This window comes from Enterobacter sp. K510, from assembly GCF_055804875.1.
Genome location: NZ_JBNRLQ010000008.1, coordinates 1 through 57084 on the forward strand (window position 1 = coordinate 1; position 57084 = coordinate 57084).

General features: G+C 57.1%; 54 protein-coding genes and 1 pseudogene (1 of these 55 only partly in view). 35 read left to right on the forward strand and 20 right to left on the reverse strand.

Annotated features, from left to right (window positions below; genetic code table 11):
• Positions 1 to 16: 16 nt before the first annotated feature.
• From ACQUTD_RS14720 to trxC, 5 genes are all read right to left on the reverse strand, one after another.
• Entirely contained in the window at positions 17 to 340 is a 324-nt protein-coding gene (locus ACQUTD_RS14720) for a YfiM family lipoprotein (RefSeq protein ID WP_072569508.1), read from the reverse strand.
• Between the two features lie 55 nt (positions 341 to 395).
• Positions 396 to 1748, reverse strand: coding sequence for a CDP-diacylglycerol--serine O-phosphatidyltransferase (gene pssA, locus ACQUTD_RS14725; protein ID WP_415877744.1), 1353 nt, complete (start codon positions 1746 to 1748; stop codon positions 396 to 398).
• A gap of 123 nt (positions 1749 to 1871) precedes the next feature.
• Positions 1872 to 4526 carry a GNAT family N-acetyltransferase gene (locus ACQUTD_RS14730; RefSeq protein ID WP_473277274.1) on the reverse strand — a complete coding sequence of 885 codons (2655 nt, stop codon included), beginning with the start codon at positions 4524 to 4526 and terminating at the stop codon, positions 1872 to 1874.
• Between the two features lie 32 nt (positions 4527 to 4558).
• A complete protein-coding gene (locus ACQUTD_RS14735; protein ID WP_072569395.1) occupies positions 4559 to 5257 on the reverse strand; it encodes a tRNA-uridine aminocarboxypropyltransferase in 699 nt (232 codons plus the stop codon).
• 67 nt (positions 5258 to 5324) lie between these two features.
• Positions 5325 to 5744: a thioredoxin TrxC gene (trxC, locus tag ACQUTD_RS14740; RefSeq protein ID WP_072569394.1), complete on the reverse strand. Its 420-nt coding sequence runs from the start codon at positions 5742 to 5744 to the stop codon at positions 5325 to 5327.
• Positions 5745 to 5944: 200 nt separating this feature from the next.
• On the opposite strand from trxC, the gene ACQUTD_RS14745 reads away from it, so the two are divergent.
• Positions 5945 to 7006, forward strand: coding sequence for a tRNA/rRNA methyltransferase (locus ACQUTD_RS14745; RefSeq protein WP_473277275.1), 1062 nt, complete (start codon positions 5945 to 5947; stop codon positions 7004 to 7006).
• Positions 7007 to 7039: 33 nt separating this feature from the next.
• On the opposite strand, the gene ung is transcribed toward ACQUTD_RS14745, so the two are convergent.
• A complete protein-coding gene (gene ung, locus ACQUTD_RS14750) occupies positions 7040 to 7729 on the reverse strand; it encodes a uracil-DNA glycosylase (RefSeq protein ID WP_473277276.1) in 690 nt (229 codons plus the stop codon).
• A 314-nt stretch (positions 7730 to 8043) separates the two neighbouring features.
• On the opposite strand from ung, the gene grcA reads away from it, so the two are divergent.
• Positions 8044 to 8427 carry an autonomous glycyl radical cofactor GrcA gene (grcA, locus tag ACQUTD_RS14755; protein WP_072569391.1) on the forward strand — a complete coding sequence of 128 codons (384 nt, stop codon included), beginning with the start codon at positions 8044 to 8046 and terminating at the stop codon, positions 8425 to 8427.
• A 54-nt stretch (positions 8428 to 8481) separates the two neighbouring features.
• Here the strand turns inward: grcA and srmB are convergent, their stop codons facing one another.
• A complete protein-coding gene (gene srmB / locus ACQUTD_RS14760) occupies positions 8482 to 9804 on the reverse strand; it encodes an ATP-dependent RNA helicase SrmB (RefSeq protein ID WP_321987884.1) in 1323 nt (440 codons plus the stop codon).
• A 131-nt stretch (positions 9805 to 9935) separates the two neighbouring features.
• Here srmB and trmN point away from each other — a divergent pair, with 131 nt between their 5' ends.
• Positions 9936 to 10673, forward strand: coding sequence for a tRNA(1)(Val) (adenine(37)-N(6))-methyltransferase TrmN (gene trmN, locus ACQUTD_RS14765; protein ID WP_473277277.1), 738 nt, complete (start codon positions 9936 to 9938; stop codon positions 10671 to 10673).
• Here the strand turns inward: trmN and nadB are convergent.
• Positions 10662 to 12275 (reverse strand): L-aspartate oxidase, encoded by a 1614-nt coding sequence (gene nadB, locus ACQUTD_RS14770; RefSeq protein WP_318376217.1) that lies wholly within the window; start codon positions 12273 to 12275, stop codon positions 10662 to 10664. The genes trmN and nadB overlap by 12 nt on opposite strands.
• 367 nt (positions 12276 to 12642) lie before the next feature.
• Here nadB and rseD point away from each other — a divergent pair, with 367 nt between their 5' ends.
• The 12 genes from rseD to acpS all read left to right on the forward strand — a co-directional run bounded on the left by rseD (position 12643) and on the right by acpS (position 22034).
• Positions 12643 to 12702: a rpoE leader peptide RseD gene (gene rseD / locus ACQUTD_RS14775; RefSeq protein ID WP_234007236.1), complete on the forward strand. Its 60-nt coding sequence runs from the start codon at positions 12643 to 12645 to the stop codon at positions 12700 to 12702.
• Positions 12699 to 13274: an RNA polymerase sigma factor RpoE gene (rpoE, locus tag ACQUTD_RS14780; protein ID WP_072569387.1), complete on the forward strand. Its 576-nt coding sequence runs from the start codon at positions 12699 to 12701 to the stop codon at positions 13272 to 13274. Before rseD ends, rpoE begins: the two co-directional genes overlap by 4 nt.
• A 32-nt stretch (positions 13275 to 13306) precedes the next feature.
• A complete protein-coding gene (gene rseA, locus ACQUTD_RS14785; protein WP_072569386.1) occupies positions 13307 to 13960 on the forward strand; it encodes an anti-sigma-E factor RseA in 654 nt (217 codons plus the stop codon).
• Positions 13960 to 14913 (forward strand): sigma-E factor regulatory protein RseB, encoded by a 954-nt coding sequence (rseB, locus tag ACQUTD_RS14790; RefSeq protein ID WP_318376219.1) that lies wholly within the window; start codon positions 13960 to 13962, stop codon positions 14911 to 14913. The genes rseA and rseB overlap by 1 nt, the downstream gene beginning before the upstream one ends.
• Positions 14910 to 15389: a SoxR-reducing system protein RseC gene (gene rseC / locus ACQUTD_RS14795; protein ID WP_321987881.1), complete on the forward strand. Its 480-nt coding sequence runs from the start codon at positions 14910 to 14912 to the stop codon at positions 15387 to 15389. The genes rseB and rseC overlap by 4 nt, the downstream gene beginning before the upstream one ends.
• Before the next feature lie 181 nt (positions 15390 to 15570).
• Positions 15571 to 17370 carry a translation elongation factor 4 gene (lepA, locus tag ACQUTD_RS14800; protein ID WP_072569383.1) on the forward strand — a complete coding sequence of 600 codons (1800 nt, stop codon included), beginning with the start codon at positions 15571 to 15573 and terminating at the stop codon, positions 17368 to 17370.
• Positions 17371 to 17384: 14 nt separating this feature from the next.
• Positions 17385 to 18359: a signal peptidase I gene (lepB, locus tag ACQUTD_RS14805; RefSeq protein WP_473277278.1), complete on the forward strand. Its 975-nt coding sequence runs from the start codon at positions 17385 to 17387 to the stop codon at positions 18357 to 18359.
• A gap of 210 nt (positions 18360 to 18569) precedes the next feature.
• Positions 18570 to 19250, forward strand: a complete 681-nt coding sequence (gene rnc, locus ACQUTD_RS14810; protein ID WP_072569507.1) for a ribonuclease III — start codon at positions 18570 to 18572, stop codon at positions 19248 to 19250.
• Entirely contained in the window at positions 19247 to 20155 is a 909-nt protein-coding gene (era, locus tag ACQUTD_RS14815) for a GTPase Era (protein ID WP_072569381.1), read from the forward strand. The genes rnc and era overlap by 4 nt, the downstream gene beginning before the upstream one ends.
• A gap of 12 nt (positions 20156 to 20167) precedes the next feature.
• Positions 20168 to 20896: a DNA repair protein RecO gene (recO, locus tag ACQUTD_RS14820; RefSeq protein WP_318374046.1), complete on the forward strand. Its 729-nt coding sequence runs from the start codon at positions 20168 to 20170 to the stop codon at positions 20894 to 20896.
• Positions 20897 to 20922: 26 nt separating this feature from the next.
• The gene (gene pdxJ / locus ACQUTD_RS14825; RefSeq protein WP_473277279.1) at positions 20923 to 21654 is read left to right on the forward strand and encodes a pyridoxine 5'-phosphate synthase; all 732 of its coding nucleotides are present in this window, start codon (positions 20923 to 20925) and stop codon (positions 21652 to 21654) included.
• Positions 21654 to 22034, forward strand: a complete 381-nt coding sequence (gene acpS / locus ACQUTD_RS14830; protein ID WP_072569378.1) for a holo-ACP synthase — start codon at positions 21654 to 21656, stop codon at positions 22032 to 22034. The genes pdxJ and acpS overlap by 1 nt, the downstream gene beginning before the upstream one ends.
• Here the strand turns inward: acpS and ACQUTD_RS14835 are convergent.
• Complete coding sequence (locus tag ACQUTD_RS14835) at positions 22031 to 22291, reverse strand: YfhL family 4Fe-4S dicluster ferredoxin (protein WP_072569377.1); 261 nt, start codon at positions 22289 to 22291, stop codon at positions 22031 to 22033. The two genes, acpS and ACQUTD_RS14835, sit on opposite strands and share 4 nt — an antisense overlap.
• A gap of 56 nt (positions 22292 to 22347) precedes the next feature.
• Entirely contained in the window at positions 22348 to 23196 is an 849-nt protein-coding gene (locus tag ACQUTD_RS14840; protein WP_318374043.1) for a MurR/RpiR family transcriptional regulator, read from the reverse strand.
• 118 nt (positions 23197 to 23314) lie between these two features.
• Here ACQUTD_RS14840 and murQ point away from each other — a divergent pair, with 118 nt between their 5' ends.
• The 4 genes and pseudogenes from murQ to tadA all read left to right on the forward strand — a co-directional run bounded on the left by murQ (position 23315) and on the right by tadA (position 26786).
• Complete coding sequence (gene murQ / locus ACQUTD_RS14845) at positions 23315 to 24208, forward strand: N-acetylmuramic acid 6-phosphate etherase (RefSeq protein ID WP_072569375.1); 894 nt, start codon at positions 23315 to 23317, stop codon at positions 24206 to 24208.
• Positions 24209 to 24218: 10 nt separating this feature from the next.
• Entirely contained in the window at positions 24219 to 25583 is a 1365-nt protein-coding gene (locus tag ACQUTD_RS14850) for a PTS transporter subunit EIIC (RefSeq protein WP_473277280.1), read from the forward strand.
• A gap of 3 nt (positions 25584 to 25586) precedes the next feature.
• Entirely contained in the window at positions 25587 to 26222 is a 636-nt protein-coding gene (gene yfhb / locus ACQUTD_RS14855) for a phosphatidylglycerophosphatase C (protein ID WP_072569373.1), read from the forward strand.
• A 26-nt stretch (positions 26223 to 26248) separates the two neighbouring features.
• Positions 26249 to 26786: pseudogene (gene tadA / locus ACQUTD_RS14860) on the forward strand (tRNA adenosine(34) deaminase TadA).
• Here the strand turns inward: tadA and mltF are convergent.
• On the reverse strand, positions 26783 to 28348 hold the full coding sequence (mltF, locus tag ACQUTD_RS14865) for a membrane-bound lytic murein transglycosylase MltF (RefSeq protein WP_318362697.1): 1566 nt from the start codon (positions 28346 to 28348) through the stop codon (positions 26783 to 26785). The pseudogene tadA and the gene mltF sit on opposite strands and share 4 nt — an antisense overlap.
• A gap of 266 nt (positions 28349 to 28614) precedes the next feature.
• Between mltF and purL the strand changes: the two genes are divergently transcribed.
• The 5 genes from purL (at position 28615) to glnB (ending at position 36919) form a co-directional block, all read left to right on the forward strand.
• The gene (purL, locus tag ACQUTD_RS14870; protein ID WP_473277281.1) at positions 28615 to 32502 is read left to right on the forward strand and encodes a phosphoribosylformylglycinamidine synthase; all 3888 of its coding nucleotides are present in this window, start codon (positions 28615 to 28617) and stop codon (positions 32500 to 32502) included.
• A 511-nt stretch (positions 32503 to 33013) separates the two neighbouring features.
• Positions 33014 to 34450: a two component system sensor histidine kinase QseE/GlrK gene (gene qseE / locus ACQUTD_RS14875; protein WP_473277282.1), complete on the forward strand. Its 1437-nt coding sequence runs from the start codon at positions 33014 to 33016 to the stop codon at positions 34448 to 34450.
• Positions 34447 to 35178, forward strand: coding sequence for a two-component system QseEF-associated lipoprotein QseG (gene qseG / locus ACQUTD_RS14880; RefSeq protein WP_473277283.1), 732 nt, complete (start codon positions 34447 to 34449; stop codon positions 35176 to 35178). Before qseE ends, qseG begins: the two co-directional genes overlap by 4 nt.
• A complete protein-coding gene (gene glrR, locus ACQUTD_RS14885; RefSeq protein WP_318362701.1) occupies positions 35165 to 36502 on the forward strand; it encodes a two-component system response regulator GlrR in 1338 nt (445 codons plus the stop codon). Before qseG ends, glrR begins: the two co-directional genes overlap by 14 nt.
• Positions 36503 to 36580: 78 nt before the next feature.
• The gene (gene glnB / locus ACQUTD_RS14890) at positions 36581 to 36919 is read left to right on the forward strand and encodes a nitrogen regulatory protein P-II (protein ID WP_002438074.1); all 339 of its coding nucleotides are present in this window, start codon (positions 36581 to 36583) and stop codon (positions 36917 to 36919) included.
• 80 nt (positions 36920 to 36999) lie between these two features.
• On the opposite strand, the gene hmpA is transcribed toward glnB, so the two are convergent.
• Positions 37000 to 38190: an NO-inducible flavohemoprotein gene (gene hmpA / locus ACQUTD_RS14895; protein ID WP_473277284.1), complete on the reverse strand. Its 1191-nt coding sequence runs from the start codon at positions 38188 to 38190 to the stop codon at positions 37000 to 37002.
• Between the two features lie 324 nt (positions 38191 to 38514).
• Here hmpA and glyA point away from each other — a divergent pair, with 324 nt between their 5' ends.
• Positions 38515 to 39768, forward strand: coding sequence for a serine hydroxymethyltransferase (glyA, locus tag ACQUTD_RS14900; RefSeq protein WP_072569364.1), 1254 nt, complete (start codon positions 38515 to 38517; stop codon positions 39766 to 39768).
• 228 nt (positions 39769 to 39996) lie between these two features.
• Here glyA and ACQUTD_RS14905 read toward each other — a convergent pair whose 3' ends face one another.
• The 6 genes from ACQUTD_RS14905 to ACQUTD_RS14930 form a co-directional block, all read right to left on the reverse strand.
• The gene (locus tag ACQUTD_RS14905) at positions 39997 to 40596 is read right to left on the reverse strand and encodes a KpsF/GutQ family sugar-phosphate isomerase (RefSeq protein WP_072569363.1); all 600 of its coding nucleotides are present in this window, start codon (positions 40594 to 40596) and stop codon (positions 39997 to 39999) included.
• Positions 40593 to 42230 carry an FGGY-family carbohydrate kinase gene (locus ACQUTD_RS14910; protein ID WP_072569362.1) on the reverse strand — a complete coding sequence of 546 codons (1638 nt, stop codon included), beginning with the start codon at positions 42228 to 42230 and terminating at the stop codon, positions 40593 to 40595. Before ACQUTD_RS14910 ends, ACQUTD_RS14905 begins: the two co-directional genes overlap by 4 nt.
• Before the next feature lie 16 nt (positions 42231 to 42246).
• Positions 42247 to 43200 (reverse strand): ABC transporter permease subunit, encoded by a 954-nt coding sequence (locus tag ACQUTD_RS14915; RefSeq protein ID WP_473277285.1) that lies wholly within the window; start codon positions 43198 to 43200, stop codon positions 42247 to 42249.
• A 1-nt stretch (position 43201) separates the two neighbouring features.
• Entirely contained in the window at positions 43202 to 44191 is a 990-nt protein-coding gene (locus ACQUTD_RS14920) for an ABC transporter permease (protein WP_072569360.1), read from the reverse strand.
• Positions 44184 to 45692 carry an ATP-binding cassette domain-containing protein gene (locus ACQUTD_RS14925; RefSeq protein WP_473277286.1) on the reverse strand — a complete coding sequence of 503 codons (1509 nt, stop codon included), beginning with the start codon at positions 45690 to 45692 and terminating at the stop codon, positions 44184 to 44186. The genes ACQUTD_RS14920 and ACQUTD_RS14925 overlap by 8 nt, the downstream gene beginning before the upstream one ends.
• A gap of 84 nt (positions 45693 to 45776) precedes the next feature.
• A complete protein-coding gene (locus ACQUTD_RS14930; RefSeq protein ID WP_473277287.1) occupies positions 45777 to 46760 on the reverse strand; it encodes a substrate-binding domain-containing protein in 984 nt (327 codons plus the stop codon).
• Between the two features lie 419 nt (positions 46761 to 47179).
• Here ACQUTD_RS14930 and ACQUTD_RS14935 point away from each other — a divergent pair, with 419 nt between their 5' ends.
• Positions 47180 to 48319, forward strand: coding sequence for a 3-phenylpropionate MFS transporter (locus ACQUTD_RS14935; protein ID WP_072569357.1), 1140 nt, complete (start codon positions 47180 to 47182; stop codon positions 48317 to 48319).
• Here ACQUTD_RS14935 and csiE read toward each other — a convergent pair.
• Positions 48303 to 49580 (reverse strand): stationary phase inducible protein CsiE, encoded by a 1278-nt coding sequence (gene csiE, locus ACQUTD_RS14940; protein WP_473277288.1) that lies wholly within the window; start codon positions 49578 to 49580, stop codon positions 48303 to 48305. The genes ACQUTD_RS14935 and csiE overlap by 17 nt on opposite strands.
• A gap of 126 nt (positions 49581 to 49706) precedes the next feature.
• On the opposite strand from csiE, the gene ACQUTD_RS14945 reads away from it, so the two are divergent.
• Entirely contained in the window at positions 49707 to 50345 is a 639-nt protein-coding gene (locus ACQUTD_RS14945) for a DUF1007 family protein (protein WP_072569355.1), read from the forward strand.
• The gene (locus ACQUTD_RS14950) at positions 50336 to 51316 is read left to right on the forward strand and encodes a HoxN/HupN/NixA family nickel/cobalt transporter (RefSeq protein WP_473277289.1); all 981 of its coding nucleotides are present in this window, start codon (positions 50336 to 50338) and stop codon (positions 51314 to 51316) included. The genes ACQUTD_RS14945 and ACQUTD_RS14950 overlap by 10 nt, the downstream gene beginning before the upstream one ends.
• 129 nt (positions 51317 to 51445) lie before the next feature.
• Here the strand turns inward: ACQUTD_RS14950 and suhB are convergent, their stop codons facing one another.
• Complete coding sequence (suhB, locus tag ACQUTD_RS14955; protein ID WP_072569353.1) at positions 51446 to 52249, reverse strand: inositol-1-monophosphatase; 804 nt, start codon at positions 52247 to 52249, stop codon at positions 51446 to 51448.
• Between the two features lie 120 nt (positions 52250 to 52369).
• On the opposite strand from suhB, the gene trmJ reads away from it, so the two are divergent.
• The 7 genes from trmJ to hscA all read left to right on the forward strand — a co-directional run.
• On the forward strand, positions 52370 to 53101 hold the full coding sequence (trmJ, locus tag ACQUTD_RS14960) for a tRNA (cytosine(32)/uridine(32)-2'-O)-methyltransferase TrmJ (protein WP_318362710.1): 732 nt from the start codon (positions 52370 to 52372) through the stop codon (positions 53099 to 53101).
• 215 nt (positions 53102 to 53316) lie between these two features.
• Positions 53317 to 53808, forward strand: coding sequence for a Fe-S cluster assembly transcriptional regulator IscR (gene iscR / locus ACQUTD_RS14965; protein ID WP_072569351.1), 492 nt, complete (start codon positions 53317 to 53319; stop codon positions 53806 to 53808).
• Between the two features lie 142 nt (positions 53809 to 53950).
• Positions 53951 to 55165, forward strand: coding sequence for a cysteine desulfurase (gene iscS, locus ACQUTD_RS14970; RefSeq protein ID WP_072569350.1), 1215 nt, complete (start codon positions 53951 to 53953; stop codon positions 55163 to 55165).
• Positions 55166 to 55192: 27 nt separating this feature from the next.
• Entirely contained in the window at positions 55193 to 55579 is a 387-nt protein-coding gene (iscU, locus tag ACQUTD_RS14975) for a Fe-S cluster assembly scaffold IscU (RefSeq protein WP_064327000.1), read from the forward strand.
• An 11-nt stretch (positions 55580 to 55590) separates the two neighbouring features.
• Positions 55591 to 55914, forward strand: coding sequence for an iron-sulfur cluster assembly protein IscA (gene iscA, locus ACQUTD_RS14980; RefSeq protein ID WP_072569349.1), 324 nt, complete (start codon positions 55591 to 55593; stop codon positions 55912 to 55914).
• Between the two features lie 77 nt (positions 55915 to 55991).
• Positions 55992 to 56507, forward strand: coding sequence for a co-chaperone HscB (hscB, locus tag ACQUTD_RS14985; protein WP_318374409.1), 516 nt, complete (start codon positions 55992 to 55994; stop codon positions 56505 to 56507).
• A gap of 14 nt (positions 56508 to 56521) precedes the next feature.
• A protein-coding gene (gene hscA, locus ACQUTD_RS14990; protein ID WP_473277290.1) for a Fe-S protein assembly chaperone HscA crosses the window boundary here: on the forward strand, positions 56522 to 57084 show its start. 1288 nt of this gene lie beyond the right edge of the window; only the first 563 of its 1851 coding nucleotides appear in the window; the start codon lies at positions 56522 to 56524; its stop codon lies off the right edge, out of view.

Consider the following 57084-nt stretch of genomic DNA (forward strand, 5'->3'; position numbering starts at 1 on the left):
TTGCGTATAAAAAAGCTTAATGCCGGGCAAGCTGCCACACGCTATAGCCTGTAGTAGCACCCGCGACATCCCATGCAAAATCCTTCCAGCTCCAGCCACTTCCTGCCGGGCGGCTATCCCATAACTCTTTTGATGCCCCCAGGCTTACAGAAAACATAAATCCAAAGGCCGCGCTGCGATCCTGATTAATCCCCTGGTGCTGAGCATATTCGTTACCTGCAGCCGCCAGCATGGCTGAGGCGAGGAAATGCTGCGCTTTATCCTGGCCGTGCCATTCGTCATGGGCCATATGGCTACAACCACTAATGAAAAGAAGACCGAAAAGGGGGAGGTATCGCATTATTATCTCCATTAAAAAGCCCCATCAATGACGGGGCTCAGGGCAAGCGCAGAAGTTACAGTATTCGACTAATCAGCCTGTCGATGCGGATCCGACGCAGACGCCGTATAAGCTTACGTACTTTCACCGGGTAATCGGCGATACTTTGCAGATCGCGATAATGCTGCACAACAGTAGTATGCGTACGGATCAACTCCAGCTCTTTATCACGCAGCGGCGCCAGCTCCTGCTTGGGATCGTGGATCAAAATCGCATTTTCCAGATCCAGTCGCCAGGCGCGTGGGTTAAGATTGTTGCCTGTCAGCAGCATCCACTCCTCATCGACCCACATACCTTTAAGATGATAGCTGTTATCTTCATCTTTCCACAGACGAACAACCAGCTGATCGTTATTGACGTAATACTGCAGACGACTCAGGAAACGTCGCAGGTTGATCTCGTAAAGATACGGCAGCGCACCGATGATCTTGAATGGCTCATTTTCGGGGATGAAAAAGTCATTCGCAGTTTTATCACCGACAATAATCTCCACCTTTTTGCCATCGCGCAGCAGCTGGATGATATTGCGCACCAGTATTGCCGGCAGGTTAAAGTATGGCGTACAGATGGTGAGCTTATGCTCGGTGCACGGCATCAGGTGATAGATAGTTTTATTGAGCAGGCTGGATTTTCCCAGCCCGACGAGCGGCGTTACTGCCAGCCGATCGTTATCCGCATCGCCCTGGAAATGGTAAGACGCATCGCGTAATTCCTGGCGATAAAGTCGGATATCGTTTTTGATTTCCGGGCTTTTCGGACGCTCCGGATTATCCAGACGATTTACGCCGCGCCCTTGTACCAGATTTTGTTTAACCCAGCCGAGCATTACATCCGCCATCTGCGGATTACGGATAAGCTGATAGCGATCGTAACGGTATTTATCGTGTTGATGCAGGTAAACATCATTCAGACTGGCGCCGCTGTACAGCACGCTGTCATCAATAATGAAACCCTTAAAGTGGAGTACGCCGAGCGCTTCACGGGTGTTAACCGGCACGCCGTAAACCGGTACTTCTACGCCAGGATTTTCCTGGGCCATGCGGCAGTACCAGTCTGCGTTAGTATTGGACGCCGCCGCGCCGATGCGTCCACGCTGCGCACGGTGCCAGTCAACCAGTACGCAAACGTCCAGTTCAGGACGCTGCCGTTTGGCATCATAAAGCGCCGATAAAATGCCTTTACCGCCATCGTCCTGCTCCAGATAAAGCGCAATAAGGCAGATGCGGTGCGTGGCACTGGCGATTTTTTGCAGCAGGGTCTCCCGGAAATCCGCAGGAGAGTAGTAAAACGCGACATCATCAACTGACTGAGAGAGCTTAGGTAGTTGGGCAAGGTGTTGTTGATGTTTATTACGCTTGAATTTTGACAACATCACAGTGCGTTTCTTCTCTGTTTATTGAAGGGTCCTCTGTACTAAGCAGACGACAGAAGCGGGCAATGATACCACCAGAGCCAGCCAAAGTGATCAACATTTCCAGTACCTTACTCTTCATTACTCTGCCGTATCCAGCCGGAGCGTCAGGCCAACGATCCCGTCTTCCAGCTGAACATCGACATTAAATCCGAGTTTTCGCGCCAGCGTTACCATGCCACGATTGTTGGGCATAGTAATACCATTCAGGCGTTTAAGTCCGTGATCGCGGGTATAACTGATAAGTTTTTCCAGCAATCGACGCCCAAGGCCGAGGCCTTTCAGATCGGAGCGTACCAGCACAGCAAACTCCGCATCAATGTTATCCGGATCGGAAATGGCGCGCGTCACGCCAAGGATCTCATCACCCTGATCGGTTCGGCGTACAGCCACAAATGCCATTTCCCGATCGTAGTCGATCTGCGTCATGTTAGCTAAATCTTCATGGGTAAATTCATTGATCTCACTAAAGTAGCGATAGTAGAGATCTTCTTTAGTGACTTGCGAAATGAACTGCTGTAGCTGTGGTTCGTCTTCCGGGAGGATCGGGCGAAACAGGCTGCGTTCACCATTTTTCATCTCCACCCACTCTTCCAGATGCTGCGGATAGGGACGAATGGCCAGCCGGCTGTCATTATTGCCATTAAAGGGCGCCAGTTCGAGCGTCACATCAAGGGCGATGAATTCACTCGCCGAGGCAAGAAGAGGGTGGATATCCAGACGCTGGATCTCCGGGCAGTCGACGATCAGGTTAGACACCTGCACCAGCAGCTGGCTCAGCCCGGCAATATCCAGCGGTCTTAACGCGCTACGGCCGCGGATCTTTTTACTCTTGATCGCCTGGATCACCAGATAACGGGCGAGGTTCATATTAAGCGGCGGCAGGGCAACCGCCGCCTGATCTTCTGCCCGCCACTCCACACCGCCTTCCCCTAACATGATCAACGGCCCGAAGACCGGATCGTGCTCCACCACCACGCGAAGCTCCTGTGCCCCGGCACGGTTTGCCATGCTTTGCACCTGTAAGCCATGGATACGCGCCTGCGGCCAGCGCATTTTCACGCGATCGATAATCGCTTCTGCCGCCTGTTGCACTTCAACCGGCGTGCGCAGGTAGAGCATTACCCCCTGCACCTCCGACTTATGGGGAATATCGGGGGAACGCAGTTTTAGCGCCACCGGGTAACCGATCTGCTCGGCAATATGCACCGCTTCGGCGCTATCGCTGGCGATCCAGGTCGGCAACGTCTGCAGGCCATAAGCACGCAGAACGGGCTGCACTTCATGGGTATCCAGCGAGGTCGCCCCCTCCTCAATCGCTTGTTGCAGGAGATGATGCGCTTCAGCGGTATTCGCGGTGAGGTTGCTGGGCAGCGCAGGGGTTTCACGTAACTGCTTCTGGTTACGACGATACTCAACCATATGCATAAAAGCGGTGATACTTCCTTCCGGCGTGCGATAGGTGGGCAAACCCGCTTCGCTGAACAGTCGTCGCGCCTCCTGGGAGGAGAACTCGCCGCACCAGTTGGTTAACACCGAGACATATTTCCCGCGCGGATGCTTTTTCAGCGCGTCTATTAACGCCCGTGCGCTTTCGCTGCCCGGCGCGGCTGCGCTGGGCGCATGGATCACCAGCAGGGCATCCATGTCCGTGCTGTCGAGCAGAATATTCAGCGCGGCAATGTAACGCTCGCTGCTGGCGTCATCGCGTAAATCAAGCGGATTCCCTGCTTCCACATAATGCGGAAGGGCCTCCCGCAAGCGCACCAGTACCTCATCGCTGAGGGTGGCCAGTTTGCCGTTACGCAGCCAGAGTTCATCCAGCGCCAGCGCGGCGGGGGCAGCGCCGTTACTGACGATCATCAGCCGCTCCCCGCGCAGCGGCCGCATATGGCTTAACGTTTCCACGGCGGAGAAGAGTTCATGGGTGTCCTGAACGCGCAGCAAACCGGCGCGCTGAATAGCCGCATCCCAGGCGGGATCCATGCCGGAATGGGCATGCAGCAACCGCTGAGCCTGCGGGCTACGACCGCTTTTGATCACCAGAATAGGCTTGTTACGCGAGGCGCTGCGCGCCGCAGACACGAAACGCCGGGCGTCGCTGAGGTGCTCAAGGTAGAGCAAAATGGCGCTGGTTTTCGTATCCCGGGCAAGGAAATCGAGCAGCTCATCCACATCAATGTCCAGACTGTCGCCAAGCGCAATAAAGTAGGAGAAGCCCATTTCGCGCTGCTGCGCCCAGTCAAGGATGGTATTGGAAACGGCCGCCGACTGGGAAATAAAGGCGAGTTTTCCGCGCCGGATGGGGACGGGAGAGAAACTGGCGTTCAGCCCCTGCCAGGGAGCCAGCAGCCCCAGGCTATTTGGTCCCAGCAGACGCATCTGGTAACGGCCCGCGCAGGCCAAAAGTTCAGCATGCTGTTCCGGCTGGGCGGAAAGAATAATGCAGGTCTTACAACCTTTCTCACCCAGCGCCTCCAGTAATGCCAGATTACGGCTGGCATTGGTGCAGAGCACCGCCAGATCGGGGGTAAAAGGCAGGCTCGGTATATCCGGCCAGGCCAGCACGCCCTGTACCGCTTTCCACGCGGGGGTGACGGGCAGCACGGGACCGGCAAACCCTCCCGCCAGCAGGTTACGCATCATCAGATAACCGGCACGATCTGGTTTCATGGATGCGCCAATAACGGCAATCGACTTCGGACGTAACAGCGCTTCCAGCCCTCGTTGGCTCATACAGGTCTCCGGAAAAGAGCGACCCGATGATTTTAAACGCTTTCTGGATCTTCTGCTGTGATACTGCCCTGATGATGAGGTTTTCCCGCCAGATAACGTTCGCGGAAACAGGAGAAATGATCGCCCAGCGTCTGCGCCGCTTCGGTATCATCCGCCAGATCTAACAGCGCGATGGCGACTTCCGCCGTGCAGTACTGATCGTCCGCATGGGCGGCGCGCAACCGGTAGGCTGATACGCGGGACAAGTCGACGGAAATCACCGGCAGCGCATCCAGCCACGGGCTTTTACGAAACATTTTACGCGCTTCGGTCCAGGTGCCGTCGAGCATGATAAACAGCGGCGGCTTACCGGCGGGCGGGGCGGCCAGCACCTGACGCTCGCTTCCGGCATAGGAGGCGGGAAACACCACCATCGGCTGATAACGGGGATCGGCCACCAGATCCAGCAGCGCCTGCGGCGGTTCGGTACGCGACCACTGAAACGCTGCGGTATCCGGCAAGGTATCGGCAATCAGACGTCCGGTATTGCTCGGCTTCATGGGTTCAGTATCAAACATCACCAGGCAAAAGCGGCTGCGCGCGTCGGCAGGCTGAATGGTATCGCACAGGCACTGTTTAAGGGGCAGCAGACAGCGCTGACAGCGGCGGATGCGATTGCCGCGGGCAAGAAAAGGGCGGGTAGCGCGGGCAAGACGTTCAGCCCGGAGTTGCAGAACAGCGTTAGTTTTCATGAGTGCGCGCAGAAAAAACGCTATTGTCGCAGAGGAAAATACGGGGCACAAGTTGTGCCCCGTCAGATCAGAGTGATTCGTTCAGCCAACTGTCAAAAGGCGCTTTCGGCACGGCGCCGTTTAACATGTCGACGACTTCACCATTTTTGAACAGCATAATGGTCGGAATACTGCGGATACGGAAGCGGGCGCTGAGTTCGCGTTCGGCTTCGGTGTTCACTTTGATAAAGCGTACTTTGCCGCTGCGCTCTTCCGCCACGTCTTCAAAGATTGGCGCAAAGTTACGGCACGGGCCGCACCACGGCGCCCAGAAATCCACCACGACCGGCAGATCGTCCTTGAGCAATTTATCCAGGTTTTCACCGGTGGCGTTAATGACTTCACCATCAAACAGTTCATGACCACAACGCCCACATTTCGCGATGTCATTAACGCGATCCTCGGGAATGCGGTTAAGCGCCTGGCAGCTTGCACATACGGTATTCATAACTAACCTCTGGTAAACCATGGGTACAGGTAGTGACAATAATGTTTCCTGAATGTTAAGTATTATCATTGAAGGTGACACAGACAACAACGCGTTTTGTTCAATGAGTACGATAGCCGCTGGCTTTTAAACGAAGTAATGGCTATGCGACTGCACATCGGGTAATCTGCGCGCTTCGCGCAGCGCTGGTGGAGAAAAGCATGAACGACGAACTAAAGAATAAAAGCGGCAAGGTCAAAGTGATGTATGTCCGCAGTGATGATGATTCCGACAAACGTACCCATAACCCGCGTACCGGGAAAGGGGGAGGGCGTCCGGGATCCTCTCGTGCAGACGGTGGCCGTCGCCCCGCCCGCGATGAACGTAAAGGTTCGGGCCGCGATCGCGATCGCAGCCGTGACCGTGATTATGACGGCGAATCCTCTTCGCCATGGCGTACCGTTTCCCGTCCGCCGGTCGACGCGAGCGCGAAGCCGGAGGCCACGACCGCGGGCGGCAAAGCCTTTGTCGATCCTGAAGTCATTCGTCGCCAGCGCGCGGAAGAAACCCGCGTTTATGGTGAGAACGCCTGTCAGGCGCTGTTCCAGAGCCGTCCGGACTGCATCGTCCGTGCCTGGTTCGTGCAAAGCGTTACCCCGCGCTTCAAAGAAGCGCTGCGCTGGATGGCGGCTAACCGCAAGGCATACCACGTTGTGGACGAAGCGGAGCTGGTGAAGGCTTCCGGCACTGAACACCACGGCGGCGTATGCTTTATCATCAAAAAACGCAGCGGGATCTCAGTTCAGCAATGGGTAGACCAGGCGGGCGAAGAAGATTGCGTGCTGGCGCTGGAAGATGTGGGTAACCCGCATAACCTCGGCGCGATGATGCGCAGCTGCGCGCACTTTGGCGTCAAAGGCGTGCTGCTGGACGACGCGGGCATTCTGGAATCGGGTGCCGCGATCCGTACCGCTGAAGGCGGCGCGGAACACGTGCAAGCCGTAACCGGCGACAGTATTATCAGCGCGCTGGATGCATTCCGTAAAGCGGGTTATACCATAGTCACTACTTCCAGCCATGAAGGCACCCCGTTATTTAAGGCGACGATGCCGAAGAAAATGGTGCTGGTGCTCGGGCAGGAGCGTGACGGGTTATCTGATGCCGCGCTGTCCAGCGCGGACATGAGCATCTCGATTCAGGGTACAGGTAAAGTGGAAAGCCTCAACGTTTCGGTGGCAACGGGTGTGTTGCTGGCGGAATGGTGGCGACAAAACAAAGCCTGATACAAAAATGCCAGCGTAACGCTGGCATTTTTTTTACTCACTTTCTGCAGGCAATACCGGCATCCAGTCGATGGGCTTTTCGCCGTGCTGTTCCAGCCACTCGTTCGCCAGCACGAAATGATTGCAGCCAAAAAAGCCACGGTGCGCCGAAAGCGGCGACGGATGCGGCGCTTTTAACACGTGATGACGCTTGCCGTCGATAATCGCCCCTTTCTTCTGCGCATGGGACCCCCAGAGCAAAAACACTACCCCTTCACGATGTTCATTGATCAGCGCGATCACCTTATCGGTAAAGGTTTCCCAGCCAAGGCTGGCATGTGAGTGTGCCTGCCCGGCGCGCACGGTCAGCACCGTATTAAGCAACAGCACGCCCTGACGCGCCCAGCTTTCCAGATAACCGTGCGTCGGCCGTTCAAAGCCCGGGATCGATTTCTCCAGCTCCTTATACATATTCAGCAACGAGGGCGGGATGGCGACGCCGGGACGCACAGAAAACGCCAGACCATGCGCCTGACCGGGACCGTGATAGGGATCCTGACCTAAAATGACGACTTTCACGTCCCCCAGTTCAGTAAAACGAAAGGCGTTAAAGACATCTTTCTGCGGCGGGTAGATAGTGGCGCCCGCCTGACGCTCGGCGGCGACGGCGTTAAGCGTGTCGATAAAATAAGGCTGCTTTTTTTCTTCGGCCAGCACATCGTGCCATGTCAGTGAAGTGGTCATGCCGCTCTCCAGCGAAAAGTGATAATGCTTAGCTTAACTGCTTATGTTGCCAGAATAAAATTGCCAGGCTTCATAGTGCGAAATTGCCCAAAAAAATTTTAAAGCTTGCAAAATAATTTTATTCATCACAGGGCTAAAATTGATATAAAACAATTATTTCCATCTATAGGCACTTTTGCAGTGTGGTTTTTATTGATTTAAGTCAAAGAATGACGGCTGGCTGACTGGTATATCTACACTCAAGCAACAATGGTTTTACCAATTGGCCGACATCAGGCCGGTTAAAACAAATTATGAAGCCCGGGAGGCATAACATGATTACAGGTATCCAGATTACTAAAGCCGCAAACGACGATCTGCTGAACTCTTTCTGGTTGCTGGACAGCGAAACCGGTGAAGCACGCTGCGTATGCGCAAAAGCCGGTTTTGCCGAAGACGACGTGGTGGCTGTCAGCAAGCTCGGCGAGATTGAATATCGCGAAGTGCCGATGGAAGTGCAGCCGCAGGTTCGCGTTGAAGGCGGTCAGCACCTGAACGTTAACGTGCTGCGTCGTGAAACCCTGATGGACGCGGTTGAACATCCGGAAAAATATCCGCAGCTGACCATTCGTGTTTCCGGCTATGCGGTGCGTTTTAACTCGCTGACCCCGGAACAGCAGCGCGACGTGATTGCCCGTACTTTCACTGAAAGCCTGTGAAAAAGCTTATAAATCAGCGATAAAAAAAGCCGGGTTATTAACCCGGCTTTTTTATTACTCGTTTGTGGTCTCCTGCGAACCGCTTGGCTTGCGGCGCTTACCCACGTTTTTCGCATCGCGATGGCGATTCTTCACCCGCGGTTTCTCTTTTTCTGCTTTTTTCTTCTCGGCGCGTTTCGCCAGCACTTTTTTCGACGGCTTGCCGGTCAGCTTATCGCTTGGCGCACGGGTAGTCGGACGCAATTCATCAATAACGCGGGCTTTCAGCGGCTCGTCAACGTAGCGGCCGACTTTCAGCAGCAGCAGATGATCGTGCGCTTCGACCAGCGAAATCGCCGTGCCTTTACGACCCGCACGGCCGGTACGGCCAATACGGTGCAGATAGATGTCCCCGCTGCGCGGCATGTCGAAGTTGATCACATGGCTCACATCCGGAATATCGATACCACGGGCCGCCACGTCGGTGGCGATCAGCACGTTTACGCGGCCTTCCGTCAGACGTTTGATGCCTTCGGTACGCTTCGCCTGCGGCATATCGCCTTCGAGGTAACAGTTGTTAATACCGGCTGTACGCAGCAGCCCCGCCAGTTCATGCACACGCTCGCGCTTACGCACAAAGACGATGGTGCGGGTCGCATCGTCCTGTTTCAGCAGATGCTGAAGCAGCGCCACTTTGTGATCCAGATTATCGGCGCGGTAATACCACTGATGGATTTTCTTACGCTCGCGTGTGGACGGCGTGGCGGAGACCTCTTCCGGATCCTCCAGCAGACGCTCAGCAAACTCTTTTACCGCATTGCCTTCGAGCGTGGCGGAAAACAGCATGGTCTGTTTGCGCCAGCGCGTTTCGCCTGCAATATGTTCAATATCCTGCGCGAAGCCCAGCTCCAGCATACGGTCAGCTTCATCCAGAATCAGCGTTTCCACCGCGCGGCAGTCAAAGTTTTCTTCTTTTATGTACTGCATCAGACGACCCGTGGTCGCCACCACGATGTCCTGGTTTTCGCTGAACACTTCCGCGTGGTTCATATAGGCGACACCGCCGGTAATGGTGGCGATGTCCAGATGGGTATTGGCGGCTAACTCACGCGCATGTTCTGCAACCTGCATGGCCAGTTCACGGGTCGGCGTCAGGATCAGAATACGCGGCGGCCCGGATTTTTTACGCGGGAAGTCGATCAAATGCTGCAACACGGGCAGCAGGTACGCCGCCGTTTTACCGGTGCCTGTCGGCGCAGAACCGAGTACATCACGGCCTTCCAGCGCGGGCGGAATAGCAGCCGCCTGAATGGCAGTCGGGCGTGTAAACCCTTTATTCTGGAGCGCTTCCAGAAGGGTTTCATCGAGTTCAAGTTCGGAAAAAGTCGTTACAGTCATGTTCTACCTCTGTGTGGGGCGCTGATTATAGACGTTATGGCTGCAATCTTCATCTGTTTGTGTGGATAAGCCTTCCCCGGCTTATCGCTTTCACCTATGCTACCCCGGTTTCATTAAGAAGGTTGTAAAGAATGTCGCCAGGCAAAACGTTGCTTCGTCGTGATGGATTCACGTTTAAACAGTTCTTTGTCGCGCACGATCGCTGTGCGATGAAAGTCGGTACTGATGGTGTTTTACTGGGGGCATGGTCGCCCGTGGCAGGCGTTAAACGCATTCTCGATATCGGCACCGGTAGCGGCTTGCTGGCGCTGATGCTGGCGCAGCGCACCGGCGATACGGTAGCCATTGATGCGGTAGAACTGGATGAGGCCGCAGCCAGTCAGGCCAGGGAAAATGTCGATGAATCACTGTGGAAAGCGCGCATTCAGGTGCACAGCGCCGACATTCAGCAGTGGGTGAAACAGTGCACCCAGCGTTACGATCTGATTGTCAGTAATCCGCCTTATTTTGAGAAAGGCGTTGAGTGCGGCAGCCCTGAGCGTGAGCAGGCGCGTTATACCACGACGCTGGATCATGCAGCGTTACTGGCCTGCGCGACAGAATGCATTACCGAAGAGGGCTTTTTCTGCGTGGTATTGCCGGAAAATATCGGCAATGTCTTTACGCAAAACGCGCTGGAAGGCGGCTGGCATCTGCGCCTGCGCACCGATATTTCCGACACTGAAGGGCGACTGCCGCACCGTGTGCTGCTGGCATTCTCCCCGACGCAGGGAGAATGCTTTAGCGACCGGCTGGTGATCCGCGGTCCCGATCAGCGCTATTCCGAAGGCTATACGGCGCTGACCCAGGCGTTCTACTTATTTATGTAAGCCTGGCGATAACACCGACGGCCCGGAGGCAGGCAACAGCGCCGGGTAGTCGAGGGTGTAATGCAATCCGCGACTCTCTTTGCGCATCATCGCGCAGCGCACAATCAGCTCCGCCACCTGTACCAGATTCCGTAACTCCAGCAGATTGTTGGAGACGCGAAAATGGGCATAGTATTCGTCGATCTCCTGTTGCAACATCTGTATCCGCCGCAGCGCACGCTCCAGCCGCTTAGTGGTGCGCACAATGCCGACGTAATCCCACATCAGTAAACGCAGCTCATGCCAGTTATGCTGGATCACGACCCGTTCATCGGCGTTATCCACACGGCTTTCGTCCCAGGCGGGCAGGGCGGCAGTGTCACGTACGTAGGGCATACGGCGGGCAATATCTTCAGCGGCAGACCAGCCGTACACCAGGCATTCCAGCAGGGAATTCGACGCCATGCGGTTTGCGCCGTGCAGTCCGGTGTAGCTGACTTCACCGATCGCGTACAAGCCGTCGACATCGGTGCGTCCGGCCTCATCCACCATGACCCCGCCGCAGGTGTAATGGGCGGCAGGGACAATGGGTACCGGCTCACGGGTCAGGTCGATCCCCAGACTGAGCAGCTTTTCATAGATTGTCGGGAAATGCTGGCGCACGAAGGCTTCCGGCTTATGACTGATGTCCAGATACATGCAGTCAGCGCCGAGACGTTTCATTTCATGATCGATGGCGCGGGCGACAATATCCCGCGGGGCCAGTTCGGCGCGCTCGTCAAAATCAGGCATAAAGCGGGAACCGTCCGGGCGCTTCAGCAGCGCGCCTTCGCCGCGCAGCGCTTCGGTGAGCAGAAAATTACGTGCCTGCGGATGGAAGAGCGCCGTGGGATGAAACTGGTTAAACTCCAGATTCGCCACCCGACAGCCAGCACGCCAGGCCATGGCGATACCGTCCCCGGAGGCAATATCCGGATTGGTGGTGTACTGATACACTTTTGAAGCGCCGCCGGTGGCCAGCACTACCGCTTTGGCTTTACAGGTTTCCACCACTTCTTTATTGCGATCCCAGATCCAGGCACCCACCACGCGACGCGTACCCGGCAGGCCGATTTTATCGGAGATAATGAGATCGACCGCGTTAGCGCGCTCTAGCACCCGAATATTCGGATGGCTCAGCGCCTGGCTGACCAGCGTGGTTTCCACAGCTTTGCCAGTGGCATCGGCGCTGTGCAAAATACGGCGATGACTGTGCCCGCCCTCACGCGTCAGGTGATAACCCTCAACGCCGTTGGGTTGAGTGTGGGTATCGAATAGCACGCCCTGATCGATAAGCCACTGCACGCAATGACGGGCATTGCTGGCGACAAACTCGGCCGCATGGGGATCGACAATACCGGCACCGGCGATCAGCGTATCTTCCACGTGCGCCGCGATACTGTCGGTTTCATCAAACACAGCGGCAATGCCGCCCTGGGCATAAAAAGTGGAACCTTCGCTGACCGGGCCTTTACTCAGTACCAGCACGTTATGGCGTTCAGCCAGACGCAGAGCCAGCGACAGACCGGCAGCGCCGCTGCCAATAATCAGCACATCACAGGCGTGTTCAGGTGTTGTGTTCATTTCGTGTTTAATTTACTAAACAAGGTTGTCGCAGCATAGCACTGCCACTCCCAACAGAGCACCTGTTTTTTAAGGCTGTGTTATAGGTACTAAACAGGTTATATCAGACAGCGCAGATAAAAAAAGTGAAATTAATTTGCGAAGCAGAGCGTTAGCAACAGATAAAGAGATGAAATCGGGGGCGCGTTGCGTTACTCTTCAGGCGGTTAATAATGCCTTTATTGCTGGTCAAAGTACGTGGTTTAAAGTCCGTAGACTTATAATGAGTTATAACCAACAGTTTGCGAAACGATACACAAAAACAAAGGCGTAACGGAACTATTCACGAAACCTATTCTCTAATGACCTGCTTGCTCATAGTGCAGTATTGGAGTGGCGTTTCGATTACGCGTGGAAACAGGGTTTGGGGAGACATTACCTCGGATGAGCGAGCAGTTAACGGATCAGGTCCTTGTTGAGCGGGTCCAGAAAGGAGATCAGAAATCGTTTAACTTACTGGTAGTACGCTACCAGCATAAAGTGGCGAGCCTGGTCTCACGTTACGTGCCGTCTGGCGACGTGCCGGACGTGGTACAAGAGTCCTTTATTAAGGCCTATCGTGCGCTGGATTCATTCCGGGGAGATAGCGCTTTTTACACCTGGCTGTACCGTATTGCGGTGAATACCGCTAAAAATTATCTGGTGGCTCAGGGGCGTCGTCCGCCGTCTACCGATGTTGATGCAATTGATGCGGAAAACTTCGAAAGTGGCGGGGCGCTGAAAGAAATTTCGAACCCTGAGAACTTAATGTTGTCTGAAGAATTGCGACAAATTGTTTTCCGCACCATTGAGTCGCTCCCTGAAGATTTACGCATGGCTATCACCTTGCGGGAGCTGGATGGTTTGAGCTATGAAGAGATAGCCGTCATCATGGATTGTCCGGTCGGTACGGTTCGTTCACGTATCTTCCGTGCGCGGGAAGCCATTGATAATAAAGTTCAACCGCTTATCAGGCGTTGACGATAGCGGGATACTGGAAAAGGTATTTAGGCATGCAGAAAGAACAACTTTCCGCTTTAATGGATGGTGAAACGCTGGATAGCGAACTCCTTAGCGAGCTTTCGCGCGATCCGGAAATGCAAAAAACCTGGCAGAGTTATCATCTTATCCGCGATTCAATGCGAGGCGATACGGCCGACGTTCTGCATTTCGATATTTCAGCGCGCGTAATGGCCGCCATTGCAGACGAACCGCAACGCCAGACGACGCCGCTGATCCCTGAAGCGCAGCCTGCACCGCAGCAATGGCAGAAAATGCCGTTCTGGAGCAAAGTGCGCCCGTGGGCAAGTCAGCTCACGCAAATGGGCGTGGCCGCCTGTGTATCGCTTGCAGTTATCGTCGGCGTGCAGCACTATAACGGGCAGTCTGATGCCACCCAGCAGCCAGAGGCGCCGGTATTCAATACCCTGCCGATGATGGGTAAAGCCAGCCCGGTTAGCCTTGGCGTTCCTGCTGATGCCTCCCAGCCTGGCGCAGGTCAGCAACAGCAGGTGCAGGAACAGCGTCGTCGAATCAATGCCATGTTGCAGGATTACGAACTGCAACGCCGCCTGCACTCCGAACAGCTTCAGTTTGAGCAGGCCCAGACTCAGCAAGCCGCAGTCCAGGTACCCGGTACTCAAACCTTAGGAACGCAATCGCAGTAATGAAGCAACTTTGGTATGCCATGTCCTTTGTGACGGGTAGCCTGTTCCTCTCCTTCAACGCCTCGGCTGATATATCATCCGGGGCGTTGTTGCAGCAGATGAATCTGGCCAGCCAGTCACTCAATTACGAGATGTCTTTCGTCAGCATCAACAAGCAGGGTGTGGAGTCATTACGCTATCGCCACGCCCGTCTCGATAATCAGCCGCTTGCCCAGCTTTTGCAGATGGATGGCCCGCGCCGCGAAGTCGTACAGCGCGGCAGTGAAATCAGCTATTTCGAGCCTGGTCTTGAGCCGTTCACGCTTAACGGCGATTACATCGTCGACTCGCTGCCGTCGCTGGTCTATACCGATTTCAAACGCATCTCTGCCATTTATGATTTTATCTCCGTCGGACGTACGCGCATTGCCGATCGCCTGTGCGAAGTGATCCGCGTGGTGGCGCGGGACGGCACGCGTTACAGCTATATCGTCTGGCTCGATTCAGAAAGCAAACTGCCGCTGCGCGTTGACCTGCTGGATCGCGACGGTGAAACCCTGGAGCAGTTCCGCGTGATTGCGTTCTCGGTGGACAGCCAGGTGGGAACCAGCATGCAGTCATTGGCTAAAGCCAGTCTGCCGCCGCTGCTCTCCGTGCCGACAGGCGATAAGATTGAATTCAACTGGACTCCGTCCTGGCTGCCGCAGGGCTTCAGCGAAGTGGCCAGCAGCCGCCGGAAATTACCCACGGTGGATGTACCCGTTGAATCGCGCCTTTATTCAGATGGTTTGTTCAGCTTCTCGGTGAACGTGAACGCCGCAAACCAGAACAGTACCGATCAGATGCTGCGTACCGGGCGTCGTACGCTCAATACCACCGTGCGCGGCAACAGCGAAATTACCGTGGTGGGAGAACTCCCGCCGCAGACCGCAAAACGTATTGCGGACAGTCTTAAATTCAGGGCAGCACAATGATTAAAGAGTGGGCAACCGTCGTCTCATGGGAACAGGGCGAAGCCCTGGTCAGCTGCGATGTGAAAGCATCCTGCAGCAGTTGCGCCTCGCGTTCCGGTTGCGGCAGCCGCGTGCTCAACAAGCTGGGGCCGCAGACCACGCACACGCTGGTGGTGCCCTGCGACCAGCCCCTGGTCGCCGGTCAAAAAGTCGAGCTGGGGATTGCTGAAGGCAGTCTGCTTGGCTCCGCAATGTTAGTGTATATGACGCCGCTGGTGGGTATGTTTGCGGTGGCGGGGATTTTCCAGACCCTGTTTGGTTACGATCTCGCAGCGCTGGGCGGCGCGGTGCTGGGCGGAGCAGGCGGCTTTTTGCTGGCGCGCGCGCTTTCCCCGAAGCTGGCCGCGAAAGACGCCTGGCAGCCGGTGATCCTGAGCGTGGGTTTACCACCGGACATGCTGCGAGTGGAAACGCCGCACTCCAGCGCCAGTCAATAATTTCACGCCTTTTTGCCTTAATCGTTACCGTACAACAGACAGCGCCGTCGCCTGCCGCGCCGTACGCGGGATGAGCATTTCCCCGCGTCAGGGTTGTAGTGTAGAATGCGGCGTTTCAGACAACAGACGTGGGCTCAGTACAGCGGCCTCTTAGTTTCCGTAAGGCATAAAATCTCCATATATGAAGAACATACGCAACTTTTCGATCATCGCTCACATTGACCACGGTAAGTCGACGCTGTCTGACCGTATTATCCAGCTTTGCGGCGGCCTGTCCGATCGCGAAATGGCAGCCCAGGTACTTGATTCTATGGATCTTGAGCGCGAACGCGGCATTACTATTAAAGCGCAAAGCGTTACGCTCGATTACAAAGCATCAGACGGCGAAACCTATCAGCTGAACTTTATCGACACCCCCGGCCACGTTGACTTCTCCTATGAAGTCTCCCGCTCCCTTGCCGCCTGCGAAGGCGCGCTGCTGGTGGTGGATGCCGGTCAGGGCGTGGAAGCCCAGACGCTGGCGAACTGCTATACCGCACTGGAAATGGATCTTGAAGTCGTACCGGTGCTTAACAAAATCGACCTGCCGGCCGCCGATCCTGAGCGCGTGGCGGAAGAGATTGAAGACATCGTCGGCATTGATGCTACCGACGCCGTGCGCTGTTCAGCGAAAACCGGCGTGGGCGTGGGTGACGTGCTGGAGCGCCTGGTGAAGGAAATTCCTGGCCCGCAAGGCGACCCGGACGCACCGCTGCAGGCGCTGATCATTGACTCCTGGTTCGATAACTACCTGGGCGTGGTCTCGCTGATCCGTGTGAAAAACGGCACCCTGCGCAAGGGCGACAAAATTAAAGTGATGAGCACCGGCCAGGTCTACAACGCCGATCGTCTGGGCATTTTCACCCCGAAACAGATCGACCGTACCGAACTGAACTGCGGTGAAGTAGGCTGGCTGGTTTGCGCCATTAAAGACATCCTGGGCGCGCCGGTGGGCGATACCCTGACGCTGGCGCGTAACCCGGCAGACAAAGCGTTGCCTGGTTTTAAAAAGGTGAAGCCGCAGGTTTACGCCGGTCTGTTCCCGATCAGCTCTGACGACTACGAAAACTTCCGCGATGCGCTGGGTAAACTCAGCCTCAACGATGCCTCCCTGTTCTATGAGCCGGAAAGTTCTACGGCGCTGGGCTTTGGTTTCCGCTGTGGCTTCCTTGGCCTGCTGCACATGGAGATCATCCAGGAGCGTCTGGAACGTGAATACGATCTGGAGCTGATCACCACCGCGCCGACGGTAGTTTACGAAGTGCAAACCACCTCGAAAGAAACGATTTACGTCGACAGCCCGTCCAAGCTGCCGCCGCTGAATAACATCGAAGAGCTGCGCGAGCCGATCGCCGAATGTCACATGCTGCTGCCGCAGGAATATCTTGGTAACGTCATCACGCTGTGTATTGAGAAACGTGGCGTGCAGACCAACATGGTTTACCACGGTAAGCAGGTGGCGCTGACCTATGAAATTCCGATGGCGGAAGTGGTGCTCGACTTCTTCGATCGCCTGAAGTCCACCTCCCGCGGCTATGCGTCGCTGGATTACAACTTCAAACGCTTCCAGGCCTCTGACATGGTGCGCGTGGATGTCCTGATCAACAACGAACGCGTCGATGCGCTGGCGCTGATCACCCACCGCGATAACTCCCAGTACCGTGGACGTGAGCTGGTTGAAAAAATGAAAGATCTGATCCCGCGTCAGCAATTTGACATCGCGATCCAGGCCGCCATTGGCAACCATGTTATCGCCCGTTCAACGGTGAAACAGCTGCGTAAAAACGTACTGGCGAAATGCTACGGCGGCGACGTCAGCCGTAAGAAAAAGCTGCTGCAAAAACAGAAAGACGGTAAGAAGCGTATGAAACAGGTCGGTAACGTCGAGCTGCCACAGGAAGCTTTCCTCGCCATTCTGCATGTAGGCAAAGACAGCAAATAAATTAAGGAGTTGGCATGGCGAATATGTTTGCCCTGATCCTGGTGATCGCGACGCTGGTGACCGGGCTGTTATGGTGTGTGGATAAATTTATCTTTGCACCAAAGCGCCGTGAACGCCAGGCGGCGGCGCAGGCGGCCACCGGCGATGCAATCGATCCGAAAACGCTGAAAAAAGTCAGCCCGAAACCGGGCTGGCTGGAAACCGGGGCATCGGTTTTCCCCGTGCTGACCATTGTACTGGTGGTGCGTTCCTTCATTTACGAGCCATTCCAGATCCCGTCTGGCTCCATGATGCCAACGCTGCTGATCGGCGATTTCATTCTGGTGGAGAAATTCGCCTATGGGATCAAAGATCCGATTTACCAGCACACCTTGATTGAAACGGGTCACCCGAAACGCGGCGATATCGCCGTATTCAAATACCCGGACGATCCGCGCCTTGATTACATCAAACGCGTCGTGGGCTTACCCGGTGACAAGGTGAGCTACGATCCGGTGACCAAGCAGGTGACGGTACAGCCAGGCTGTCGTTCTGGTCAGGCGTGCGAAAGCGCGCTGCCGATCACTTACTCCAACGTTGAGCCGGGCGATTTTGTGCAGACCTTCGGCCGTAAAAACGGCGGTGAGGCGAGCAGCGGTTTCTTCGCGCTGCCGAAAGGGGAAACCCGTGACAACGGCATTCGCCTTAACGAGCGTAAAGAGACGCTGGGCGACGTGACGCACCGTATTCTGATGGTGCCAATCGCGCAGGATCAGCTGGGGATGTATTACCAGCAGCCGGGTCAGCAACTGGCCACCTGGATCGTGCCGCCGGGACACTACTTCATGATGGGTGATAACCGCGATAACAGCGCGGACAGCCGTTACTGGGGCTTTGTGCCGGAAGCGAATCTGGTAGGGCGCGCGACGGCGATCTGGATGAGTTTCGAGAAACAAGAAGGTGAATGGCCAACCGGCGTGCGTTTCAGTCGCATCGGCGGCATTCATTAATTTGTCGGGTTGCAGTCGTCATGGCTGCAACCCAAATTATTTCTCTGATAAATCTATTCCGTTAACGACATACCCCGCCGTTGTGTATAGAATATTCCCCCGAAGTTTAAGGTTGGCGCTGCAAGGTGCCACGGCACACGAAACCGCGTTGGTTTGCTCAGGTCGGTTTCGTGTGCTGTATTTTTTACGCATTATTTTATCTGGTATCGCATGAATCCCATCGTAATTAATCGGCTTCAACGGAAGCTGGGCTACACTTTTCATCATCAGGAATTGTTGCAGCAGGCATTAACCCATCGCAGTGCCAGCAGCAAGCACAATGAACGTCTCGAATTTTTGGGTGACTCGATTTTAAGCTTTGTGATCGCCAATGCGCTGTATCACCGTTTTCCACGCGTGGACGAAGGCGATATGAGCCGCATGCGCGCCACGCTGGTGCGCGGCAATACCCTGGCTGAGATCGCCCGCGAATTTGAACTCGGCGAATGCCTGCGCCTCGGGCCGGGCGAGCTGAAAAGCGGCGGCTTTCGCCGTGAGTCTATCCTTGCCGATACCGTTGAAGCGCTGATTGGCGGCATTTTCCTCGACAGCGATATTCATAACGTCGAAAGACTGATCCTCAACTGGTATCAAAGCCGTCTGGATGAAATCAGTCCGGGCGATAAACAAAAAGATCCGAAAACGCGTTTGCAGGAATACCTGCAGGGGCGTCATCTGCCACTGCCGTCTTATCTGGTGGTGCAGGTGCGTGGTGAAGCCCACGATCAAGAATTTACTATCCACTGCCAGGTAAGTGGTCTGAGCGAACCGGTGGTAGGCACAGGTTCCAGCCGCCGTAAGGCAGAGCAGGCCGCCGCCGAACAGGCGCTTAAAAAACTGGAGCTGGAATGAGCGAAGAAAAGACATACTGCGGATTTATTGCCATCGTGGGGCGTCCCAACGTTGGCAAATCCACCCTGCTGAACAATCTGCTCGGGCAGAAGATTTCTATTACTTCCCGTAAAGCGCAGACCACCCGTCACCGTATCGTGGGCATCCATACCGAAGGGCCGTATCAGGCTATCTACGTGGATACCCCGGGTCTGCACATGGAAGAAAAACGCGCCATTAACCGTCTGATGAACAAAGCGGCAAGCAGCTCCATCGGCGACGTAGAGCTGGTTATTTTCGTGGTGGAAGGCACGCGCTGGACGCCAGACGACGAGATGGTGCTGAACAAACTGCGTGATGCCCGCGCGCCGGTGATCCTTGCGGTGAACAAAGTGGACAACGTGCAGGAGAAAGCCGATCTGCTGCCGCATCTGCAGTTCCTGGCAAGCCAGATGAACTTCCTCGACATCGTGCCGATGTCTGCGGAAACCGGTATGAACGTTGATACCGTGGCAGGGATTGTGCGTAAGCATCTGCCGGAAGCGATCCATCACTTCCCGGAAGAGTATATAACCGATCGCTCCCAGCGCTTTATGGCGTCTGAAATCATCCGTGAAAAACTGATGCGTTTCCTCGGCGCAGAGCTGCCTTACTCGGTAACGGTAGAAATTGAGCAATTTGTCACTAACGAGCGCGGTGGTTACGACATCAACGGTCTGATCCTCGTCGAGCGCGAAGGGCAGAAGAAAATGGTGATCGGCAACAAGGGCGCGAAAATCAAAACCATTGGTATTGAAGCCCGCAAGGACATGCAGGACATGTTCGAAGCCCCCGTGCATCTTGAGTTGTGGGTGAAGGTTAAATCCGGCTGGGCCGATGACGAGCGCGCCCTGCGTAGTCTTGGTTACACCGACGACCTGAAGTAAGAGCCATACAGTATGACTGAAGGCTGGCAGCGCGCTTTCGTCCTGCATAGTCGTCCCTGGAGCGAAACCAGTCTCATGCTGGACGTCTTCACGGAAGAATCCGGTCGCGTGCGTCTTGTCGCAAAAGGCGCACGCTCTAAACGCTCCAGCCTTAAAGGCGCGCTACAACCCTTTACCCCTCTGCTGCTCCGCTTTGGTGGACGCGGCAACGTCAAAACGCTGCGCAGCGCCGAAGCCGTTTCCCTGGCGCTGCCTTTAAGCGGTATTTCCCTGTACAGCGGTCTGTATATCAACGAGCTGATTTCGCGCGTGCTGGAGCACGAGACGCGCTTCTCTGAACTCTTCTTTGAATACCTGCACTGCATCCAGGCGCTGGCGGGCGTCAACGGTTCGCCGGAGGCCATTCTGCGCCGCTTTGAACTGGCGTTGCTCAGTCACCTGGGGTACGGCATCGATTTCCTGCACTGCGCGGGCAGCGGCGACGTGGTGGAAGACACCATGACCTACCGCTATCGCGAAGAGAAAGGGTTTATCGCCAGTGTCGTGCTGGATAACCGTACCTTTACCGGACGTCATCTGCGGGCGCTGGCGGAGCGCGAGTTTCCTGATGCCGACACGCTGAAGGCCGCGAAACGCTTTACCCGCATGGCCTTAAAGCCGTACCTTGGCGGTAAGCCGCTAAAAAGTCGCGAACTGTTTCGTCAGTTCATTCCTAAGCGCGCGGCACCCGATCCCCAATAAAATGAACATGTCATACGAGGACTGTCATGGCTGAATTACTGTTAGGCGTTAACATCGATCACATTGCCACATTGCGTAATGCGCGCGGCACGGCGTACCCGGATCCGGTGCAGGCCGCGTTTATCGCTGAACAGGCGGGCGCGGATGGTATTACCGTGCATCTGCGTGAAGATCGTCGGCACATTACCGATCGCGACGTGAAGATCCTGCGCCAGACGCTGGATACGCGCATGAATCTGGAAATGGCCGTTACCGATGAGATGCTGGACATTGCCTGTGACACCCGTCCGCATTTTTGCTGCCTGGTGCCGGAAAAGCGTCAGGAAGTGACCACCGAAGGCGGGCTGGACGTCGCCGGTCAGCGTGAAAAAATGCGCGCAGCCTGCAAACGTCTTGCTGATGCGGGCATCCTGGTCTCACTGTTTATCGACGCCGATGAAGCGCAAATCAAAGCCGCTGCGGACGTGGGCGCACCTTATATCGAGATCCACACCGGCTGCTACGCCGATGCGAAAGACGAAGCCGCGCAGGCAAAGGAACTGGAGCGCATCGCGAAAGCCGCAACCTATGCCGCCAGCCTCGGCCTGAAAGTGAACGCCGGACACGGTCTGACCTACCATAACGTGAAAGCCATCGCCGGCCTGCCGGAAATGCACGAACTCAATATCGGTCACGCGATTATTGGTCGCGCGGTGATGAGCGGGCTGAAAGACGCGGTCAGCGAAATGAAACGTCTGATGCTGGAAGCGCGTCGCTAATGGCGATCCTGGGATTAGGGACGGATATTGTCGAAATCGCCCGTATCGAAGCGGTGATCGCCCGTAGCGGCGATCGCCTGGCGCGGCGCGTGCTGGCGGACAACGAGTGGGCCATCTGGGCTTCGCATCAGCAGCCGGTACGCTTTCTGGCGAAACGCTTTGCGGTAAAAGAGGCGGCGGCAAAAGCCTTCGGCACCGGCATTCGCAACGGGCTGGCCTTTAATCAGTTTGAAGTGTACAACGACGAACTGGGCAAGCCGAGCCTGCGGTTATGGGGCGAGGCGCTGAAGCTGGCAGAAAAAATGGGCGTCAGATCGATGCACGTTACGCTGGCGGATGAGCGCCACTACGCCTGTGCGACGGTGATTATCGAAAGCTAGATTTTATCGGCGTGATGCAACATCACGAACTTATCCCACAGCTGTTCGTTATTTTCGATATGTGCCGGATCTTTTAAGATGGTATTCGGGATCGGGCACACCTTCTGACAGGTGGGCGTTTCGTAATGGCCCACACACTCAGTGCAGCGATCGCTGTTGATTTCATAAATGCTGTCGCCCATCGAAATGGCCTCGTTCGGACACTCCGGTTCGCACATATCGCAATTTATGCATTTTTTGGTGATCAACAGCGCCATCAGGAAAATCTCAGAAACAACACAAACAGGGCGGGCATTATACGCCCAATTTCTGTTCAGACCAGTTTTTTTACCAGTGCTTCACTGTGACGAATACGCTCCGGCGCGTGTTCAATATCCTGCTGCACCAGCGCCATAAACAGCAGATCGGTTAGCATCATCTGCGCACTGGATGAGGAGATGGCCGCGCTGCGCGTCGCCTGCTCCTCCGCAATGGTGTACAGACAATGGGAGGCACGCTGTTGCAGCGTGTTGGGCGTAAAGCCGGTAATGGCAAGGATCTTGCCGCCGACGCGGAAAGTTTCGTCCGCCGCCAGATTGATTTCCCGCCGCTCGCCGGAATAGGACACCGCAACCAGCACATCACCCGGCCCCAGCGCCTGTACCGTTGCCAGCAGCGCGTGCATATCCTGCTCTACCACCGCGTTAAAGCCAATCTTCAACAGCTTCCAGCCAAAATTCCGCGCCACCAGTCCGGATGCGCCGATCCCGGTAAGCACAATACGCCGCGCGCCGCGCAGCAGCTGCACGCTCTCCTGAAGTTTTTCTTCGCTGTTCACGTCCAGGGTCGCATGCATGGCGTTCACATTGTCCTGGATAAGTTTCTCGCCCACCAGACGCAGCGGATCGTCGCCGCGGATCCGATTATGCAGCGGCACGGCCTGCGGGTTTGGATGGCTGACCAGCGCTTCGCTTATCGCCAGCTTCAGCGCCGGAAACCCTTTAAAGCCGAGCTTCTGAGAGAATTTCACCACGCTGGACTGGCTGACGCCGGCTTCGCTGGCTAACTGCTGGGAGCTAAGGTGACGGGCCACGTCCGGCTGCGCCAGAATAAAATCCGCCAGCTTCTTATCGCTCTGCGCCAGCCCAGGGTAGCGCTGACGGATGCGAATCAAACAGTTCATAGGCTCTCCCCGACAAAATGTGACAATGGTTGCAAATTACACATTCCGCTCGCATGAATGAATATAATATTCCATCATGCCGCGGTTAAAGTGAATAAAAAATTCTTGAGGTCGAAATATGAATCTTGGCTTACTGGTATCAGAAACACGCAATTCACAGACAATGGATTTAGATGCCTTGTCGACCATCGAACTGGTTAACCGTTTTAATCAACAGGATACGCTGGTCGCCCTGGCAGTGAAAGAAACATTACCCGAGGTGGCGAAAGCGGTGGATGCCGCCGCCGCCGCCCTGAAGTCCGGCGGGCGGATTATTTATATGGGCGCGGGCACCAGCGGGCGGCTGGGAGTACTGGATGCCTCTGAGTGTCCGCCCACCTTTGGCGTACCGCATGGGCTGGTGGTCGGGCTGATTGCCGGCGGGCCGGGGGCGCTGCTTAAAGCGGTGGAAGGCGCGGAAGACGATCCGCTGCTGGGGGAGGGCGATTTACAGGCGCTGAACCTGAAGGCAGAGGATCTGGTGGTCGGGCTGGCCGCCTCCGGGCGCACGCCTTATGTCATCGGCGGGCTGAAGTATGCCCGTACCCTCGGCTGTACTACGGTGGCGATCTCCTGTAATCCCGGCTCGCCAATCGCGCAGATCGCCGATATTGCCATCTCCCCGGTGGTCGGGCCGGAAGCGCTGACCGGCTCCACGCGCCTGAAATCCGGCACTGCGCAAAAACTGGTGCTGAATATGATCTCCACTGGTGCGATGGTGAAGTTCGGCAAGGTCTATCAGAACCTGATGGTGGATATGAAGGCCACTAACGTCAAACTGGTGGATCGCGCCTGCCGCATGGTGGTGGAAGCCACGGGCGCGGAACGCAGCGAAGCCGAAGCGATCCTCAAACAAACCGACTATGACGTCAAACCGGCGATCCTGATGATCCTCAGCGGGCTGGATGCCGCCGCCGCGCGGGCAAAACTCGCGGCGCACCAGGGCTTTTTACGCGCAGCATTAGAAAATTAACGAGGCGGGTATGGATAAAACCACAACGCTGGCCAGTGAGATCCTGCGGGGCATTGGCGGGCAGCAGAATATTTCGCGTCTGGAAAATTGTATGACGCGGGTGCGCGTCGAAGTGCACGACGATGCGCTGCTGGATATTGCCGGCTTAAAACAGCTCCCCGGCGTCAGCGGCTACGTGAAGCAGGGGGAGCAGCACCAGCTGATTGTCGGGCCTGGCCGGGCCGCGCAGGTAGTGGATGCTATGAAAGCGCTGATGGGGGATAAAGACGACACGCCGGTGACCGACGACGTTGAGCGCAACAAAGCCCAGGCCAAAAGCAAATACAAAGCGCCGATGAGCGATGCGCTGCGCATGCTGGCGAACGTTTTCATTCCGCTTATTCCGGCCTTTATCGCCTCGGGGCTTATTACCGGCATCATTAATATTCTTAAGCGCCCGGATATTGTTGGCGACGTGGCGACCCAGTATCCCAACCTGCTCGGTCTGCTGGCGATTTTCGGCAGTGCAGTGTTTGCCATCATGAACATTCTGGTGGGGGTGAATACCGCGAAAGTGTTCGGCGGATCGCTTGCAATGGGCGGCGTCATGGCGGGGATTTTGTCCAGCCCGCAGCTGGCGCAAATTACCCTGTTCGGGGAACAGCTCCAGCCGGGACGCGGCGGGGTGATCGCCGTGCTGCTGGTGGTGGCGCTGATGTGCTGGATCGAAAAGCGCCTGCGCGCGCTGCTTCCCGGCTCTATTGAGCTGATCCTTAACCCGCTGCTGACCACGCTCATCACCGGCGCGATTGCCATAGTGGCGCTGCAACCGCTTGGCGGCTGGATCTCCGAAGCCATCGCCCACGGTGCGTCCTGGGCTATCGATCGCGGCGGTTTCCTGGTGGGCGCGATCATGGCCGGGACATTCCTGCCGCTGGTGCTGACCGGGCTGCATCAGGGGCTGGTGCCGATCCACGTCGAACTGGTGCAGGCCCACGGCTATAACGCGCTGTTGCCGATCCTCTCTATGGCGGGCGTAGGTCAGGTGGGCGCGGCTATCGCGGTGCTGATGAAAACCCGTAACAGCCGCCTGAAAAAGCTCTGTAAAGGGGCGCTGCCGGTAGGTTTGCTGGGTATTGGCGAACCGCTGATTTTTGGCGTCACCCTGCCGCTCGGCAAGCCATTCCTCGGGGCTTGTCTGGGCGGTGCCGTGGGCGGGGCGCTGATCAGCTACTTTAAAGTGGCGACAGTGATCACCTTCGGAATTTCCGGTTTACCGCTGGCATTAACGATAGTGACCGGAAAAGTCGTGCTCTATCTGTTAGGCTATTTAGTGGCGGTTATTGCCGGGTTCCTCTTTACCTGGCTTTTAGGGTTCAACGATCCAGAGGAGTAAGGTTTGGCTAACAGCGAGCGTCGTGTCGTTTTTTTTGACCTGGATGGCACACTGCATCAGCAGGATATGTTTGGTACCTTCTTGCGTTACATGTTGCGTCGTCAGCCACTGAATGCGCTGCTCGTTCTGCCGTTGCTGCCCATTATCGGCGGCGCGTTACTGATCAAAGGACGCGCCGCGCGCTGGCCGATGAGCCTGCTGTTATGGGGCTGTACCTGGGGGCACAGCGAAGCGCGCCTGAAACAGCTGGAAAAGGAGTTTGTCGCCTGGTTCCGCACCAAAGTCACCGCGTTCCCCGTGGTGCAGGACCGTCTTACCAACTATCTTGCCGCCTCCGACGCCGACATCTGGCTGATCACCGGTTCGCCGCAGCCGCTGGTGGAGCAGGTCTATTTCGATACCCCCTGGCTGCCGCGGGTCAATCTGATCGCCAGCCAGGTCCATCGCCGTTACGGAGGCTGGGTGCTGACCATGCGCTGCCTCGGCCATGAAAAAGTGGTGCAGCTGGAGCGCAAAATCGGCACGCCGCTGCGGCTGTACAGCGGTTACAGCGACAGCAAACAGGACAACCCCCTGCTTTACTTCTGCCAGCATCGCTGGCGCGTTACGCCGCGCGGCGAACTCCAGCAACTCGAATAGTGCCTGATACATAGCGACTGTGTATAATGCGCCCCGCTTTTATCACTGGAGTGCTATAACTTGTCCGACGCTGAATTGACCCATGAATACTGGATGCGCCATGCGCTTACGCTTGCTCAGCGCGCCTGGGATGAAGGGGAAGTACCGGTCGGCGCGGTGCTGGTGCACAATAACCAGGTGATTGGCGAAGGCTGGAACCGGCCCATTGGCCGTCATGATCCCACCGCCCACGCCGAAATTATGGCGCTACGGCAGGGCGGGCTGGTACAGCAAAACTACCGTCTGCTGGATACCACGCTCTATGTGACGCTGGAGCCGTGCGTGATGTGCGCAGGCGCAATGGTGCACAGCCGCATCGGGCGGCTGATCTTCGGCGCGCGGGATGCGAAAACCGGCGCGGCAGGATCCCTTATCGACGTGCTGCACCATCCGGGTATGAATCACCGGGTAGAGATTATGGAAGGCATTCTGGGCGAGGAGTGCGCCGGTATGCTGAGCGCCTTTTTCCGGGCGCGGCGGGCCGAGAAAAAAGCGTTGAAAAAGGGCGCGACAGACGCGCGCTAAGGCGCGGGTTTTTGCACCGGCGGCAGCTGCGCCGGAGCCTGAGGTAGCACCAGCGGGGAATGGCCCAGCACCTCCGCCGGGGAAAACGCGCTGAAAGGCAGCACGCCTTCTTGAGGCGCATCCAGTTCATCCATCTCCACGATCGGATAGCTTTGCGCCAGACGCAATGCCTCCGCCGCCTGTTTCTCTTTCTCCTGCAAATATCCCACCAGGCTTATCTGATACTTACGGATATTCTCCACATAGGCATAGGCCTCGTGACCCCGCGCATAGCCATAGGTGAGTTTGCTGTACCAGGGCTTCTGGCTCAGTAAGGGCAGGCGTTGCTTAACATCAGACCAGCTGTCAGGATTACCTTTGGTGCGGGCGGTCAGCGCGCGGGCGTCCAGCATGTGCGCATAACCCATGTTATAGGCCGCCAGCGCAAACCAGATACGCTCTTCTTCCGGCACCGTCTCCGGTACTTTCCCCATCATGTCCTGCAAATAACGCGCGCCGCCGCTGATGCTCTGCTCGGCATCGGTGCGGTCGCTCAGGCCAAGGCTCTGGGCAGTATTTTTGGTCAGCATCATTAAGCCGCGCACGCCGGTGGGCGAGGTGGCCTGAGTGTCCCAGTGGGATTCCTGATACGAGATTGCCGCCAGCAGCCGCCAGTCAATATTCTGCGCGTATTTCTCAAACAGCGGCTGCAGTTCCGGCAGCACATTGTCCACCGCCCGCAGGAAGGAGCGGGTATCGACATAGTCAAAGCCCTCGCCATGGCCGAGATATTTCTCTTCGAGCCGCGCCAGGGTGCCGTCTTCATTGATATCGTTAAAAAAATCGAGCATCGCCGCAGACAGGGTGTTGTCGCTGTCTTTGTGAGTAAACCAGGTTACCGGTTGCTCATCGCTGATATCCAGCGCCACCGCCAGTTCCGGATGCACCCGCTGGAACAGGCTGATGGCGACAGAATCCGCCACCGTGTACGCCAGCTTACCGTCCGCCACCTGTTGCAGCAGGGCGCTGGTGCCGAGTTTTTCATCCACCGTCCAGCTCAGATCCGGGAATTTCTGCGCTTTCAGCGCCTGCAAATCGTTGATGGCGACATGCCCCGGCGCAATGGTCAGCTGCGAGGCGTTCACTTCCGCGAGCGAGCGCGGGCGATAACTGCCCACCCGGTATACCAGTTGTTGCGAGACGGAATAGTAGATTGGCCCGGCCTGATAATTACGTACGCGCTCGCTGTTATACACCAGCCCGGCGGCCAGCATATCGGCGCGGTCATGATCGAGATCGTCAAACAGCTGGCTGATATTCTGCCGCACCGTAACTTTCAGCGTCACGCCCAGATAATCGGCAAACTGCTGCGCCAGTTCGTAATCCAGACCGGAAGGCTTGTCGTCAACGGAAGACCAGGTCAGCGGGGAGACAATGGTGCTGACGCGCAGCTCACCGCGCGCCTGGATGGCGGCGATGCGGTTTTCGGCTTTAGTTGACCAGGGAACGGAAGGCCACAACGCCGCTGCCAGCAGCAGGGTAACGATGCCGATAAGCAGATAATTAAGCTTTAATTTTTTCAATTAGTTAATTCTCTGCGCCGCGCGAGTCCTGAGTAGATGCTGCCCTGATAACAATAATGCGTGATGAAGGATGAGCGGCATTTTGCTTAACAATAAGGCAGTTGGCAACTAATTCGCGAAGCGGCAGGCGCAGCGGCGCAAAAACTGCGCCGATTTTATTTCCACGCAAACGGTTTCGTCGGCGCTCACTATTCTCTATAATGTGCCCGTTTTCCCCACCTTGCGCATACGTAAAGCGTCACCGACGCGCTAAAGACGAGAGACTTATGATGGAAATTCTGCGTGGTTCGCCTGCCCTGTCTGCCTTCCGTATCAACAAATTGCTGGCGCGTTTTCAGGCGGCCGACCTTCCTGTAAGCAACATTTACGCCGAGTATGTCCATTTTGCCGATCTCACCGCCCCGTTAACTGCCGATGAGCACGCCCAACTGGCGCGTCTGCTGCAATACGGCCCGGCGCTCGCCAGCCATACCCCGGCAGGCAAGCTGATCCTGGTGACGCCGCGTCCCGGCACTATTTCTCCCTGGTCATCCAAAGCCACCGATATCGCCCACAACTGCGGGCTGGCGCTGATCAGCCGCCTTGAGCGCGGCGTGGCGTATTATGTTGACGCCGCTGAACTGAGCACGGAACAGTGGCAGTCCGTGGCGGACGAATTGCATGACCGCATGATGGAAACGGTGTTCGCAGCGCTGGACGATGCGCAGCAGCTGTTTGCCCATCACCAGCCTGCGCCGGTTTCCAGCGTTGATATGCTGGGGCAGGGGCGTCAGGCGCTGAACGACGCCAACCTGCGTCTGGGGCTGGCGCTGGCGGAAGACGAAATTGACTATCTGTTCGATGCCTTTACCCGTCTGGGTCGCAACCCGAACGACATCGAGCTCTATATGTTCGCCCAGGCAAACTCCGAACACTGCCGTCACAAAATCTTTAACGCTGACTGGGTGATCGACGGCGAACAGCAGCCGAAATCGCTGTTTAAAATGATCAAGAACACCTTTGAACAGACCCCGGATCACGTGTTGTCGGCCTATAAAGACAACGCCGCCGTGATGGAAGGTTCAGAGGTGGGGCGTTTCTACGCCAGCCACGAAGAAGGGCGCTACGACTTCCACCAGGAGCCGACGCATATCCTGATGAAAGTGGAAACCCATAACCACCCGACGGCGATCTCGCCGTGGCCGGGCGCGGCAACCGGCTCCGGCGGTGAAATTCGTGATGAAGGCGCCACCGGGCGCGGTGCGAAGCCGAAAGCCGGGCTGGTGGGCTTCTCCGTTTCCAACCTGCGTATACCGGGCTTTGAACAGCCGTGGGAAGAAGATTTCGGCAAGCCGGATCGCATCGTTACCGCGCTGGATATTATGACCGACGGCCCGCTTGGCGGCGCGGCCTTTAATAACGAATTCGGTCGCCCGGCGCTGAACGGCTACTTCCGTACCTATGAAGAAAAAGTGAACAGCCACAACGGCGAAGAGCTGCGCGGCTATCATAAGCCGATCATGCTGGCGGGTGGGATCGGCAACATTCGCGCCGATCATGTGCAAAAAGGCGAGATCAACGTTGGCGCGAAACTGATCGTGCTGGGCGGTCCGGCGATGAACATCGGTCTGGGCGGCGGCGCGGCGTCCTCTATGGCCTCCGGCCAGTCCGATGCGGATCTCGATTTTGCCTCCGTACAGCGCGACAACCCTGAAATGGAACGTCGTTGCCAGGAAGTGATCGACCGCTGCTGGCAGCTTGGCGAGGCTAACCCAATCCTCTTTATTCATGACGTTGGCGCGGGCGGTCTGTCCAACGCCATGCCGGAACTGGTGAGCGACGGCAACCGCGGCGGTCGGTTCGATCTGCGCAAAATTCTCAGCGATGAGCCGGGCATGAGCCCGCTGGAAATCTGGTGTAACGAATCCCAGGAGCGTTACGTGCTGGCGGTCGCCGCCGATCAGTTACCGCTGTTCGATGCCCTGTGCCGTCGCGAGCGCGCCCCTTATGCGGTGATCGGCGAAGCTACCGAAGAGATGCACTTAAGCCTCTCCGACAGCCACTTCGACAATCAGCCTATCGACATGCCGCTGGACGTGCTGCTGGGCAAAACGCCGAAAATGACCCGCACGGTGCAGACGCAAAAAGCGGCAGGCGAGGCCTTTAACCGTCAGAGCATCACCGTAGCGGAGGCGGTTAACCGTGTGCTGCATCTTCCTGCGGTGGCGGAAAAAACCTTCCTTGTCACCATCGGCGACCGCAGCGTCACCGGTATGGTGGCCCGCGATCAAATGGTCGGACCCTGGCAGGTGCCGGTGGCGAACTGTGCCGTGACTACCGCCAGCCTCGACAGCTACTATGGCGAAGCCATGTCGCTGGGCGAACGCGCGCCGGTGGCGCTGCTGGACTTTGCCGCCTCTGCCCGTCTGGCGGTCGGCGAAGCCCTGACCAACATCGCCGCCACGCAAATTGGCGACATCAAACGCATTAAGCTTTCCGCCAACTGGATGGCGGCAGCCGGCCACCCTGGCGAAGACGCCGGGCTGTATGAAGCGGTCAAAGCGGTGGGCGAAGAACTCTGCCCGGCGCTCGGCCTGACCATCCCGGTGGGTAAAGACTCCATGTCGATGAAAACCCGCTGGCAGGACGGCAACGAACAGCGCGAAATGACCTCGCCGCTGTCGCTGGTGATCACCGCCTTTGCCCGCGTGGAAGACGTGCGCCATACCATCACGCCGCAGCTCTCCACCGACGATAACGCCCTGCTGCTGATCGACCTGGGTAAAGGTCACAATGCTCTGGGCGCAACGGCGCTGGCGCAGGTGTATCGTCAGCTTGGCGACAAACCGGCGGACGTACGCGATGTTACGCAGCTGAAAGGCTTCTACGATGCTATCCAGGCGCTGGTGGCGGGACGCCAGCTGCTGGCCTATCACGATCGTTCCGATGGCGGCCTGCTGGTGACGCTGGCAGAGATGGCTTTTGCCGGTCACTGCGGCATTGAAGCCGATATTGCCGCGCTGGGGGACGATCGCCTGGCCGCGCTGTTTAACGAAGAGCTGGGCGCGGTGATCCAGATCCGCGCCGCCGACCGCGAATCGGTGGAAAACATTTTAAGCAAACACGGTCTGGCGGACTGCGTGCACTATCTGGGCAAGGCCGTAACAGGAGATCGCTTTACGCTTACCGCCGGGCAACAGCCGGTGTTCAGCGAAAGCCGTACCACGCTGCGTATGTGGTGGGCAGAAACCACCTGGCAGATGCAGCGTCTGCGCGATAACCCGGAATGCGCCGACCAGGAGCACCAGGCAAAAGCCAACGATGCCGATCCGGGTCTGAACGTGAAGCTCTCCTTCGACATCAACGAGGACATCGCCGCGCCATATATCGCGACAGGCGCGCGTCCGAAAGTGGCGGTACTGCGCGAGCAGGGCGTGAACTCCCATGTTGAAATGGCGGCGGCATTCCACCGCGCCGGTTTCGACGCTATCGACGTGCACATGAGCGACCTGCTGGCGGGCCGTACCGGTCTGGATGATTTCCAGGCGCTGGTGGCGTGCGGCGGTTTCTCCTACGGTGACGTGCTGGGGGCAGGGGAAGGCTGGGCAAAATCCATTCTGTTCAACAGCCGCGTACGTGACACCTTCGAAACCTTCTTCCATCGCCCGCAGACGCTGGCGCTGGGGGTATGTAACGGTTGCCAGATGATGTCCAACCTGCGCGAACTGATCCCTGGCAGCGATCTGTGGCCGCGCTTTGTGCGTAACCACTCCGACCGTTTTGAAGCCCGCTTCAGCCTGGTGGAAGTGACGCAAAGCCCGTCTCTGCTGTTGCAGGGGATGGTCGGCTCGCAGATGCCGATTGCCGTTTCTCACGGGGAAGGTCGTGTGGAAGTGCGCGATGACGCCCATCTGGCGGCGCTGGAAAGCAAAGGCCTGGTGGCGCTGCGTTTCGTGGATAACACCGGCAAGGTGACGCAGACCTATCCGGCTAACCCGAACGGCTCGCCGAATGGCATCACTGCCGTGACCTCGGAAAACGGTCGCGTAACGCTGATGATGCCGCACCCGGAGCGCGTATTCCGTACCGTCAGCAACTCCTGGCACCCGGAAAACTGGGGCGAGGACAGCCCGTGGATGCGTATCTTCCGTAACGCCCGTAAGCAACTGGGATAATGCTCACACGCCACTGTCGGTTTTAGCCGACAGTGGCGCATTTTCCTGTCTCTTTTTGGCGACACTTAACTCTTTGATTTTATTAGTGATGACTTTTTCGCTTCCGCTGTGTTGCTTTTTGGCGACAGTGTGGCGTAAAAGTGAGCAGGCTAAGTACCACCGCTTTAATAATTAAATCCTTTTAATTCAATGGCTAAATAATAAACTCTGTACATTGGCACGGGTTGTGCATATTATAAGGCAGTGGCTCATTCACCTTCTTATGTCAGCCCCTTCGGGACGTGCTACATAAACTCAGAATGACGCACAAAAAGGTGCCTGCCGTCCAATTGCTGATCATAGCGCTGCTATTTCAGACCCCGGGCGAAACGTCGAGTAAGGCACCGCCTAATTCCAGATAAAGCCGGGTAATTCCCGGCTTTGTTGTTTTTGTCCCACGGTAATCTTAACTTTCCCCCGGCGCGTTACTCAGTTAGCATCCTCTAAAATCCGCTTTCACGAGAATAGTGCGTTGAAACCCTGGCCCGGCTTCCCCCGCTCCCTGCGACAACTGGTTATGATGGCCTTTTTGCTGATCCTGCTGCCGCTGTTAGTGCTGGCCTGGCAGGCATGGCAGAGCCTCAATACCCTCAGCGCCCAGGCGGCGCAGACCAACCGTACCACGCTGATTGACGCCCGTCGTAGCGAGGCGATGACCAACGTCGCGCTGGAGATGGAGCGCAGCTATCGCCAGTATTGCGTGCTGGACGATCCCACTCTGGCCCGCGTCTACCAGAGTCAGCGTAAGCGCTACAGCGATATGCTGGATGCCCACGCAGGCGTGCTGCCGGATGAAAAACTCTCTCTGGCGCTGCGCCAGGATCTGAACGATCTGGCGCAGTTGCAGTGCCATAACAGCGGCCCCGGCGACGCCGCCTCAGCGCGGCTGGAGGCCTTTGCCGCCGCCAATACCATGATGGTGCAGTCCACGCGCGCGGTGGTGTTTTCCCGCGGGCAACAGCTGCAACAGGAGATCGCCGAGCGTGGACAGTTTTTTGGCTGGCAGGCGCTGGTGCTGTTTCTGGTCAGCCTGGGGCTGGTACTGCTGTTTACCCGCATGATCATCGGCCCCGTGAAGGGCATTGAGCGGATGATCAATCGTCTTGGCGAAGGGCGCACGCTCGGGCAGCGGGTGCTGTTTAAAGGGCCGCGGGAATTACGTTCGGTGGGCGAGCGCATTCTCTGGCTCAGCGAGCGCCTCGCCTGGCTTGAGTCCCAGCGTCACCAGTTTTTACGTCATCTTTCCCACGAACTGAAAACCCCGCTCGCCAGTATGCGCGAAGGCACGGAGCTGCTCGCCGATGAAGTAGTTGGCCCGCTCACCCCGGAGCAAAAAGAGGTGGTGGCTATTCTGGATGACAGCAGCCGTAACCTGCAAAAACTCATTGAGCAACTGCTGGATTACAACCGCAAGCTGGCGGATGGCGCGGTGGAACTGGAAAGGGTTGATTTAGCGCCGCTGGTGGAGGCGGTGATCGCCGCACACAGTTTACCGGCACGGGCTAAAATGATGCATACCGACATCTCACTGCCGGAAACGCACTGCCTGGCGGAGCCGATGCTGCTGATGAGCGTGCTCGATAATCTCTACTCGAACGCGGTGCACTATGGGGCTGAATCCGGTAACATTTATATTCGCAGCTACACTCATGGGGCACGCTTAGCCATTGAGGTAGCCAACACGGGTACGCCGATCCCCGAAGCGGAACAGGCGATGATTTTTGAACCCTTTTTCCAGGGAAGTCATCAACGAAAAGGGGCGGTGAAAGGCAGTGGGCTGGGGCTGAGTATCGCCAGAGACTGTATTCATCGCATGCGAGGTGAGCTGCATCTGGTGGCCGACAGCCAGTCAGATGTCTGTTTCCGCATTGAGCTACCGCTCAGTGCGCCGGAAAAATCCCTAAAATGAATCTACGTCTGGTGAGTATGTCGCACATTTTTAATCGCGTGCTTAACGCGGTGTCGTTGTCAGGGCTTCTGCGCGCAGGCTTGCCCTGTCTGCTGCTGACGGGCTGTATTGCCCATGTGCCAAAAAGCGCCGTCAACGAAAAACAGGAAGAGAAACTTCCCCAGCATCAACTGGCGGATTTCCTGTCCACCGACTGCAACGACATCTGGTCGCTGCACGGAAAATCTGTGGATACTAACCCGCTGTACTGGCTGCGCGGCATGGACTGCGCGGAACGCCTGGCGCCCGCGACCGCCCGCGCCGAAGCGCGAAGCTGGCCGGATGACACCTGGCAGGATACCTTCAAGCGCGGCATTCTGCTGGTCAGCGCCAAGATTTCGCCGGTGGAACGTCGCGCCTTCGTTACCCGTCTCGACACCCTCAGCCCGCAGCTACCGGCCCAGGTACGTCCGCTGTATCAGGTGTGGCGCGAAGGGCAGGCGCTGCAATTACAGCTGTCAGAAGAGCGCTACCGCTACAGCAAGCTCCAGCAGTCTGCCGATGGCGAACTGGATACCCTGCGTCAGCAGCAGCAATACCTGCGTGAACAGCTGGAAACCACCTCGCGCAAACTGGAAAACCTGACCGATATCGAACGGCGTTTATCGACGCGGAAACCCGCCGGTAACGATCTGCCTTCCGCCAACCCTGACGTGAAAAATGAGGATGCCAGCCATGACAAGCCGTAAACCCGCCCGTCTGCTGCTGGTGGACGACGATCCCGGTTTACTGAAGTTGCTCGGCCTGCGCCTGACCAGCGAGGGCCATAGCGTGGTTACCGCCGAGAGCGGGCAGGAAGGGTTGCGCGTGCTGGCGCGGGAAAAAATCGATCTGGTGATCAGTGACCTGCGGATGGATGAAATGGACGGCATGCAGCTGTTCGCCGAGATCCAGCGTCAGCAGCCGGGCATGCCGGTGATCATCCTGACGGCGCACGGCTCGATCCCCGACGCGGTGGCCGCCACCCAGCAGGGCGTATTCAGCTTCCTCACCAAGCCGGTGGATAAAGACGCGCTCTACAAAGCCATCGACGGCGCGCTGGAGCACTCCGCCCCGGCGGGGGATGACCTCTGGCGGGAAACCATTGTTACCCGTAGCCCGCTGATGCTGCGTCTGCTGGAGCAGGCGCGCATGGTGGCGCAGTCGGACGTCAGCCTGCTGATTAACGGCCAGAGCGGCACCGGCAAAGAGATCCTCGCGCAGGCAATCCATAACGCCAGCCCGCGCAGTAAAAACGCTTTTATCGCCATCAACTGCGGCGCCTTGCCGGAACAGTTGCTGGAGTCCGAGCTCTTTGGTCATGCCCGTGGCGCCTTTACCGGCGCGGTCAGCAGCCGTGAAGGGCTGTTTCAGGCGGCGGAAGGCGGCACGCTTTTCCTCGACGAAATCGGCGATATGCCCATTCCGTTACAGGTGAAATTGCTGCGCGTATTGCAGGAGCGCAAAGTGCGCCCGCTCGGCAGCAACCGCGATATCGACATCAACGTGCGCATTATCTCCGCCACCCACCGCGATCTGCCGAAAGCGATGGAGCGCGGCGAATTCCGTGAAGATCTCTTTTATCGCCTGAACGTGGTGAACCTGAAGATCCCGGCGCTGGCGGAGCGTGCCGAAGACATCCCGCTGCTGGCGAATCACCTTCTGCGCCAGTCAGCGGATCGTCATAAACCCTTTGTGCGCGCCTTTTCCACCGACGCCATGAAGCGGCTGATGACCGCCAGCTGGCCCGGCAACGTGCGCCAGCTGGTGAACGTTATCGAGCAGTGCGTGGCGCTCACTTCCTCGCCGGTGATCAGCGATGCGCTGGTGGAGCAGGCGCTGGAAGGGGAGAATACCGCGCTGCCGACCTTCGCCGAAGCCAGAAACCAGTTTGAGCTGAACTATCTGCGCAAGCTGCTGCAAATCACCAAAGGTAACGTGACTCACGCCGCGCGCATGGCCGGGCGCAACCGCACCGAATTTTATAAATTGTTATCGCGCCATGAACTTGATGCGAACGATTTTAAAGAGTGATCCGCAAAGCGCAGTGAATATGGTAGTGTGAGCAACCGATAACGTAGCCGCCTGCAGGCAAAAATTCAGGGAACCACCATGAAAAAGATTGATGCGATTATTAAACCTTTCAAACTGGATGATGTGCGCGAAGCGCTGGCCGAAGTGGGCATTACCGGGATGACCGTGACCGAAGTGAAAGGCTTTGGCCGCCAGAAAGGGCATACCGAACTGTACCGCGGCGCTGAGTACATGGTGGACTTTCTGCCGAAAGTAAAAATTGAAATTGTCGTCACCGACGATATTGTTGATACCTGCGTGGATACCATTATCCGCACGGCGCAAACCGGTAAAATTGGCGACGGTAAAATCTTTGTCTTCGACGTCGCCCGCGTGGTGCGTATCCGTACCGGTGAAGAAGACGACGCGGCTATCTAACATTCTTGCCGGGTGGCGCTGCGCTTACCCGGCCTGCAAAACTCTTCGCAGGCCCGTGCAGGCGAAGCGCCGCCGGGCGATTACAGCACCTTATGAGGCCCGAAACATTCGTAATGAATATTCTGCGCCTCAACGCCCGACTCAATCAGCTGGCGGGCGGCAAACTGCATAAACACCACAGGTCCGCACAGATAGAACTGCATCGCCGGATCGGAATACAACCCCTTCGTCTGACTCAAATCCATCAGTCCTTCGCTGTTATAGCCTGCGCCCGCGCGATCGGTGTCGGTCGGCAGACGATACCAGGTGTGCGAGCTGAAGTGCGCAAGCTGCGCGCCAAGCTGCGCCACTTCATCGGCAAAGGCATGCACATCGCCATTCTCCGCCGCATGGAACCAGTTCACCTGCGCGCTATGCTGACGGCTGACCAGGGTGTCGAGCATCGCCAGCATCGGCGTCTGGCCGACGCCCGCGGAAATCAGCGTCACCGGGGTTTCCGGGGTCACATCCAGAAAGAAATCACCCGCAGGCACCGCCAGATGCACGATGTCACCCACAGTCGCGTCATTATGCAGCCAGTTGGACACCTGACCGCCCGGCTCGCGCTTCACGGCGATACGGTAGCTTTTCCCGTCAGGTTTGCGGGTGAGGGAATACTGACGAATTTCCTGATGCGGAAAACCTTCCGGCTTCAGCCATACGCCGAGATACTGCCCCGGCTGATAATCCGCCACCGGCTGGCCATCCACCGGCTCAAATGCAAAGCTGGTGATAAGCGCACTCTGCGGATTTTTTGCGATGATGCGAAACGCTCGTGTGCCTTCCCAGCCGCCGGTTTTGCTGGCGTGCTCCTGATACAGCTCGCTTTCACGATTTACAAACACGCCTGCCAGTACGCCATAGGCTTTGCCCCACGCATCCAGCACTTCCTGACCCGGACTGAACATCTCATCCAGCGTCGCCAGCAGATGCTCGCCGACAATGTTGTACTGTTCCGGTTTGATCTGAAAACTGGTGTGCTTCTGGGCGATCTTCTCCACCGCCGGCAGCAGCGCGGGCAGATTTTCAATATTGCTGGCATAGGCGGCAATGGCATTGAACAGCGCTTCACGCTGATCGCCATTGCGCTGATTGCTCATATTGAAGATCTCTTTCAGCTCCGGATTGTGTTTAAACATCCGGTCATAGAAATGGGCGGTAAGTTTCGGGCCGGTTTCGACGAGCAGGGGAATGGTGGATTTCACGGTGGCGATGGTTTGAGCGTCTAGCATGGCAGCTTCCTTTTTAGCAGAACTATAAGTTGTATTTTATATGCATCTTATAGAAATAACCCTGCGCTTGTAAATGACTTAGTGCATTTTAGTTATGATGGCTCACAGTCATGAAAAATTTACATCACAAAGCTGAAAAGAAATCCGGTTCCGCCGGGTTACGGCTTTTCCATCAAACCCTTGTACGGCGGGCAGCCAATCGTTTGCGTAAAATCCTTTGTCAAGACCTGTTATCACGATATGAATCAGTTATACTGGTCGCCGTTGCCCAAAAGGGCCCCCCTTCAGAGCTGTAATTACCGTTAGCTGAGTCAGGAGATGCGGATGTTAAAACGTGAAATGAACATTGCCGATTATGATGCCGAACTGTGGCAGGCTATGGAGCAGGAAAAAGTACGTCAGGAAGAACACATTGAACTGATCGCCTCCGAAAACTACACCAGCCCGCGCGTGATGCAGGCTCAGGGCTCTCAGCTGACCAACAAATATGCGGAAGGTTATCCGGGTAAACGTTACTACGGCGGCTGTGAATACGTGGATATCGTTGAGCAACTGGCTATCGACCGCGCGAAAGAACTGTTCGGCGCTGACTACGCTAACGTCCAGCCGCACTCCGGCTCGCAGGCTAACTTCGCGGTGTACACCACGCTGCTGCAACCGGGCGATACCGTGCTCGGCATGAACCTGGCGCACGGCGGCCACCTGACTCACGGCTCCCCGGTTAACTTCTCTGGCAAGCTCTACAATATCGTGCCTTACGGCATTGATGAGACTGGTCATATTGATTATGCAGACCTCGAAAAACAGGCGCAGACCCACAAGCCGAAGATGATCATCGGCGGCTTCTCCGCGTACTCCGGCGTGGTTGACTGGGCGAAAATGCGTGAAATCGCCGACAGCATCGGCGCTTACCTGTTTGTCGACATGGCGCACGTGGCCGGTCTGGTTGCCGCGGGCGTTTACCCGAACCCGGTGCCGCATGCCCACGTGGTGACCACCACAACCCACAAAACGCTGGCTGGTCCGCGCGGTGGTCTGATCCTCGCGAAAGGCGGCAGCGAAGAGCTGTACAAAAAACTGAACTCTGCGGTCTTCCCTGGCGCGCAGGGCGGCCCGCTGATGCACGTGATCGCCGGTAAAGCCGTAGCGCTGAAAGAAGCGCTGGAGCCGGAATTCAAAACCTACCAGCAGCAGGTGGCGAAAAACGCGAAAGCGATGGTGCAGGTATTCCTCGATCGCGGTTACAACGTGGTGTCCGGCGGTACCGATAACCACCTGTTCCTGCTGGATCTGGTGGACAAAAACCTGACCGGTAAAGAAGCTGACGCCGCGCTGGGTCGCGCTAACATCACGGTGAACAAAAACAGCGTGCCGAACGATCCGAAGAGCCCGTTCGTGACCTCCGGTATCCGTATCGGCAGCCCGGCCATCACCCGTCGCGGCTTCAAAGAAGCGGAAGCCCAGGAACTGGCTGGCTGGATGTGCGACGTGCTGGACAGCATCAACGATGAAGCGGTGATTGAACGCACGAAACAGAAAGTGCTGGAAATCTGCGCCCGCTTCCCGGTTTACGCCTGATCCGCGATAAACCCTGAAAAGGCCGCGTAAGCGGCCTTTTTTATTGCCGGGTGGCGCTGCGCTTACCCGGCCTACTTGTCTTCGGTTCTTCGGGTTAATCCAGGCCCGCGCAAGCGCAGCGCCGCCGGGCATGCACCGCCAGCCGTTCTGTAGGCCCGTGCAAGCGCAGCGCCGCCGGGCATAACCAGTTCATGTAGGCCCGTGCAAGCGCAGCGCCGCCGGGCGCTATCACCGCTCCCCGCGCAACGTCACACCCACATCCCCGCCCGGATGCACCGCCAGCAGCGTCTCCTTCGTATACCCGCTCTCGCTCATCAGACAGGCGCAGGCCGCATCAAAAATCGCCAGCACCAGAATGATTGAGGTGGTTGCCAGCATATTCAGCGGATCCACTTCCCGCTGCACGCCCGTTGAGATCACCAGCCGCGCCGCCTGAGCAATCGCCGACCCGCGGTTTTCCGTGACGCTGATCAGCGGCACCTGTCTGGCCGCCAGCCCCGGCAGCAGGCGGGTCAGTTCGTCCGAGTTGCCGCCGCGGGACAGCATGATCATCAGATCCCCCGACCGTAAAAAACCCAGATCGCCGTGGGCGGCATCGGTGGCGTTCAGATAGATCGCCGGACGCTCCACGCAGGCCAGCATATGGGCGATTTTGCGCGCCGCGATGCCCGAGGTTCCCACGCCGGTGACCACGATTTTACCCGTACAGCCGCGCAGCTCCGCCAGCAGGGCGTCCCATTGCTCAGCGGTCAGATGCTGGCCCAGTCCGGCCAGCGCGTCGCTGTAGGTTTGCCAGGCCTCGTTTGCCTGACGCCAGGCGCTGTTCATTCAACCTCCTGCATCAACTGACGGTATTTCATATGATCGAGGTACATCTCATGGAACACCTGATATTTACGATCGTAATACTGCTTAATGCGGTTGGTTTGCGGCGTCACCGTTTTACCGATGCGGCTCATCACTGACATCGCCTCCGGGAAGCTGTCGAAGACGCCTGCGGCCACGGTGCCCATCATCGCACTGCCCAGCAGCATGGCTTCGCTCTCTTCCGGTAACAGCATGGCGCAGCCGGTGGCGTTGGCGTGCTCCTGCACGAACACCGGATTTTTGGTGCCGCCGCCGCTGGCCATCACGGTATCGATGGCGTAACCGGTCTGATTCATGGTTTCAATAATATGGCGGGTGCCCAGCGCAATCGCCTGAATGGTCGCCAGATATTGCAGCGCCATGTCCTCGGGCGTGCGGGAAAGCTTCAGGCCGGTGATCGCCCCGGTGAGCGTCGGATTAGCGCGCGGCGAGCGGTTGCCGTGGAAGTAGGGGAGGATATGCATATCGCGGGTCAGAAAGGCGATGTTTTCCGGCTCGCCCGCCATTTTACGCAGCAGGGCATTCAGCAGTTCATAAATGGTCTGCCCCTGGGTTTTTGCCTGCGCCAGCAGCGTTTCATAGCAGGGATGCGACTGGATCACATGATCGATAAGCGCGCCTGTCGCCGACTGGCCGCCTTCGTTCAGCCAGTAGCCAGGCAGCACCGCCGAATAGTACGGCCCCCAGACGCCGCCGATAAAACGCGGCGCTTTCGAGATAGCCATATGCCCGGTGGAAGTCCCGCCGATCAGCGCCACGCGGCGATCAAAATCCGCCACTTCCCCTGACACGCCACAGGCGCCCAGCGTACCGAGCGTACCGGCGTGGGCATCAATAATAGACACGCTGACCGCCGTGCCCGGGATCAGCCCCATTTCGCTGGCGGCGCGCGGCGTCAGGCCGTGGCCGAGCGGTTCGCCCATGGTTTTTACATAGCGGCCAATTTTTTCCGCGTCGTGCTCAAGGAGATCCTCAAGCCCTATCTCGCGGAAATAGCTGCCGTCCCACTTATCTTCATGGCCCATGTAGGTCCACTTGCAGACGGTGGAGCAGAGGGAGCGGGTATCATCGTCGGTGGCGCGCCAGGTCAGGAAATCCGGCAGGTCAAAATAATAACCGGCGTTAGCCCAGGTGTTCGGCATATGCTGTTTCAGCCACAGCAGTTTCGGCGTCTGCATTTCCGGGGAAATGATGCCGCCGACGTAATCCAGCACCCGGTGGTGCAGGGCGTTAATGCGGTCGGCCTGCGTAATGGCGCGGTGATCCATCCACACAATAATGTTCTGCTCGCTGCGCCCGGACGGGCTGACGGTCAGCGGCTTGCCCTCTTTGTCCAGCACCACCAGCGAACAGGTGGCGTCAAATCCCAGCCCCTTCACCTGGATCGGATTGACGTCCGACTGGTTAATGGCATCGCGCACTGCATTACACACCGCCTGCCAGATATTGTCTGAAGACTGCTCAACGAAATCCGCCTGCGGGCGATACATTTCAATGGCCCGGCTCGCCTGGCCGACCATTCTGCCGTTCAGGTCAAACACGCCCGCGCGGGCGCTTCCGGTTCCGACATCCACACCAATGAAGTAACTCGCCATCTTTTTTCTCCTGAAATCAGGCTTTACGATTCTGTAAGGCAATAAAGAGGATCAGCACCGCGCCCCAGAGCGCCATCGTCAGATAGCTGCTGATCCCCAGCAGATTGAAGCCGCTTTCCAGCATTTGCAGCACCACCAGCGCCAGCACCAGGCCGATGACGCGACCAAAGCCGCCGTCCGGGTTGATGCCGCCGAGCACCGAGGCAAGAATGGTCACCAGCAGATAGGATTCGCCGTAGCCCGCTTTCGCCGAGTTGAACTTCGCCATCATCAGGATGGCCGCCACCCAGCCGAGCAGAGCGGAAATCACATAGACGGAAATCTGTACCCGCACGGTATTCACCCCGGAATAGCGCGTCGCCTGCTCGTTCGAACCCACCAGATAGAGGCTGCGTCCAAGCGTCGTGTGCTCCAGTAACACCCACAGCAGCACCGCCACCGCAATAAACAGCAGCAGGGCGACGGGGATCCCCGCGAGGGTGGCGTTACCTAAATACTGGATCGCCGCCGGGAAGCCGGAGATCACCGTGCCGTTAGAAAACAGAATGTTCAGCCCGGAGATCAGCGTCATGGTGCCGAGGGTCGCAAGAATAGGCGAGACGCCCACCCAGGCGATGAGCGCGCCGTTTAGCACGCCAATCGCCACCGCGACGGCCAGCCCCGCCAGCAGCGCCAGCATAAAGAAGAGGGGATTATCCGGATGGCTGACAATAATCGCCGCCATCACCAGCGAACAGGCGTTAGCACCGGCAATAATCGACAGGTTAATGCCGCCGGTGAGCATGGTCAGCCCCATGCCCAGCGCCAGCATGCCGAGGATCGGCAGCTGCGAACTGATGGACTGGAAATTCGCGACGCTGAAAAAGCGGCTGCCCAGCAGCGCCGAGAAGACCACGGCAACGACAATAATGATCACGCACTGGAGGCGAATGATGGCATCACCAGGCAGATAACGGGCGAAGGTTTTCATCTTAAAGTTCCCCTGCGAGTTTGCGTTTTTCGTTCCACGCCGTCGCGCTGATGCTGATCAGGATAATGGTGCCGCTGAACACGGTGTGCCAGTAAGAGGAGACGCTTAACAGCGTCAGGCCGTTTTGCAGGAAGGCCAGCAGGATCACCCCGAGCAGCGTGCCGGTCAGCGTGCCGCGACCGCCGGTCATGCTGGTGCCGCCCAGCACCACGGCGGCCAGCACCGTCAGCTCAAAGCCGAGCAGGGAGTTTGGCGCAACCGACTGGGTGATCTGCGCCTGCACCACGGCGGCGATACCGGCGAGAATGCCCATATAGCCGTAAACGCAGAAGTGCAGCTTCAGCAGGTTCAGCCCGAGGCGGGAGGCGGCGTCACGGTTGCCGCCCATGGCGTAAATCTGGCGGCCCAGCCGGGTGTAGTTCATCAGAATGGCAGTGAATATAATCACTGCGGCGAGACAGAGCAGCGGCAGCGTCAGGCCATAGTCGTAGCCGTCGGCAGCGGTAAAGGAGAACCAGTTGATGCCGTTCATAAACCAGTCCGGGAAGCCGTACAGCCAGGTGCCTTTGGTGGCGTAGACCAGCAGACCGTAATAGACGTTGAGCGTGGCGATGGTGATGATGATCGCCGGCACGCGCAGCCAGTAGACCAGAAAGCCGTTGATAAGCCCAAGCAGCAGGCCGACGGCAATGGCCATCGCCAGCGCCAGCACGAAGTTGCCGCCGTGGGCGATCATCCAGCTGGCCATGGCGTACTGCGCGATGGCGGTCATCGCCGGAAAAGAGATATCAATGCCGCCGGAAATCAGCACCACAAACAGCCCGCAGGCCAGAATGCCCAGAATGGCGTAGCTGGTGGCGACATCCGTCAGGTTGCCCAGCGAAAGAAACTCATCGGTGCTGACGCTCAGCCCGACGATCAGGGCGATCACTAACAGCCCCAGCCAGAACTCATGTTGCCCGACGAGGCGGGAAAGACGCACGTTATTCATTGATGACCTCGACCACTTCAGCAATTTCCGCTTCGGTACAGCGATGGGGATTAAATTCAGCGACCAGCTTGCCGCGGCGCATCACCAGCACGCGATGGCTGTTGTAGTAGGCTTCCGGGATCTCATCGCAAATCATCAGCACCGCCATACCCTGTTCCGCCAGATCGCGGGCAATCTGATAAATTCCCTCTTTATTGGCGATATCCACGCCGACGGTGGGGGAGTCCAGGATGAGAATGCGCGGGTTAGTCGCCACCCATTTGGCGATGGCGATACGCTGGGCGTTGCCGCCGGAGAGGGTTTTCACCGGCAGGTGTGGATCGGAAACTTTAATGTTCAGATCGCGGATCAGATCGCTTACCAGCTTTTGCGCTTTGGCATGATCGAGCAGACCGCTGCGGGTATGGAGTTTGTCGAAGACCGTGACGATGGTGTTGTCATAGATCGACTGCTCCATGATCAGCCCCTGCGTCAGGCGATCTTCCGACACATAACCGATGCCGTGTCTGATGGCGTCGTGATTATTACGCAGGCGCACCGGCTCGCCGTTGATGCGGATTTCGCCGCTCTCCGGCTGCGTCATGCCAAACAGGCTCAGGCACAGCTCGGTACGGCCCGCGCCCAGCAGGCCGACAACAGAAACAATCTCGCCGCTGCGTAATGACAGATCGATGTTCTGGTATTTTCCTTTGCGGCTCAGGTTACGTAACTCCAGCATCGGCGGCTGATCGGCGGGCGGTTTTTCCGGCAGCGGGCTGTAGTGAAAACGCTGCCCGGTCATCAGGAACGCCAGCTCGTGGCTGTCCAGCTCCTGCGCAGGCCAGGTGCCCACCAGCTTGCCGTCGCGCATCACGCTGATGCGATCTGCCACTTCCATCACCTCATCCAGACGGTGGCTGACAAAGACCACGCAGATGCCCGCCGCTTTCAGTTCATTCACCACCCGCAGGAGGCCATTCACCTCCTGGCGCGTCAGCGAGGCGGTGGGCTCATCCATGATCACCAGCCGGGCATCGGCGGCGATGGCGCGGCAGATCGCCACCAACTGGCGGTCAGCAATGGAGAGTTTTTCGACTTTTTTATCCGGGTCGAGGGCCACGCCAATACGTTTCATGGCGGCCAGCGCCTGGGCTTTCATCGCCCCGCGGCGCACCCAGATATCGCCCCCCGGCAGATAACGGTTAACGGCAATATTTTCCGCCACGCTGAAGTTCGGAAACAGCGACAGATCCTGGTAAATCACCTGAATACCGTAATGGGCGGAGAGCTGCGGCGTCAGCTGATGGAACAGCTTGCCGTCGAGCATAATCTGCGCGCCTTTTTCCGGGTGGTAGACGCCGGAAATCACTTTAATGATGGTGCTTTTTCCGCAGCCGTTCTGCCCTGCCAGACAGTGAACTTCGCCTTTTTTCAGCGTCAGGTTCACGTTATCCAGCGCCAGCACGCCCGGAAATTGCTTGCTGATATTCTCAAGTGAGATAAATGCGGCGGTGTCTGCCATGGGCAATACTCCTGCAAGCGCCCTTACGGGCGCTGAGTGTGAATTGTTTTAGTTATTCGGTTTCCCTGGTGTGGGCGGAGTGCCTCAGAAACCGAGTGATTGCGCGTTATCTTTGGTGACTTCGAGGATCTTGTTAAAGCGGATCACTTTTTTGTCCATATCCACATCGGCTTTGCCTAAACCCTCGATGGTCAGATCCGGCGTCACTTCCTTGCCCTGCAACAGCTGATCGGCAACGGTAACCAGCGCATAACCGGCATCTTTCGGATCCCACAGCAGCGCCTTTTTAATGTCGCCGCGCATCAGGTACGGCGCGGCCTGGGCAGGCATGGCAATACCGACAACCGCCATTTTTTCTTTAGCGCGTTTCTTCTGCACCGCCTGACCGGCACCGATTGGGCCAAGGGAGCCAAAGCCGATAATACCTTTCATCTGCGGATAGGTTTTCATCAGATCCAGGGTAGTGGAGTAGGATTTATCAATGCTTTCCGCCACCGGCAGGCGGGAGGTGACTTCAAACATCTCGGGGTATTTTTCTTTCTGATATTTGATGGCGTAGTCCGCCCAGGCGTTATGCAGCGGCACCGTTAAAGATCCCACGTAAATGGCGTAGCCGCCTTTGCCGCCCATGCTTTTCGCCAGCTCATCGACGTTAGCCTGCGCGTATTTTTCGCTGTCGATGGTTTCAATATCCCACTGGCCGATCTGCTGATCCGGGGATTCGTGGGTCAGCACCACAATGCCTTTGTCGCGGGCTTTTTTCAGCACCGGCTCCAGCACCTTCGCATCGTTAGGCACCACGATAATGGCGTTGACGTTCTTGGCGATCAGATCCTCAATCACCTTCACCTGCTGGGCAGGATCGGGTGTGGAAGGACCCGTCTGATACGCATTCACATTCAGCTTTTTGGCGGCGTCGTTCACGCCGGTTTCCATACGGTTGAACCAGGGAATGCCGGTGACTTTCGCCACCACGGCAATTTCATACTTTTCCGCCGCCGCAACGTTACCGGACAACATGCTGACAGAAACCAGGGCTGCACTGAGTAAGGCGAGTTTGAATTTCATAGTTTTACCTTATGTAGGGTACGGGCATGTCACGCACAGAGATTAACAACGAAGGGAAGAGGGGATGAATCGCAGATTTTTTAAATGTGATGACTGCCCATTTTTGTTATTTTTTAGATCTAATATCGTTAAATTACAGTTAAAAAATAACATTAGCTTCACAATCAGTAAGGCTGTCTTTGTTAAATTCGGTTGTTTAATTAACTAATAATTAACAATTATTTATCATTTTGCGGATTAAGGCGGCTTTTTTGCCGGATTTTTGCGCACCAGCCGCCGGGAATGTTTCAAATATGTGAGCTGAAACGATAAGCCTGCCCTGGGCGGTTTTTTACCGGTGATGTTAAAAACCTGTTAAGCGCTCACTTGTGTTTACCGCCGTTTATCGCCAGACTGTCGCCACCATTCAGGAGGAAATCATGGTTCTGCACTCTACGCGCTGGCTGGCGCTCGCCTACTTCACCTATTTTTTTAGCTATGGCATCTTTCTGCCTTTCTGGAGCGTCTGGCTCAAGGGCACCGGTTTAACGCCGGAAACCATCGGTATTTTACTGGGCGCAGGTTTGGTGGCACGCTTCCTTGGTAGTCTGCTGATCGCCCCGCGCGTCAGCGATCCTTCCAGACTTATTACCGCGCTGCGGGTGCTGGCATTGCTTACGCTGCTGTTTGCGCTGGCATTCTGGGCAGGACATAGCGTCGCCTGGCTGATGGTGGTGATGATCGGCTTTAACCTGTTTTTCTCGCCGCTGGTGCCGCTCACGGATGCGCTCGCCAACACCTGGCAAAAGCAGATCACCATGGACTATGGCCGGGTGCGGGTATGGGGATCTATCGCTTTCGTGATTGGCTCGGCGGTGACCGGCAAGCTGGTGAGTCTGTACGATCATCAGGCGATTCTGGCGATGCTCACGCTTGGCCTGATCTCCATGCTGCTGGGAATGCTGCTGCGCCCGACGGTAATGCCGCAGGGGCAAAGCCGCCAGCAGGAGGCCGCAGGCTGGCCGGCGTGGAAAAGCCTGATCCGCCAGAGCTGGCGTTTTTTGGCCTGCGTATCGTTGTTACAGGGAGCGCACGCCGCCTATTACGGCTTCAGCGCCATCTACTGGCAGGAGGCGGGCTATTCCGCCTCAACGGTGGGCTATCTCTGGTCGCTGGGCGTGGTGGCGGAAGTGGTGGTCTTTACCCTGAGCAATAAACTGTTCCGCCGCTGGAGCGCCCGCGATCTGCTGCTGCTTTCGGCGGTGTGCGGGGTGGTGCGCTGGGGGTTGATGGGCTGGACGACGGCGCTGCCAGGACTGGTGCTGATCCAGATCCTGCACTGCGGCACCTTCACCGTCTGCCATCTGGCGGCCATGCGCTATATCGCCGCCCGTCAGGGCGCTGAAGTGATCCGCTTGCAGGCGGTTTACTCCGCCGTCGCCATGGGCGGCAGCATCGCGGTAATGACCGTCTTCGCCGGATTCCTGTTCCAGCATCTGCACCAGGGCGTCTTCTGGGTGATGGCGCTGGTGGCCTTACCGGCAATGGTGCTGCGTCCGCGCATCAGCCCCCAAGCATAACGCGGATATGGCTCTGCTGCTGCTCGCTCAGGGATCCGGCGGCATGGATCAGCGGGGCGGAGAACAGCGGCAGGGCGGTGGCGTAGGGGGTGACGATCAGCGCCACTTCCCGCGGCGCGCCTTCCTCCTGAAACGCTGCCAGGCTCAGGTGCTTAATATTGAGCGGCAATAGCGTCAGTTCGCGCAGTTGCAGCTCAATTTCCTGCTCAAGCTGCGGATCGTCGCCGGTGAGGATCAGCACCTGTTTTTCGTGCAGATCGCTCTCCTGCATCAGCCACGCGCCAAATATTACCGCCACCAGACCGGTTTCCTCCGGGCTAAAGCGCAGACCATATTCCTGCTCCATGCCGCCCATTACCTGTGTGGTGGTGCGCATCAGACGCGGATAGAGGCGGTGCATCTCCTCCGGCAGGGTGTCATCAATGCCAATGCCGAACAGACTGCGATCCAGCGCCTGCGCCAGATGGATATAGAGCTGATCCGCCAGCCCCTGCTCATCGCTGAAGCGCATACCTGAAAGTGCATGAAAGCGGCCAATCATCTGGTTCACCGCGCGGCGCAGCCGCAGGTCCTGCTGATGCCCGTCGCGCAGCGGATCCGGGGTGCGCAACAGCATAAACATCACCGCCAGGAACAGGTGTTCGCTGTCGTGGGGCATCTTCGCCACCCGACGTTGCCAGTGACGCACAATGTCCTGGGCGGCGCGGTATTCTGCGCGGCTCTGCGCCCAGGCCTGCTGGACGGGATTAAACTCCGGGGTAAAGCCAAGCTGATGTTGCAGCAGGCAATACTGCAAATAGAGACGAAGAAACTGCACGTCGCGGCATTCAAACTGGCGCTGCAAATTGCGTGCGCAAAGATTAATCAGCGCCTGAAGATTGGTATCGTCATACAACGGGCGGGCAATCTCGCTCTGTTTAAGGGCGGTTTTCAGGGCCGGGGTAAAATGCTCGTTGATAAATTGCGGGCACAGGCGCAGCGCACGCCGCAGCCAGTGCACCAGGCACAGCCGCTGATCCAGAACGCTGCCCTCGATGCGATAACAGCCATCGGGCTGGGTGATGATATTCAGCCGATGATAACGCTGGATCTCCAGACCCGTGTCGGCTATATCTTGCCGGGTGACGGCACCATCCACACCGTTCAGTTCGCCAAGGCTTTCGGGCGTCAGAGCGTGTCCGGGCAACGACAACATCAGAAAAGCATGGCAGCGACGTTGTGGGCTGGAGAGGACAGATGGAGGGGTCATCACAAGGGTCATCTGCGTTGGCTCCAGTTAGGGGTTTTTGTTAAGAATAGCTAAAGGATGCAACGGCGAAAGCGCAAGCGGGGAGCTTTCCCTCAGGAATGCCGGGGAACATCACAGAATTTTTCACGTAAGGAACACATGCAAACAGTTAAACAATGCGCCGGTGCGCTCTTTCTCGCGCTTTTATCGCTGCCCGCGCAGGCGCATCCGCACAGCTTTATCGGCCTGCAGACGGCGCTGGTGGCGGACAACGGCCAGCTTACCGGGCTGCAAATGCGCTGGACGATGGATGAAATCACTTCAGCGGATCTGTTGTATGACGCGAAAGACGCAAAGCCAGGAGATGAGATCTGGAAAAAACTCGCCGCCGAAGTGATGGCCAATGTGCTGGGGCAGCACTACTTCACCGAATTCTGGCACAACGGCCAGAAGGTGAAGTTCCTCAATCGCCCCAGCCAGTACGGTATGGCGCGGGAAGGGCATCAGGCGGTGCTGACATTTGTACTGCCGCTGGCCGAGCCGCAGCCGCTGGCCGGACAGACCTACACCTTTTCCACTTTCGATCCCACCTATTATGTGGACATGAGCTACGCCCGGGACCAGGACGTGACGCTGCCCGCGGCGCTGCAAAAAAGCTGTCAGCTGAAGGTGGATACGCCGACGCCGGGCGAAGAAACCCTGAAGTTCGCGCAGTCGCTGGATAAAGAGGACGCGCCGCCTGAAGACATGGCGCTGGGACAACAGTTCGCGCAAAAGGTGACAGTCACATGTCAGTGATAGGCCAGACGATGAAACGCCCGCGACGCTGGACGGCGCTCTGGCCGCTGGCGCTGTTTATTATTGTGGCCGCCGTGTGCGGCATTTTGCTGTGGCAGCACTGGTCATGGATCCTGTATGAAAGCGTTGGCTGGCAGCGGGATGTCAACAGACGCATGAGCGGGCTGTTACAGGCCGTGGCGGATAATCCGGCAAGGGCAGGCGGCTCGCTGCTGGCATTCAGTTTTCTCTACGGCGTGCTGCATGCGCTGGGGCCGGGGCACGGCAAAGTGGTGATCGCCACCTGGCTTGCCACCCATCCGTCAAAACTGCGATCCAGTATTGGCCTGACGCTGGCCGCTTCCTTATTACAGGGGCTGGTGGCGATTGCGCTGGTGGTGGTGGTGCTGACGCTGCTTGAGCTTCCCGCCCGGCAACTGCATATCAGCGGAGCCTGGCTTGAGAAAGCCAGCTATGCGCTGGTGGGTGTGCTGGGCGTAATGTTATGCGTTCGTGCGCTGAAAAAGTTATGCCGCTTATTCCGGCGACCAACCTTTAAATCCTTCACGCCGCATCATGTCCATGACGAGCACTGCGGCTGCGGGCATCAGCATCTGCCCACGCCGGATCAGTTACAGAGCGGCGATGACTGGCGGGCGCGGCTGATGATCGTGCTGTCGATGGGGATGCGTCCCTGTTCAGGCGCGCTGATGGTGCTGCTGTTCAGTAAGGTAATCGGGGTGTTTGGCTGGGGTATGGCGTCAGCAATGGCGATGGCGGCAGGCACCTCGCTGACCATTTCGTCGCTGGCGCTGCTGGTGCACAGTTTCCGTCAGTTTGCAGTGAAGCTTGGCGGCAATAAAGCGCCGGTATTGTGGCGGCAGATTGGCTGGAGCACGCTGGCGCTGGCCGGAGGGGCAGTGCTGGTAGTAGCGGCAGTGGTGATGTGGATGAGCGCGGTAACGCCGGTGCGGGGGTTAAGACCGTTTTGATACCGCCGGATAGCGCTGCGCTTATCCGGCCTACAAAACGGTAGGCCCGGTAAGCGAAGCGCCACCGGGCAAAACCAGACAGTTCCGCAGGCCCGGTAAGCGAAGCGCCACCGGGCTAAACCAGACCAATTAACGCTTCAGCGCATCGCTCAGTTCGTCACGCATGTTCGCCAGCATGGCTTTCACCACGCGCGGGTTACCTGCCACGATGTTGCCGGTATGCATGTAGTTATGGTTGCCGGTGAAATCACACACCAGGCCGCCTGCTTCACGCACCAGCAGTTCGCCCGCGGCGAAATCCCACGGCTTCAGGCCAATCTCAAAGAAACCATCCACGCGACCGGCGGCAACATAGGCCAGATCCAGCGCGGCAGAACCGGTGCGACGGAAGTCAGCGCACTCGGTAAACAGTTTGCCGATCACATTGATATAGGATTTGGAATGCTGTTTGGCTTTGAACGGGAAACCGGTCGCCAGAATAGTGCCGTCCAGATCGCGGGCGGTGCTGCCGCGCAGACGGTAGCCGTTCAGCTGTGCGCCCTGACCACGGGTAGAGGTGAAGAGTTCGTTACGCATTGGATCGTAAACCACAGCGACTTCAGTGCGGCCTTTAATACGAACAGCGATGGATACCGCGAAGTGCGGCAGACGTTTGATAAAGTTGGTGGTGCCATCCAGTGGATCGATAACCCATTGTACATCCTGATCTTCGCCTTCAAGCTCACCGCTTTCTTCGGTGATGATGGTGTGCTGCGGGTAAGATTTGCGAATGGTTTCGATAATCACTGCTTCAGCAGCTTTATCAACGTTAGTCACAAAATCATTGCTGCCTTTCTGGCTTGCTTCAACAGCGTCCGGGGTTTCATAGTTTTTGGCAATTAAATTACCCGCCTTGCGCGCTGCGCGCACGGCGATGTTCAGCATCGGATGCATCGGTCTCTCTCACTGGATGTTAAAGAACGGGGGAAAACGGCGCAGAGTATAGCAGCGAGTTCGTTATCTGTCTTCGGTTTATGATAATATGCGTGAATAATCTTTAGCCGTAGAAAACTTATGCTGCAAAATATCCGTATCGTACTGGTTGAAACTTCTCATACCGGCAACATGGGCTCGGTCGCCCGCGCCATGAAAACCATGGGCCTGACCAATCTCTGGCTGGTGAATCCGCTGGTTAAACCTGACTCGCAGGCCATCGCGCTGGCGGCAGGCGCCAGCGACGTGATCGGCAACGCCAATATTGTGGATACGCTGGATGAAGCGCTGGCGGGCTGTAGCCTGGTAGTCGGGACCAGCGCCCGTTCGCGTACCCTGCCGTGGCCGATGCTGGATCCGCGCGAGTGCGGCCTGAAAAGCGTCAGCGAAGGGCAACATGCGCCGGTGGCGCTGGTGTTTGGCCGTGAACGCGTCGGTCTGACCAACGAAGAATTACAGAAGTGCCACTATCATGTGGCCATTGCCGCCAACCCGGAATACAGCTCGCTGAACCTGGCGATGGCGGTGCAGGTGATCGCTTATGAAGTACGCATGGCGTGGCTTGCCACCCAGGAAAGCAGTGACGCGCAGCCGGAGGAAATCCCCTATCCGCTGGTGGACGATCTGGAGCGTTTTTACGGTCATCTGGAACAGACGCTGCTGACCACCGGTTTTATCCGCGAGAACCATCCGGGGCAGGTGATGAATAAACTGCGCCGCCTGTTTACCCGTGCGCGCCCTGAAGCTCAGGAACTTAATATTCTGCGCGGCATGCTGGCGTCGATTATTGAGCTGAAGAATAAAGAGAAGTAACGGTGGCTTGCCCGGTTTGAACACCCCAGGCCCGCGCAAGCGAAGCGCCGCCGGGCAAGACAATAAAGACGGCACAGAAGGTCAAATACCTGACTAAAACAGTCAAGTAAATAGTTGACCATTTTAGTCGGGAATGTCAGACTTGCGCCTGCTATGCAACACTACATATTTTAATAACAACCCCGGGCAGGGGCGCGTTTGAGGTTAAGTAAGACATGAGACTAACATCTAAAGGCCGTTATGCCGTTACCGCAATGCTGGACGTTGCACTCAACTCCGAAGCTGGCCCGGTTCCGTTGGCAGATATTTCTGAACGTCAGGGTATTTCCCTTTCTTACCTGGAACAACTGTTCTCCCGCCTGCGCAAAAATGGCCTTGTTGCCAGCGTTCGCGGTCCAGGTGGCGGCTACCTGTTAGGCAAAGACGCCAACAGCATTGCCGTAGGCGAAGTGATCAGCGCCGTTGACGAATCCGTAGACGCCACCCGTTGCCAGGGTAAAGGCGGCTGTCAGGGCGGCGATAAATGCCTGACCCATGCGCTGTGGCGCGATCTGAGCGACCGTCTGACCGGCTTCTTAAACAATATTACGCTGGGCGAACTGGTGAATAACCAGGAAGTCATGGACGTGTCCGATCGTCAGCACAGCCAGGAATCACAACGTAATACCCGCGCGCAGGACGCCATCGACGTTAAGCTGCGCGCCTGATTATCCGACTCGATTCGGATAATACATAAAAAAATAGAGAATTTCTGAATCAGGCCGGGACCGCGTGTTCCGCCCCTTCGGTCGTACATCCAGCCGATTGCCTGATTCCTTGCATTAGAGTGATGTACGGAGCTTAAAAGCAATGAAATTACCAATTTATCTCGACTACTCCGCAACCACGCCGGTGGACCCGCGTGTTGCCGAGAAGATGATGCAGTTTCTGACCATGGACGGGACCTTTGGTAACCCGGCCTCCCGTTCCCACCGTTTCGGCTGGCAGGCGGAAGAAGCTGTTGATATCGCCCGTAACCAGATCGCTGAACTGGTTGGCGCAGACCCGCGTGAGATCGTTTTCACCTCGGGCGCGACAGAATCCGATAACCTGGCGATCAAAGGCGCTGCCAACTTCTATCAGAAAAAAGGCAAGCACATCATCACCAGCAAAACCGAACACAAAGCGGTTCTCGACACCTGTCGTCAGCTGGAGCGTGAAGGCTTTGAAGTGACCTATCTCGCCCCGCAGCGTAACGGCATCATCGACCTGAAAGAACTCGAAGCGGCGATGCGTCCGGACACTATCCTCGTGTCCATCATGCACGTGAACAACGAAATCGGCGTGGTGCAGGATATTGCGACCATCGGCGAACTGTGCCGCTCGCGTGGCATCATCTTCCACGTGGATGCCACCCAGAGCGTGGGTAAAATCCCGGTCGATCTGACGCAGCTGAAAGTTGACCTGATGTCCTTCTCCGGTCACAAAATCTACGGTCCGAAAGGCATTGGCGCGCTGTACGTGCGTCGTAAGCCGCGTATCCGTATCGAATCCCAGATCCACGGCGGCGGTCACGAGCGCGGTATGCGTTCCGGTACGCTGCCGGTGCATCAGATTGTCGGCATGGGTGAAGCCTATCGTATCGCCAAAGAAGAGATGGAAACCGAGATGGCGCGCCTGCGCGTCCTGCGTAACCGTCTGTGGGATGGCGTGAAGGATATGGAAGAAGTCTATCTGAATGGCGATCTGGAGCAGGGCGCGCCGAACATCCTTAACGTCAGCTTTAACTACGTTGAAGGCGAGTCCCTGATCATGGCGCTGAAAGACCTGGCCGTCTCCTCGGGCTCCGCCTGTACGTCTGCAAGCCTTGAGCCATCCTACGTGCTGCGCGCGCTGGGCATGACTGACGAGCTGGCGCACAGCTCTATCCGTTTCTCGCTGGGTCGTTTTACGACTGAAGAAGAGATCGACTACACCATCGAGCTGGTACGCAAATCCATTGGCCGTCTGCGCGACCTTTCTCCGCTGTGGGAAATGTTCAAACAGGGCGTGGATCTCAACAGCATCGAATGGTCACATCATTAATCGGTTTCGGCATCAGGAGAATAGAAAATGGCTTATAGCGAAAAAGTAATAGATCACTACGAAAACCCGCGTAACGTTGGCTCTTTTGACAACAGCGATGACAGCGTTGGCAGCGGCATGGTGGGTGCACCGGCCTGTGGCGACGTCATGAAACTGCAGATCAAAGTCAACAACGACGGCATCATCGAAGACGCGCGTTTCAAAACCTACGGCTGTGGCTCTGCTATCGCGTCCAGCTCGCTGGTCACCGAGTGGGTGAAAGGTAAATCACTGGACGAAGCCCAGGCGATCAAAAATACCGATATCGCTGACGAGCTTGAACTGCCGCCGGTGAAGATCCACTGCTCTATCCTGGCAGAAGATGCGATTAAAGCCGCGATTGCGGATTACAAAAGCAAACGTGAAGCCAAATAGTTGAGGTTTGTATGTCGATTACCCTTAGCGACAGTGCTGCCGCGCGCGTAAATTCCTTCCTGGCCAACCGTGGAAAAGGGTTTGGCCTGCGTCTGGGCGTCAGAACCTCTGGCTGTTCTGGCATGGCGTACGTACTGGAGTTTGTTGACGAACCGGCGGCTGAAGATACCGTTTTCGAAGACAAGGGCGTGAAAGTCGTGGTCGACGGCAAGAGCCTGCAATTCCTCGACGGCACTCAGCTGGACTTCGTAAAAGAAGGCCTGAATGAAGGGTTTAAATTCACTAACCCTAACGTTAAAGATGAGTGTGGTTGCGGCGAAAGCTTCAACGTTTAATCGTGCCTGAACCAACAAACCCCACCTCAGCCCGCTGTGTGTGGGGTTTGCTTTAACTGATCAACCCCGGAATGGTTATGGACTACTTCACCCTCTTTGGGTTGCCCGCCGGTTATCACCTCGATATCCAGGCGATGACAGCTCGTTTTCAGGATCTGCAACGTCAGTATCATCCTGACCGGTTTGCCAGCGGCACCCCAGCCGAACAGCTTGCCGCGGTACAACACTCCGCCACGATCAACCAGGCATGGCAAACGCTGCGCAACCCCTTAACGCGCGCCGAATATTTGCTCTCGCTGCATGGTTTTGATTTATCCTCCGAGCAGCATACCGTACGTGATACGGCGTTCCTGATGGAACAGCTTGAGCTGCGCGAAGAGCTGGATGAGATCGAACAGGCGAAGGATCTCGACAGGCTTGAAGCCTTCCAGACCCGCATCGGCACGCTGTACAACGCCCGTCAGCAGCAGATGATCGAACAGTTAGACGCGAAATCCTGGGACGCGGCCGCCGATGCTGTGCGCAAACTGCGTTTTCTCGATAAACTACGCAGCACGACAGAACAACTCGAAGAAAAGCTGCAAGATTTTTAATTTCGGAAGCTAACATGGCCTTATTACAAATTAGTGAGCCTGGCATGAGCGCTGCGCCGCATCAGCGTCGGCTGGCGGCAGGCATTGACTTAGGCACCACCAATTCGCTGGTGGCTACCGTGCGTAGCGGCCAGGCAGAAACCCTGCCCGACAGCCAAGGGCGTCACCTGCTGCCCTCGGTCGTGCATTATCAGCAGAACAATCACTCAGTGGGTTATGACGCCCGCGACAACGCCGCCCGCGATCCGGTCAATACCATCAGTTCGGTAAAACGCCTGATGGGGCGCTCGCTGGCGGATATTCAGGCCCGTTACCCGCATCTGCCGTTGCAGTTGCAGGCCAGTGAAAACGGTCTGCCGATGATCGCCACCCCGGCTGGCTTGCTGAATCCGGTGCGTGTGTCCGCGGATATCCTTTCCGCACTGGCTGCCCGCGCTAAAGAGGCGCTGGCGGGCGAACTCGACGGCGTGGTGATCACCGTACCTGCCTACTTCGATGACGCCCAGCGTCAGGGCACCAAAGACGCGGCGCGTCTTGCCGGGCTGCACGTGCTGCGCCTGCTTAACGAGCCGACCGC

Bases quoted from the DNA above. Each gene is read 5' to 3' on its own strand.
- ACQUTD_RS14720 (WP_072569508.1), bottom strand. From the start codon at position 340: ATGCGATACCTCCCCCTTTTCGGTCTTCTTTTCATTAGTGGTTGTAGC.
- ACQUTD_RS14730 (WP_473277274.1), bottom strand. From the start codon at position 4,526: ATGAGCCAACGAGGGCTGGAAGCGCTGTTACGTCCGAAGTCGATTGCC.
- ACQUTD_RS14735 (WP_072569395.1), bottom strand. From the start codon at position 5,257: ATGAAAACTAACGCTGTTCTGCAACTCCGGGCTGAACGTCTTGCCCGC.
- trxC (WP_072569394.1), bottom strand. From the start codon at position 5,744: ATGAATACCGTATGTGCAAGCTGCCAGGCGCTTAACCGCATTCCCGAG.
- ACQUTD_RS14745 (WP_473277275.1), top strand. From the start codon at position 5,945: ATGAACGACGAACTAAAGAATAAAAGCGGCAAGGTCAAAGTGATGTAT.
- ung (WP_473277276.1), bottom strand. From the start codon at position 7,729: ATGACCACTTCACTGACATGGCACGATGTGCTGGCCGAAGAAAAAAAG.
- grcA (WP_072569391.1), top strand. From the start codon at position 8,044: ATGATTACAGGTATCCAGATTACTAAAGCCGCAAACGACGATCTGCTG.
- srmB (WP_321987884.1), bottom strand. From the start codon at position 9,804: ATGACTGTAACGACTTTTTCCGAACTTGAACTCGATGAAACCCTTCTG.
- trmN (WP_473277277.1), top strand. From the start codon at position 9,936: ATGTCGCCAGGCAAAACGTTGCTTCGTCGTGATGGATTCACGTTTAAA.
- nadB (WP_318376217.1), bottom strand. From the start codon at position 12,275: ATGAACACAACACCTGAACACGCCTGTGATGTGCTGATTATTGGCAGC.
- rpoE (WP_072569387.1), top strand. From the start codon at position 12,699: ATGAGCGAGCAGTTAACGGATCAGGTCCTTGTTGAGCGGGTCCAGAAA.
- rseA (WP_072569386.1), top strand. From the start codon at position 13,307: ATGCAGAAAGAACAACTTTCCGCTTTAATGGATGGTGAAACGCTGGAT.
- rseB (WP_318376219.1), top strand. From the start codon at position 13,960: ATGAAGCAACTTTGGTATGCCATGTCCTTTGTGACGGGTAGCCTGTTC.
- rseC (WP_321987881.1), top strand. From the start codon at position 14,910: ATGATTAAAGAGTGGGCAACCGTCGTCTCATGGGAACAGGGCGAAGCC.
- lepA (WP_072569383.1), top strand. From the start codon at position 15,571: ATGAAGAACATACGCAACTTTTCGATCATCGCTCACATTGACCACGGT.
- lepB (WP_473277278.1), top strand. From the start codon at position 17,385: ATGGCGAATATGTTTGCCCTGATCCTGGTGATCGCGACGCTGGTGACC.
- rnc (WP_072569507.1), top strand. From the start codon at position 18,570: ATGAATCCCATCGTAATTAATCGGCTTCAACGGAAGCTGGGCTACACT.
- era (WP_072569381.1), top strand. From the start codon at position 19,247: ATGAGCGAAGAAAAGACATACTGCGGATTTATTGCCATCGTGGGGCGT.
- recO (WP_318374046.1), top strand. From the start codon at position 20,168: ATGACTGAAGGCTGGCAGCGCGCTTTCGTCCTGCATAGTCGTCCCTGG.
- pdxJ (WP_473277279.1), top strand. From the start codon at position 20,923: ATGGCTGAATTACTGTTAGGCGTTAACATCGATCACATTGCCACATTG.
- acpS (WP_072569378.1), top strand. From the start codon at position 21,654: ATGGCGATCCTGGGATTAGGGACGGATATTGTCGAAATCGCCCGTATC.
- ACQUTD_RS14835 (WP_072569377.1), bottom strand. From the start codon at position 22,291: ATGGCGCTGTTGATCACCAAAAAATGCATAAATTGCGATATGTGCGAA.
- ACQUTD_RS14840 (WP_318374043.1), bottom strand. From the start codon at position 23,196: ATGAACTGTTTGATTCGCATCCGTCAGCGCTACCCTGGGCTGGCGCAG.
- murQ (WP_072569375.1), top strand. From the start codon at position 23,315: ATGAATCTTGGCTTACTGGTATCAGAAACACGCAATTCACAGACAATG.
- ACQUTD_RS14850 (WP_473277280.1), top strand. From the start codon at position 24,219: ATGGATAAAACCACAACGCTGGCCAGTGAGATCCTGCGGGGCATTGGC.
- purL (WP_473277281.1), top strand. From the start codon at position 28,615: ATGATGGAAATTCTGCGTGGTTCGCCTGCCCTGTCTGCCTTCCGTATC.
- qseG (WP_473277283.1), top strand. From the start codon at position 34,447: ATGAATCTACGTCTGGTGAGTATGTCGCACATTTTTAATCGCGTGCTT.
- glrR (WP_318362701.1), top strand. From the start codon at position 35,165: ATGACAAGCCGTAAACCCGCCCGTCTGCTGCTGGTGGACGACGATCCC.
- glnB (WP_002438074.1), top strand. From the start codon at position 36,581: ATGAAAAAGATTGATGCGATTATTAAACCTTTCAAACTGGATGATGTG.
- hmpA (WP_473277284.1), bottom strand. From the start codon at position 38,190: ATGCTAGACGCTCAAACCATCGCCACCGTGAAATCCACCATTCCCCTG.
- glyA (WP_072569364.1), top strand. From the start codon at position 38,515: ATGTTAAAACGTGAAATGAACATTGCCGATTATGATGCCGAACTGTGG.
- ACQUTD_RS14905 (WP_072569363.1), bottom strand. From the start codon at position 40,596: ATGAACAGCGCCTGGCGTCAGGCAAACGAGGCCTGGCAAACCTACAGC.
- ACQUTD_RS14910 (WP_072569362.1), bottom strand. From the start codon at position 42,230: ATGGCGAGTTACTTCATTGGTGTGGATGTCGGAACCGGAAGCGCCCGC.
- ACQUTD_RS14915 (WP_473277285.1), bottom strand. From the start codon at position 43,200: ATGAAAACCTTCGCCCGTTATCTGCCTGGTGATGCCATCATTCGCCTC.
- ACQUTD_RS14920 (WP_072569360.1), bottom strand. From the start codon at position 44,191: ATGAATAACGTGCGTCTTTCCCGCCTCGTCGGGCAACATGAGTTCTGG.
- ACQUTD_RS14925 (WP_473277286.1), bottom strand. From the start codon at position 45,692: ATGGCAGACACCGCCGCATTTATCTCACTTGAGAATATCAGCAAGCAA.
- ACQUTD_RS14930 (WP_473277287.1), bottom strand. From the start codon at position 46,760: ATGAAATTCAAACTCGCCTTACTCAGTGCAGCCCTGGTTTCTGTCAGC.
- ACQUTD_RS14935 (WP_072569357.1), top strand. From the start codon at position 47,180: ATGGTTCTGCACTCTACGCGCTGGCTGGCGCTCGCCTACTTCACCTAT.
- csiE (WP_473277288.1), bottom strand. From the start codon at position 49,580: ATGACCCTTGTGATGACCCCTCCATCTGTCCTCTCCAGCCCACAACGT.
- ACQUTD_RS14945 (WP_072569355.1), top strand. From the start codon at position 49,707: ATGCAAACAGTTAAACAATGCGCCGGTGCGCTCTTTCTCGCGCTTTTA.
- ACQUTD_RS14950 (WP_473277289.1), top strand. From the start codon at position 50,336: ATGTCAGTGATAGGCCAGACGATGAAACGCCCGCGACGCTGGACGGCG.
- suhB (WP_072569353.1), bottom strand. From the start codon at position 52,249: ATGCATCCGATGCTGAACATCGCCGTGCGCGCAGCGCGCAAGGCGGGT.
- trmJ (WP_318362710.1), top strand. From the start codon at position 52,370: ATGCTGCAAAATATCCGTATCGTACTGGTTGAAACTTCTCATACCGGC.
- iscR (WP_072569351.1), top strand. From the start codon at position 53,317: ATGAGACTAACATCTAAAGGCCGTTATGCCGTTACCGCAATGCTGGAC.
- iscS (WP_072569350.1), top strand. From the start codon at position 53,951: ATGAAATTACCAATTTATCTCGACTACTCCGCAACCACGCCGGTGGAC.
- iscU (WP_064327000.1), top strand. From the start codon at position 55,193: ATGGCTTATAGCGAAAAAGTAATAGATCACTACGAAAACCCGCGTAAC.
- iscA (WP_072569349.1), top strand. From the start codon at position 55,591: ATGTCGATTACCCTTAGCGACAGTGCTGCCGCGCGCGTAAATTCCTTC.
- hscB (WP_318374409.1), top strand. From the start codon at position 55,992: ATGGACTACTTCACCCTCTTTGGGTTGCCCGCCGGTTATCACCTCGAT.